This is a genomic window from Metabacillus idriensis (genome assembly GCF_009674765.1).
In the GTDB taxonomy this organism is placed as follows: domain Bacteria; phylum Bacillota; class Bacilli; order Bacillales; family Bacillaceae; genus Bacillus_P; species Bacillus_P idriensis.
The window spans coordinates 689,609-745,213 of record NZ_WKKF01000002.1 but is presented as its reverse complement, the minus strand read 5'-3'; the positions used below and the strand labels follow the sequence as shown (position 1 = coordinate 745,213).

At 44.7% G+C, this 55,605-nt stretch carries 74 protein-coding genes (2 of these 74 only partly in view); 4 read left to right on the top strand and 70 right to left on the bottom strand.

The genetic code is table 11. The features are described 5' to 3' along the window. The 20 genes from GJU41_RS12045 to GJU41_RS11950 form a co-directional block, all read right to left on the bottom strand. Positions 1-2,504, bottom strand: partial view of a phage tail tape measure protein gene (locus tag GJU41_RS12045; RefSeq protein WP_154318718.1) — the 5' portion only. 187 nt of this gene lie to the left of the window's left edge; the window shows 2,504 of its 2,691 coding nt (coding positions 1-2,504); the start codon lies at positions 2,502-2,504; its stop codon lies off the left edge, out of view. A gap of 32 nt (positions 2,505-2,536) precedes the next feature. Further along, positions 2,537-4,036 carry a hypothetical protein gene (locus GJU41_RS12040; RefSeq protein ID WP_154318717.1) on the bottom strand — a complete coding sequence of 500 codons (1,500 nt, stop codon included), beginning with the start codon at positions 4,034-4,036 and terminating at the stop codon, positions 2,537-2,539. A 108-nt stretch (positions 4,037-4,144) separates the two neighbouring features. Continuing rightward, positions 4,145-4,345 carry a hypothetical protein gene (locus GJU41_RS12035; RefSeq protein WP_154318716.1) on the bottom strand — a complete coding sequence of 67 codons (201 nt, stop codon included), beginning with the start codon at positions 4,343-4,345 and terminating at the stop codon, positions 4,145-4,147. A 155-nt stretch (positions 4,346-4,500) separates the two neighbouring features. Continuing rightward, on the bottom strand, positions 4,501-4,854 hold the full coding sequence (locus GJU41_RS12030; protein WP_154318715.1) for a tail assembly chaperone: 354 nt from the start codon (positions 4,852-4,854) through the stop codon (positions 4,501-4,503). Positions 4,855-4,933: 79 nt separating this feature from the next. Then, positions 4,934-5,344, bottom strand: coding sequence for a phage major tail protein, TP901-1 family (locus tag GJU41_RS12025; RefSeq protein ID WP_154318714.1), 411 nt, complete (start codon positions 5,342-5,344; stop codon positions 4,934-4,936). A 14-nt stretch (positions 5,345-5,358) separates the two neighbouring features. Further along, positions 5,359-5,817, bottom strand: coding sequence for a hypothetical protein (locus tag GJU41_RS12020; RefSeq protein WP_154318713.1), 459 nt, complete (start codon positions 5,815-5,817; stop codon positions 5,359-5,361). A 6-nt stretch (positions 5,818-5,823) separates the two neighbouring features. Beyond that, positions 5,824-6,183: a hypothetical protein gene (locus GJU41_RS12015; protein WP_154318712.1), complete on the bottom strand. Its 360-nt coding sequence runs from the start codon at positions 6,181-6,183 to the stop codon at positions 5,824-5,826. Further along, positions 6,183-6,596: a hypothetical protein gene (locus GJU41_RS12010; protein ID WP_154318711.1), complete on the bottom strand. Its 414-nt coding sequence runs from the start codon at positions 6,594-6,596 to the stop codon at positions 6,183-6,185. Before GJU41_RS12010 ends, GJU41_RS12015 begins: the two co-directional genes overlap by 1 nt. Then, on the bottom strand, positions 6,580-7,413 hold the full coding sequence (locus GJU41_RS12005) for a structural protein (protein ID WP_154318710.1): 834 nt from the start codon (positions 7,411-7,413) through the stop codon (positions 6,580-6,582). Before GJU41_RS12005 ends, GJU41_RS12010 begins: the two co-directional genes overlap by 17 nt. Continuing rightward, complete coding sequence (locus GJU41_RS12000) at positions 7,410-7,766, bottom strand: hypothetical protein (protein ID WP_154318709.1); 357 nt, start codon at positions 7,764-7,766, stop codon at positions 7,410-7,412. Before GJU41_RS12000 ends, GJU41_RS12005 begins: the two co-directional genes overlap by 4 nt. Before the next feature lie 15 nt (positions 7,767-7,781). After that, the gene (locus GJU41_RS11995; protein ID WP_154318708.1) at positions 7,782-7,982 is read right to left on the bottom strand and encodes a hypothetical protein; all 201 of its coding nucleotides are present in this window, start codon (positions 7,980-7,982) and stop codon (positions 7,782-7,784) included. A 64-nt stretch (positions 7,983-8,046) separates the two neighbouring features. Next, positions 8,047-9,168 carry an SU10 major capsid protein gene (locus tag GJU41_RS11990; RefSeq protein WP_154318707.1) on the bottom strand — a complete coding sequence of 374 codons (1,122 nt, stop codon included), beginning with the start codon at positions 9,166-9,168 and terminating at the stop codon, positions 8,047-8,049. A 60-nt stretch (positions 9,169-9,228) separates the two neighbouring features. Further along, positions 9,229-9,939 carry a phage scaffolding protein gene (locus GJU41_RS11985; RefSeq protein ID WP_154318706.1) on the bottom strand — a complete coding sequence of 237 codons (711 nt, stop codon included), beginning with the start codon at positions 9,937-9,939 and terminating at the stop codon, positions 9,229-9,231. 89 nt (positions 9,940-10,028) lie between these two features. Next, positions 10,029-11,477, bottom strand: a complete 1,449-nt coding sequence (locus tag GJU41_RS11980) for a phage portal protein (protein ID WP_224771402.1) — start codon at positions 11,475-11,477, stop codon at positions 10,029-10,031. 102 nt (positions 11,478-11,579) lie between these two features. After that, positions 11,580-13,349 carry a phage terminase large subunit gene (terL, locus tag GJU41_RS11975; protein WP_154318704.1) on the bottom strand — a complete coding sequence of 590 codons (1,770 nt, stop codon included), beginning with the start codon at positions 13,347-13,349 and terminating at the stop codon, positions 11,580-11,582. A 15-nt stretch (positions 13,350-13,364) separates the two neighbouring features. Then, on the bottom strand, positions 13,365-13,796 hold the full coding sequence (locus GJU41_RS11970) for a phBC6A51 family helix-turn-helix protein (RefSeq protein WP_154318703.1): 432 nt from the start codon (positions 13,794-13,796) through the stop codon (positions 13,365-13,367). A 44-nt stretch (positions 13,797-13,840) separates the two neighbouring features. Further along, on the bottom strand, positions 13,841-15,130 hold the full coding sequence (locus GJU41_RS11965) for a hypothetical protein (protein WP_154318702.1): 1,290 nt from the start codon (positions 15,128-15,130) through the stop codon (positions 13,841-13,843). 1,061 nt (positions 15,131-16,191) lie between these two features. Beyond that, complete coding sequence (locus tag GJU41_RS11960) at positions 16,192-17,004, bottom strand: hypothetical protein (RefSeq protein WP_154318701.1); 813 nt, start codon at positions 17,002-17,004, stop codon at positions 16,192-16,194. Between the two features lie 166 nt (positions 17,005-17,170). Continuing rightward, positions 17,171-17,842, bottom strand: a complete 672-nt coding sequence (locus tag GJU41_RS11955) for a sigma-70 family RNA polymerase sigma factor (protein WP_154318700.1) — start codon at positions 17,840-17,842, stop codon at positions 17,171-17,173. Between the two features lie 273 nt (positions 17,843-18,115). Further along, positions 18,116-19,639, bottom strand: a complete 1,524-nt coding sequence (locus tag GJU41_RS11950) for a DUF4942 domain-containing protein (protein WP_154318699.1) — start codon at positions 19,637-19,639, stop codon at positions 18,116-18,118. A 124-nt stretch (positions 19,640-19,763) separates the two neighbouring features. On the opposite strand from GJU41_RS11950, the gene GJU41_RS11945 reads away from it, so the two are divergent. Continuing rightward, the gene (locus tag GJU41_RS11945; protein ID WP_154318698.1) at positions 19,764-20,210 is read left to right on the top strand and encodes a hypothetical protein; all 447 of its coding nucleotides are present in this window, start codon (positions 19,764-19,766) and stop codon (positions 20,208-20,210) included. Positions 20,211-20,253: 43 nt separating this feature from the next. On the opposite strand, the gene GJU41_RS11940 is transcribed toward GJU41_RS11945, so the two are convergent. From GJU41_RS11940 to GJU41_RS11780, 33 genes are all read right to left on the bottom strand, one after another. Next, on the bottom strand, positions 20,254-20,457 hold the full coding sequence (locus GJU41_RS11940) for a hypothetical protein (protein WP_170292782.1): 204 nt from the start codon (positions 20,455-20,457) through the stop codon (positions 20,254-20,256). A gap of 12 nt (positions 20,458-20,469) precedes the next feature. Beyond that, on the bottom strand, positions 20,470-21,393 hold the full coding sequence (locus GJU41_RS11935; RefSeq protein WP_154318697.1) for a DNA cytosine methyltransferase: 924 nt from the start codon (positions 21,391-21,393) through the stop codon (positions 20,470-20,472). After that, a complete protein-coding gene (locus GJU41_RS11930) occupies positions 21,390-21,956 on the bottom strand; it encodes a nucleoside/nucleotide kinase family protein (protein WP_154318696.1) in 567 nt (188 codons plus the stop codon). The genes GJU41_RS11935 and GJU41_RS11930 overlap by 4 nt, the downstream gene beginning before the upstream one ends. Further along, positions 21,937-22,608: an HNH endonuclease family protein gene (locus tag GJU41_RS11925; RefSeq protein ID WP_212031446.1), complete on the bottom strand. Its 672-nt coding sequence runs from the start codon at positions 22,606-22,608 to the stop codon at positions 21,937-21,939. Before GJU41_RS11925 ends, GJU41_RS11930 begins: the two co-directional genes overlap by 20 nt. Further along, positions 22,601-23,491, bottom strand: coding sequence for a hypothetical protein (locus tag GJU41_RS11920; protein WP_154318695.1), 891 nt, complete (start codon positions 23,489-23,491; stop codon positions 22,601-22,603). Before GJU41_RS11920 ends, GJU41_RS11925 begins: the two co-directional genes overlap by 8 nt. A gap of 1 nt (position 23,492) precedes the next feature. Beyond that, positions 23,493-24,314 (bottom strand): thymidylate synthase, encoded by an 822-nt coding sequence (locus GJU41_RS11915; RefSeq protein WP_154318694.1) that lies wholly within the window; start codon positions 24,312-24,314, stop codon positions 23,493-23,495. Beyond that, on the bottom strand, positions 24,315-24,710 hold the full coding sequence (locus GJU41_RS11910; protein ID WP_224771401.1) for a pyrophosphohydrolase domain-containing protein: 396 nt from the start codon (positions 24,708-24,710) through the stop codon (positions 24,315-24,317). It lies immediately after the preceding gene. 12 nt (positions 24,711-24,722) lie between these two features. Then, positions 24,723-25,211, bottom strand: coding sequence for an HNH endonuclease (locus GJU41_RS11905; protein WP_170292781.1), 489 nt, complete (start codon positions 25,209-25,211; stop codon positions 24,723-24,725). A 5-nt stretch (positions 25,212-25,216) separates the two neighbouring features. Beyond that, entirely contained in the window at positions 25,217-25,360 is a 144-nt protein-coding gene (locus tag GJU41_RS11900; RefSeq protein ID WP_154318692.1) for a hypothetical protein, read from the bottom strand. After that, on the bottom strand, positions 25,360-25,632 hold the full coding sequence (locus GJU41_RS11895; RefSeq protein ID WP_154318691.1) for a hypothetical protein: 273 nt from the start codon (positions 25,630-25,632) through the stop codon (positions 25,360-25,362). The genes GJU41_RS11900 and GJU41_RS11895 overlap by 1 nt, the downstream gene beginning before the upstream one ends. A 60-nt stretch (positions 25,633-25,692) precedes the next feature. Beyond that, positions 25,693-26,061 (bottom strand): hypothetical protein, encoded by a 369-nt coding sequence (locus tag GJU41_RS11890; protein ID WP_154318690.1) that lies wholly within the window; start codon positions 26,059-26,061, stop codon positions 25,693-25,695. Positions 26,062-26,089: 28 nt separating this feature from the next. Further along, positions 26,090-26,680 (bottom strand): DUF4230 domain-containing protein, encoded by a 591-nt coding sequence (locus GJU41_RS11885; protein ID WP_154318689.1) that lies wholly within the window; start codon positions 26,678-26,680, stop codon positions 26,090-26,092. 145 nt (positions 26,681-26,825) lie between these two features. Further along, a complete protein-coding gene (locus tag GJU41_RS11880) occupies positions 26,826-27,083 on the bottom strand; it encodes a hypothetical protein (RefSeq protein WP_154318688.1) in 258 nt (85 codons plus the stop codon). Next, positions 27,064-27,792, bottom strand: coding sequence for a PhoH family protein (locus GJU41_RS11875; protein WP_224771400.1), 729 nt, complete (start codon positions 27,790-27,792; stop codon positions 27,064-27,066). Before GJU41_RS11875 ends, GJU41_RS11880 begins: the two co-directional genes overlap by 20 nt. After that, a complete protein-coding gene (locus GJU41_RS11870) occupies positions 27,793-27,960 on the bottom strand; it encodes a hypothetical protein (protein WP_154318686.1) in 168 nt (55 codons plus the stop codon). Between the two features lie 12 nt (positions 27,961-27,972). Continuing rightward, entirely contained in the window at positions 27,973-28,128 is a 156-nt protein-coding gene (locus GJU41_RS11865) for a hypothetical protein (RefSeq protein ID WP_154318685.1), read from the bottom strand. Between the two features lie 129 nt (positions 28,129-28,257). Then, positions 28,258-29,295 (bottom strand): ribonucleotide-diphosphate reductase subunit beta, encoded by a 1,038-nt coding sequence (locus GJU41_RS11860; RefSeq protein ID WP_224771399.1) that lies wholly within the window; start codon positions 29,293-29,295, stop codon positions 28,258-28,260. A gap of 43 nt (positions 29,296-29,338) precedes the next feature. Further along, the gene (locus tag GJU41_RS11855) at positions 29,339-31,636 is read right to left on the bottom strand and encodes a ribonucleoside-diphosphate reductase subunit alpha (RefSeq protein ID WP_154318684.1); all 2,298 of its coding nucleotides are present in this window, start codon (positions 31,634-31,636) and stop codon (positions 29,339-29,341) included. Positions 31,637-31,679: 43 nt separating this feature from the next. Further along, entirely contained in the window at positions 31,680-31,841 is a 162-nt protein-coding gene (locus GJU41_RS11850) for a hypothetical protein (protein WP_154318683.1), read from the bottom strand. Then, entirely contained in the window at positions 31,838-32,017 is a 180-nt protein-coding gene (locus tag GJU41_RS11845) for a hypothetical protein (protein ID WP_154318682.1), read from the bottom strand. Before GJU41_RS11845 ends, GJU41_RS11850 begins: the two co-directional genes overlap by 4 nt. Further along, entirely contained in the window at positions 32,014-32,520 is a 507-nt protein-coding gene (locus GJU41_RS11840) for a crossover junction endodeoxyribonuclease RuvC (protein WP_154318681.1), read from the bottom strand. Before GJU41_RS11840 ends, GJU41_RS11845 begins: the two co-directional genes overlap by 4 nt. Further along, positions 32,517-33,602 (bottom strand): hypothetical protein, encoded by a 1,086-nt coding sequence (locus GJU41_RS11835; protein WP_154318680.1) that lies wholly within the window; start codon positions 33,600-33,602, stop codon positions 32,517-32,519. The genes GJU41_RS11840 and GJU41_RS11835 overlap by 4 nt, the downstream gene beginning before the upstream one ends. Beyond that, on the bottom strand, positions 33,589-33,951 hold the full coding sequence (locus tag GJU41_RS11830; protein WP_154318679.1) for a hypothetical protein: 363 nt from the start codon (positions 33,949-33,951) through the stop codon (positions 33,589-33,591). The genes GJU41_RS11835 and GJU41_RS11830 overlap by 14 nt, the downstream gene beginning before the upstream one ends. A 1-nt stretch (position 33,952) precedes the next feature. Continuing rightward, the gene (locus tag GJU41_RS11825) at positions 33,953-34,228 is read right to left on the bottom strand and encodes a YbbN family protein (RefSeq protein WP_154318678.1); all 276 of its coding nucleotides are present in this window, start codon (positions 34,226-34,228) and stop codon (positions 33,953-33,955) included. Next, the gene (locus GJU41_RS11820; protein WP_154318677.1) at positions 34,229-34,816 is read right to left on the bottom strand and encodes a hypothetical protein; all 588 of its coding nucleotides are present in this window, start codon (positions 34,814-34,816) and stop codon (positions 34,229-34,231) included. After that, complete coding sequence (locus GJU41_RS11815; protein WP_154318676.1) at positions 34,809-36,944, bottom strand: DNA polymerase; 2,136 nt, start codon at positions 36,942-36,944, stop codon at positions 34,809-34,811. Before GJU41_RS11815 ends, GJU41_RS11820 begins: the two co-directional genes overlap by 8 nt. Continuing rightward, positions 36,874-37,155 carry a hypothetical protein gene (locus tag GJU41_RS11810; protein WP_154318675.1) on the bottom strand — a complete coding sequence of 94 codons (282 nt, stop codon included), beginning with the start codon at positions 37,153-37,155 and terminating at the stop codon, positions 36,874-36,876. Before GJU41_RS11810 ends, GJU41_RS11815 begins: the two co-directional genes overlap by 71 nt. 190 nt (positions 37,156-37,345) lie before the next feature. Then, on the bottom strand, positions 37,346-38,020 hold the full coding sequence (locus GJU41_RS11805) for a hypothetical protein (protein ID WP_154318674.1): 675 nt from the start codon (positions 38,018-38,020) through the stop codon (positions 37,346-37,348). A gap of 1 nt (position 38,021) precedes the next feature. After that, a complete protein-coding gene (locus GJU41_RS11800) occupies positions 38,022-38,420 on the bottom strand; it encodes a hypothetical protein (RefSeq protein ID WP_154318673.1) in 399 nt (132 codons plus the stop codon). Beyond that, the gene (locus tag GJU41_RS11795; protein WP_154318672.1) at positions 38,420-38,671 is read right to left on the bottom strand and encodes a hypothetical protein; all 252 of its coding nucleotides are present in this window, start codon (positions 38,669-38,671) and stop codon (positions 38,420-38,422) included. Before GJU41_RS11795 ends, GJU41_RS11800 begins: the two co-directional genes overlap by 1 nt. Before the next feature lie 54 nt (positions 38,672-38,725). After that, positions 38,726-39,532, bottom strand: coding sequence for a hypothetical protein (locus tag GJU41_RS11790; RefSeq protein WP_154318671.1), 807 nt, complete (start codon positions 39,530-39,532; stop codon positions 38,726-38,728). A gap of 628 nt (positions 39,533-40,160) precedes the next feature. Continuing rightward, positions 40,161-40,772, bottom strand: coding sequence for a hypothetical protein (locus GJU41_RS11785; RefSeq protein WP_154318670.1), 612 nt, complete (start codon positions 40,770-40,772; stop codon positions 40,161-40,163). 327 nt (positions 40,773-41,099) lie between these two features. Then, positions 41,100-42,335, bottom strand: coding sequence for an AimR family lysis-lysogeny pheromone receptor (locus GJU41_RS11780; RefSeq protein WP_154318669.1), 1,236 nt, complete (start codon positions 42,333-42,335; stop codon positions 41,100-41,102). Between the two features lie 115 nt (positions 42,336-42,450). On the opposite strand from GJU41_RS11780, the gene GJU41_RS11775 reads away from it, so the two are divergent. Together GJU41_RS11775 and GJU41_RS25480 are read left to right on the top strand one after the other, a co-directional pair. After that, complete coding sequence (locus tag GJU41_RS11775) at positions 42,451-42,663, top strand: helix-turn-helix domain-containing protein (RefSeq protein ID WP_154318668.1); 213 nt, start codon at positions 42,451-42,453, stop codon at positions 42,661-42,663. Between the two features lie 61 nt (positions 42,664-42,724). Then, positions 42,725-42,940 carry a helix-turn-helix transcriptional regulator gene (locus tag GJU41_RS25480; RefSeq protein WP_154318667.1) on the top strand — a complete coding sequence of 72 codons (216 nt, stop codon included), beginning with the start codon at positions 42,725-42,727 and terminating at the stop codon, positions 42,938-42,940. Positions 42,941-42,951: 11 nt separating this feature from the next. On the opposite strand, the gene GJU41_RS11765 is transcribed toward GJU41_RS25480, so the two are convergent. The 16 genes from GJU41_RS11765 to GJU41_RS11690 form a co-directional block, all read right to left on the bottom strand. Further along, entirely contained in the window at positions 42,952-43,959 is a 1,008-nt protein-coding gene (locus GJU41_RS11765) for a toprim domain-containing protein (RefSeq protein WP_154318666.1), read from the bottom strand. A 173-nt stretch (positions 43,960-44,132) separates the two neighbouring features. Continuing rightward, positions 44,133-45,467: an AAA family ATPase gene (locus GJU41_RS11760; RefSeq protein ID WP_154318665.1), complete on the bottom strand. Its 1,335-nt coding sequence runs from the start codon at positions 45,465-45,467 to the stop codon at positions 44,133-44,135. Continuing rightward, complete coding sequence (locus GJU41_RS11755; protein WP_154318664.1) at positions 45,464-45,601, bottom strand: hypothetical protein; 138 nt, start codon at positions 45,599-45,601, stop codon at positions 45,464-45,466. Before GJU41_RS11755 ends, GJU41_RS11760 begins: the two co-directional genes overlap by 4 nt. Positions 45,602-45,723: 122 nt before the next feature. Continuing rightward, positions 45,724-46,215: a hypothetical protein gene (locus tag GJU41_RS11750; RefSeq protein ID WP_154318663.1), complete on the bottom strand. Its 492-nt coding sequence runs from the start codon at positions 46,213-46,215 to the stop codon at positions 45,724-45,726. Positions 46,216-46,479: 264 nt separating this feature from the next. Beyond that, positions 46,480-47,121 (bottom strand): P-loop NTPase family protein, encoded by a 642-nt coding sequence (locus GJU41_RS11745; RefSeq protein WP_318185598.1) that lies wholly within the window; start codon positions 47,119-47,121, stop codon positions 46,480-46,482. Between the two features lie 143 nt (positions 47,122-47,264). Beyond that, the gene (locus tag GJU41_RS11740; protein ID WP_154318661.1) at positions 47,265-48,188 is read right to left on the bottom strand and encodes an HNH endonuclease signature motif containing protein; all 924 of its coding nucleotides are present in this window, start codon (positions 48,186-48,188) and stop codon (positions 47,265-47,267) included. A 49-nt stretch (positions 48,189-48,237) separates the two neighbouring features. Beyond that, positions 48,238-48,648: a hypothetical protein gene (locus tag GJU41_RS11735; protein WP_154318660.1), complete on the bottom strand. Its 411-nt coding sequence runs from the start codon at positions 48,646-48,648 to the stop codon at positions 48,238-48,240. Continuing rightward, positions 48,641-48,925, bottom strand: a complete 285-nt coding sequence (locus tag GJU41_RS11730) for a hypothetical protein (RefSeq protein WP_154318659.1) — start codon at positions 48,923-48,925, stop codon at positions 48,641-48,643. The genes GJU41_RS11735 and GJU41_RS11730 overlap by 8 nt, the downstream gene beginning before the upstream one ends. An 88-nt stretch (positions 48,926-49,013) precedes the next feature. Beyond that, the gene (locus GJU41_RS11725; RefSeq protein ID WP_154318658.1) at positions 49,014-49,172 is read right to left on the bottom strand and encodes a hypothetical protein; all 159 of its coding nucleotides are present in this window, start codon (positions 49,170-49,172) and stop codon (positions 49,014-49,016) included. 49 nt (positions 49,173-49,221) lie between these two features. Further along, positions 49,222-49,467: a hypothetical protein gene (locus GJU41_RS11720; protein ID WP_154318657.1), complete on the bottom strand. Its 246-nt coding sequence runs from the start codon at positions 49,465-49,467 to the stop codon at positions 49,222-49,224. Between the two features lie 197 nt (positions 49,468-49,664). Further along, positions 49,665-50,120, bottom strand: a complete 456-nt coding sequence (locus GJU41_RS11715) for a hypothetical protein (RefSeq protein ID WP_154318656.1) — start codon at positions 50,118-50,120, stop codon at positions 49,665-49,667. Continuing rightward, on the bottom strand, positions 50,117-50,254 hold the full coding sequence (locus GJU41_RS11710) for a hypothetical protein (protein WP_154318655.1): 138 nt from the start codon (positions 50,252-50,254) through the stop codon (positions 50,117-50,119). Before GJU41_RS11710 ends, GJU41_RS11715 begins: the two co-directional genes overlap by 4 nt. A 96-nt stretch (positions 50,255-50,350) precedes the next feature. Then, the gene (locus tag GJU41_RS11705; protein WP_154318654.1) at positions 50,351-51,703 is read right to left on the bottom strand and encodes an ISL3 family transposase; all 1,353 of its coding nucleotides are present in this window, start codon (positions 51,701-51,703) and stop codon (positions 50,351-50,353) included. A 95-nt stretch (positions 51,704-51,798) separates the two neighbouring features. Beyond that, positions 51,799-52,248, bottom strand: a complete 450-nt coding sequence (locus GJU41_RS11700; protein ID WP_154318653.1) for a DNA N-6-adenine-methyltransferase — start codon at positions 52,246-52,248, stop codon at positions 51,799-51,801. Positions 52,249-52,384: 136 nt separating this feature from the next. After that, positions 52,385-53,275, bottom strand: a complete 891-nt coding sequence (locus GJU41_RS11695) for a hypothetical protein (protein ID WP_154318652.1) — start codon at positions 53,273-53,275, stop codon at positions 52,385-52,387. Then, complete coding sequence (locus GJU41_RS11690) at positions 53,247-53,390, bottom strand: hypothetical protein (RefSeq protein ID WP_154318651.1); 144 nt, start codon at positions 53,388-53,390, stop codon at positions 53,247-53,249. The genes GJU41_RS11695 and GJU41_RS11690 overlap by 29 nt, the downstream gene beginning before the upstream one ends. 203 nt (positions 53,391-53,593) lie before the next feature. On the opposite strand from GJU41_RS11690, the gene GJU41_RS11685 reads away from it, so the two are divergent. After that, on the top strand, positions 53,594-55,024 hold the full coding sequence (locus tag GJU41_RS11685; RefSeq protein ID WP_154318650.1) for a recombinase family protein: 1,431 nt from the start codon (positions 53,594-53,596) through the stop codon (positions 55,022-55,024). 16 nt (positions 55,025-55,040) lie between these two features. Here the strand turns inward: GJU41_RS11685 and GJU41_RS11680 are convergent, their stop codons facing one another. After that, on the bottom strand, positions 55,041-55,605 hold the 3' portion of the coding sequence (locus tag GJU41_RS11680; protein ID WP_154318649.1) for a sulfite oxidase-like oxidoreductase. It continues 32 nt past the right edge of the window; the window shows 565 of its 597 coding nt (coding positions 33-597); the start codon falls outside the window, past its right edge; it ends in the stop codon at positions 55,041-55,043.

The window sequence follows — 55,605 nt, the reverse complement described above, 5'->3', positions numbered from 1 at the left end:
CCGTTGTAGCCGCTTGACATTGACGGTACCGCTGACGTAGCTAGTTTGCCTGCCGCTGATTGAACGCGTTTCAATTCGCTCATCATACCGACCGCTAACCCTTCCGTCGTATATCCGCCGAGCTCCACCATTACGCGAGATGGCGAATGGATGTTTAGCGCGCCTTTGATCGTCTTCGTGATGCTTCCTGCGATTGATTTCGCTTTCTGCATGAGCGAGCCGGCCATCGAAGTCATACCGTTCATCAAACCTTTGATGATGTTGTAACCGATAGAGAATAAGTCGATGCTGGCGAAGTACGATTTAATCGAACCCCACATCGAAGTTATCGTCGACTTAATCGCGCTCATTGCCGAGCTGACCGCCGAACGCATTCCCGAAAATCCACTCGTTAATATCGTCCTTAATGCGCCGACTACCGTAGAGAATATCGACCTGATTAAGCTCCACGCGGAACTGATAACGCCTGTAACTCCGCTCATTGACGCTTGAATGATGGATTTAATCGCGTTAAATACCGTTGTGACTAGCGACTTGATTGCGTTAAGTCCTGCCGTAAATATCGCCTTAATTCCGGTCCATAGCGCTTTGAATAGTCCGCCTGCTAATGCGCCGAACGACTTGATTGCTCCAAGGATTTTCCCCATCATAATTAGCGATATTAAATTCCATACGAATTCAAGCGCGCCTTTGATAATTTGCTTTGTCGCATCCCACATCGCTGACCAGTCGCCAGTGAATAACGCAGCGAAGAATTTAATTGCGCCGAGGATTACGTTAAGGGCTCCGCTGATTACGCCTTTAATCGCGTCCCAAGTGCTGACGATGAGAAACTTAACCGCCGGCCATATGAACTGCATGACCGCCCAAATGACGTCTAGCGCAACGGTAATAATCGTCTTGATGATGTTAAACACATTCCGTGTCGCTTCCATAATCATCGCGCCGTTCTCCGCCCAAAACGCTTTAATCTGCGCCAGCTTTTCGCCAATGAACGCGGTAACTGCCGTCATGACTTGCGATGCAATCTGCTGAATAAATACTAGCGCTATATTCCAAGCGTTCTTTATCGCCGCCCATGCCGCATCTACTTCTACGCGGAACCAATCGACTTTCTGATACGCGGTAACTAGAGCTACTCCGATTAATGCGAGTGCCGCAATTATGCCGACGACTGCCGCTATGATTGGCGCTGCCGCCGCCGCAGCTGCCGCCATTGGTGCCGCTAATAAACCGAACGCTGAGACTGTCGCCATGATGCCGGGCATGATTAAGATGAGCGCTCCAGCGATAAGCATGAATACCGCAGCGATTGCCGCTCCGACTGCGATTGTTCCTTGTATTGACGCAGGTAATTGCGTAAATTTACTTACGACTGCCGTTATTGATTTCGTTATACTCGTTAGCGCAGGTAAAAATACGCTACCTAGCGCGATAGCTGCGCCTTCGAGTGCGCTCTTTAATATCGTGAGGGATCCTTTGAAGTTATTTAAGCGCTCGGCTGCGACTTCTGCCGCTGTAACTTTCGACATTGCTGCAGTCATTTCTTCGATACCTTTGGCGCCTTCTTTCGAAAGGATTAAGCCCGCGCGGATTGCGTCGGAACCGAACATCGTGTAAAGCGCCGATTGTTTCTGTTGCGCCGTCAAACCTTTTAACGCCTCTTGAAGTACGCCAGCGATGTCTGCCATAGAGCGCACGTTACCTTCCGCATCGAAGAATTTATTCGAGCCGTCCTCCGTTATAATACCTAGGTCTTTCATCTGTCCATACGCTTTTTCAGTCATCGGATTCAAACGTGAAAGTGCTGTTTTGAGCGATGTTCCTGCGTCGCTTCCTTTTAGTCCATTATTCGCAAGTACCGCAAGCGCTGCGTTGGTATCTTCGAAAGTTAATCCGAGTCCAGACGCGACTGCTGAAACCATCGAAAGTGAATAACGTAATTCATGTACGCTCGTGGCGGATGAATTTGCCGCTCCACTTAAAATATTTGCTGCGTCAGTTACGGTGAGATTGTCATTTTTGAATGCATTAAGTGCCGTCGAAGAAATTTCAGCCGCTTCAGCCAGTTCGAGCTCCCCAGCTACAGCAAGATCGAGCGCGCCTTTTAAACCGCCTCCAATTATATCCGAGGTTTTAACGCCCGCCTTCATCAGCTCCTCGATCCCTTTTGCGGCTTCATTGGCGCTGAAAGACGTCGTCGCTCCCATCTCTTTCGCGAGCGCCGTTAACTTCGACATCTCTTCGCCCGATGCTCCGGAAACTGCGGAAACTGAACTCATGGCATGCTCGAATTTAGCGGCTTTATCTACCGCAAAAACTAAGCCGGCTCCTACCGCTATTCCCATCGCTCCGAGTGCTTTTCCGACTGCGCCTGATGCAGCTTGAAGGCGATTCATTCCGTTTTCCGCGTTGTTAAGTTGATTGTCTAGTTGCCCCATGACGGAGCTGAAATTGTCGATTGCCCTCAGGTCTATCTTTATGTTATGGTTGTTTCCCGCCATTTTATCACCGCCTTTATGGCATAATAAAAAGCCTAGCTAGCGCCAGACTCTAATTCAGATAACTTCTCTTTTAAATTCTCTACGCACTCAATTAAATCTGTTCTTTCTCTCGATTTTAACGCATCGAAAAAATCTTCTACCGGAATAAATGTAACAAAATCATTACCTTTAATCTCATTTCCGCGTAGATAAAATATAATCAACTTATCGCAAATTTCGTTATATTTTCGTAAAGTTCCGTCTGAAAGCGCCGTCCAAGACGATAACTTCGCATCCATTACAGTACTTTCGTTCAGACTGAAGTCAGGTCGATATTGTCCCCTATATGTTTCATATTTAAAATTTAAACCGATTGCTTCAAGTATTTCTCGCATAATCTTTTGAAAATGGTAGCCCATCTTTGTTTTATCCATATCGTTGGTATTAGTTAATGTGAAAACACCCGCGTCTTTTAACAGACCGTCCCATTTTCTGTAGTACATTATATACGAAGATGCTAAAGCGCTATCTATGGAGAAAATTGAAGATTGGGAGATGTTATATCCTTGTTCGCTGTACCCCTGAATGCGGGCTATCATCTTCCTTTTAGTCCAACTGATATTTATACGTTCGTCATCTGGAGAAAGTCCAGCACTCTCTAGGGCTTCATCCCAAGATCCGAATCTCCTACTTGCTGCTAAATATATACTGTTAGGAACATGTGCATGGCTTAGTATTGTTCCGCTGTTCTTTAGAAGGAGGATTTCTTCTAATATCTGTTCATCGTCTCTCCATTGTGTTTTCACCTCATCGGTAGACAGTCCGAAGTGTTTTAGCATATTAAACCAACCATTATACTTACGATGAGATATGCCAACTAGTTTTTTGTACTTTGCGCGGAAAACTTTTTGAGATAAGGTTCCTTCTCTTTCGTAAGCTTCTAGCAACTTTTCTTTAATCTCTTGCTCGCTCCAAATGGATTTCTTTCTTTGAATCTCGTTCGGATTAAATCCAGCTGCAGTCAAAGCGTTTTGATAAGAACCAAATAGTTTCTTTGCCATAACCGGGATGCTGGTTTTGTTTATCTCAGCCAGGAATGTAGTACTTAGATCTTCATGCTCTTCGTAAGTCCTTTTTAACTCGCTTATCATTACTTCTTTACTCCACTTAGTAAATTTATTGTAATGATCGGGGTTGTATCCAGCGGCGGAAATAGCTTCATCCCAACTTCCGTAAATACGTCTTCCGGCGTTATACAATCCTGGGTACTTCTTCTGGAGGTTTTTTATTTCGAAAATCTCACCACTGCCATATATCCTTTTTATTTCATTACTTACACGGTATTCAGTCCACTTCTTCCTTTTTAAGAAGTCTTCATGGTTAAACCCAGCAGTTTTTACAGCATCTTCCCATGTTCCAAATATTCTTAACCCAGCCCGATAAAGATTTTTCTCTTCTTTAGAAATATTGCCTATATTACGAATTTTCTCAGTGCCATAAATATCTTTAATCTTCGAAATTACACTTTCCTCTGTCCAATTAAACTCTACCATTTCTCCCGCCCCTTCCTTCGCAAACCCTTCGCAATATTACCCGTTACAATTTGCGGACATAATCCGCGCTCATATGATAATACCCGCGAGATTTAGGCTTCGCGCAGTCTAGGACGAAATATATTCGGAGCCTCCGAGCTCATCTTCGAGAAACGATAACTCGCTCCGTTTTTCATCCGGCGTCACTTTACGTTTCTCTTTCACAGTCCCGCCTTTATTCGCTTCCTTGCCGAGAATATCGTCGATGGAAACGCGTCCTTTTTTCGCTTTTGCGCGAACGTGCATCATAACGAGGTCAGCGTTTTCCATGCGCTTTGTCTCTCTTCGTATTTCAGCGCCGCCAAGTAAATTCGAATACTCGCGCATGGTGAGGTCGTAAAGTTGTTCCGGAAAAATGTTTAAGTATGCGAATGCCTCCGACTCTATCCGATCCCAATCGTAGGAACCTTCGTCATCGGCTTCCGTTAGTTTTTTGCTTCTTGCTCCGATTGTTCTTCGTCGGATTTAGCTGCGGAGTTTTTCATGATCGAGCTGCTGTCGATAACTTCGCTAAGTTTCTCCGAAAGTTCTTCTAGCGTGATTTCTTCTTTGTCTAGTGCGATGTCGAGTAAGTCTTCGACCTTTTCCATCGTTAAAGATTTGTTGCTTGATTTCATGCACGCGTAATAGAATGCGATAAGTGTTTCGAGGGATTCGAGCGAATCTTTATCTTTGAAGATTTTTCCGATTGGCTTTTTATAATGGGCTTCGAGCGTGCGCATGGATTTTAAAGAGAATCGCATTTCGTACGTTTTCCCGCCTAAAGTTAATTCGACCATTTAATAGCCTCCTAGTTTATAGGCGAGCCGAAACCCGCCTGTTTGTTAAGTTGTTTGATTTGCGCTAATAAAGAACGTTTTAGGGAGTCACCGTTTTTGTATAAGCGCCTTTACCGTTTAACGTCAATGAATAAGTAGCGCTATCGTCGTATGGAGCTTCAACGCTGAAATCCGAAATAATAGCTGACCCTTCGTAGTTGTTCCCCGCTTGTGTTTGGAAACGCACCTTCACGTATTCCGCGCCTTCAAACGCTGCCTCTAACGCTAGGAATCCCGCGTCATCTTCGACAAGTAATCCGTCAGCTTCGATAGACCAAGAAGCGTTACCGTATTCTTCGTCATTCCAGCCCATATTGTCTTTCGATGTAACGTCAATCGTGTCGTACTCGCGTGTTAGTGTTCCGCCTTTTTGTCCGGCGACCTTCGTCCACGTTGGCACTGCGTCAGTACCTGTGTTTACGAATAGTAAAAAGTTAACTCCTTTTGCCATGTGTACCCATCCCCTTATTGTTCAAATTTGTCGCTGCCATTCCGGTATTGCGTTATGATCTCAACATCGAAATAAACGCGATGCTTATCCGTCTCGTTCGCCATCTCATCGACCGGCATCGGTACGACCGCTGTAATATCGCAATAAAAATAGCCCGCGCTCACTGGAGCCGGACCATTCGTATTTAATAGCTGTATATTCGGTTGCATAAGCGCCATCCTGACCGCCTCAGTTAAGCGCGAGCGCTCGCTGATTGAATTCGTTCGCAATCCGATTTGAAAACGATAAATGACTTCGTAGTACGCCCGCTCTTTCGCGAGAACGTCCATATTCTCCTGCATCTGCTCAACGGTCACATACGGCTTTGTGCGCCCTGTTAGCGTTATCCCATCGTACATCCATACGACATCTTTCAGCGCCGGTACAGTCGCCTTTAAATGCGTTATAACCGAGTATGTTAATGCGTGTAGCATTCGTTATCACCGCCACTCGCGTAATTTTCTATTGATATCATCCCGGAACTTTCCGCGACCATTCCAGACCGCTTTCCGGAAGAATCCTTTTTTCGAAGCATGTTCGTATTCCTGTCTCCGCGTATATTCAACGCCACCGTCTCCTAATTCCCAATGCGCCTCGCCGACTTTATTAACCGACGCCATGATTCCGCCTTTAAGTTTTCCGGTTAAGTGGGGCGCGTTATCATGCGCTTCCTTTGCCATTTCCCTCGCATTTAATTCGGTAAGAGCGTCTATCTCTCGCGCTAATTGTCTTGCGCCAGGACTTCCGAGCGATTCTAAAACCTCTCGCACGCCTTCAACGCGAATTCGTAACTGCGCCATTAAACCACCCGCCTAACTACGCACTCATAACGATTGGTGTCGCCAATTCCTCGACGGTCGACCGTTATTATCTCGAATGTTTCGCCGAGATACTTAACGCGTTCAATTCCGACCATATCTACCGAAGCATCTAGCGTCATCTGTACGTCGTCCTGCTGCAGTTCCACTCCGCCAATAACGCTGCGGTCGCCGTTCGCAACTGACGAATATTCTTTCCATACCGCTAGCACCGTCTCTTCTGCGTACATAGTAGCGCTCATAGCGTAATTGCCTACGTACTCATCCGCAAATTCGCCTGTATACGGATCCTCATCGCCTGGTAACGTGCGCAATAGTACGACGGGGACGGTGCGATTTTCCGTAATCTCTATGCGATTCGCTTTAATAAAATTAATATCATCGTTCGTTAGCATTTCGGAATAGCGCCTCCCTTTCGACTAATTCGTACGTCAATGTCGATGTGCAATTTACATGCGGATTGTATACTTCTGATGCCGACGTCGGATAAACTCCGGTTCCAAGTCCGTAGCTGTCCGCGAGTTCTAATACGGTACATTTATGGTCCGGGCGATTCGCTTTACCGCGATGGATACGTATTCCTTGTACGATGTTGCTTTCGCGCCCATTGAACGCTACCGCCGTTCTCATCGCCGTATTGCCTTCCGTTACAACTAAGCGCCGTATCTTCCACGTTTCGTTATCGTAGACTTGGCGTACTCCTGCGATCATCTTGCTTACGGATTCACCGCGAATGATTCCACTGCGCAACACCTTCGATAATTGGTCGCGTTGTTCACCCGCAAGATTCCATACGCGATCCGATAGCACTAGTCCGTCGTCTGCGAATCTTCGCGTTACATATTCGAGCACATGCCGATTAATACGGTCGAAAGCAATTCCGGAAATGGTTGCCGCTCCTACCGCTTCCACTAACGCACTACTTGCGCCTGCAATGGCGAAGGATGAAGATTCTTCCGCCACTTTCGTAAAGGCGATTTCGCCTGTCTTCCGTACCGACTTTTCGATCGATTCCAAGTCGCGGAGTAGCCGGTTAAGGCGCTGTTTTTTAATCATTCCGTCGTCTCCCGCGTAATCTGCGAGCATGTCGCCAATCTCTAGCCGAACGCGTCCGATTTCCTTTATCGCGAATGACTGCTGCTTGGCGTTTAATCGCTGATAGTCCTGCGCCAATTTCATCATTAGGCGATCGAGTTGTTCTTGCGCCGTCATCGGTCATCCGCTCTTCCTACGTGACTTTGTGTAGCTCCTGACCTGCCTCGTACATGTTTTCGATAGTTTTTACGGGCGTCTTTCGCTAATGCCATATAGTTGCCGAATACTGCCGACTTATCTACGTTCTCTTCTCCGTCACCATACTTAAAGTATCTCGCTGCATCAGCCGCTATGACCTCGCATCCTAGCGCAAAAGCTAAGTAGATTATCGCGTTGTCTGTATTTACATCCGTGCCTTCGATTAGTTCGCTTTCTAGTTGTGCTTCGGTTAGCCAATCGGCAACATCTATGGTTGTAACGCCTGGTACGTTCCGAAAGCGTTTTGTTAATCGCTCACTTAATGTCGCCAATTGGCGTCACCTCCGTTATTTTGATTTAGCGCTCGTCTTCGCGGGTGCTTTTGGTTCTGACTTCGGCTTATCTACTCGTTCGATAAAAGGTGCAAGTGATTCGAGGTATTTAATTTCGAATTCGTCGCTAGTTTCAAAATTACCGGACGAATCGAACTGTACGTGTAACTCAGGTCTTGTTAATTCGTAGTTTGGAAGTGTTTTAAATTTCGCCATGTTCTCGTCCTCCTTTCGTTAATCAAAAAGAAAAGGCGAGCCGTTAAGCCCGCCAATAAGTCAATTAAGATACAGTTTTAGAGATTCCAGAAAGTACCGCCACGGATTCTTTAGCGTTCTTGATTTCGAAGCCCATTTCTCCACGGATTACGCGAGAGAAGTAGTCTCCACCCGGCAATGTAGCGTCTTGATCGTATACAGGAGTTAAGTAGCGAGCCTTAACTTTGTCGATATCAAGTAATAGTGCGCGGTCTTTAGGCATGTTTTGGTCAACTACTACGCTTGAGATTGCACCGCCAGGAAGGTCAGAAACAAAGCTCAAGATTTGGTGACCGATTTGATTTTCTCCACGAGTAGTTTGGATAGTGTTACCGCCAAGCTTAGTGATTTGACGAGCAACGTTAGGTGAGCAAAGAATAGTGTTTACAGATCCTCCGCGTGTGAATACAGCTTCAACTGCATCGTTAAGTCCTTTAGCGTCAATCTCAGCATTAGCGAAAGCTTTATTGAATGATCCTTGCTCTCCTGCGAATGCGAATAATCCGCCAGTTGTACGAGGTTGTGCTGCTGAACCAACGTATTTACGGCCGTAGATTAAAGAGTTGTTCATTTCGCGAATCATTTCTTGTAAGCGTAGGTTAACTTGGTAATCTAACTCATCTTCAACACCGTAAGTATTGATTTGTTGTTGCGTACGAGAAACCGCAGCGTAACGAGAGAAGATTTGTGAGAAGTTGAATGATACTAAACGATCGTTAATTTCGTTTTTACGGAAAGTGTCTTCACCTTCTGGACGTGGACGAGAAATAACTTTCAACTCAGCGTCTACAGCAATTGCTTCCGGAGTAGTGGCGTCATATCCACGAGTTACAGTAAGAACGTCTGTTGCTTCGTTTACTGCAGTTACACGGACTACTTCAAGGCCGTTTTGTACTAATGCGTTAACTGAAAACTTTTGCGCTTCTCCTACCTTTAACGCGATTGAAGTATCCCCAGCTAGAGCTGCTGTTTTTACGATACCTGTGTCGCTATTAAGGTAGTCGTTCTGCCATTCGAACTTAGTTTGAGTTAGTCCGCCCCCCATTCCGATAAGACCGAAAAGAACCGGAGCTTTTTGGAGAATTAAATCCACGTTTGCTTGCATTTGACGTACTTGTTGTTGAAATTCATAAGAATTGGCTACCATTTGTAAATCCCCCTAGTTTTTGTTTGTTTTAAATTAATAAAAGCCGCCTATGGCGACTAATTATTTCTTGTTACGAAGTTCTAAAATTTCGTTATATAGTTTAGTTACTTTTCCTAATAATCTAGGATTCTTTCTTGCTTGCTCCTGGATATCCGCTAACTCTTTTTCTTTTACTGATAACTCGCTAGCACCTGGATTCTTCGGAGGATTGCTTCCACCTGATGCGTCTGCACCGATTGATTGCTTAAACATCCACGGTTTCGCCTCCTTCAATATCTTGACGGCTTCTTCAACGCCATTAACGTTACCGTCGCTATCAATCTCAATCACCGACTTATCAAGTAGTGCTAATACGTCGCTCGGATCGTTAGCATTAAGCGAACGAGCAATACTACGAATCTCAGTGTTGATGATACGTGCGTTTGCTGCCTCGCCTGCTTTTTTAGCTTGTTCCGTAGCTTCTTCCGCTCTCTTAGACGCTTCTTCCTTCTCGGCTTTCAAACGCTCTGCTTCGGACATTTCCGCTTTCTTACGTTCTGCCTCCGCCTTTTCGTATTCTTCTAGGCGCTTTAGCTTTTCGTCTAACTCTGCCGCTTTTTCTTTCTCGCGTTTAAGACGTTTCGCAAGGATATCGTCTAACTCCGCTTGTGTGAACGTTTTTTCTGACGGTTTATTTTCCGGATCCACATCCGTAGGTTTTTTGTTGTCCACGTTAGCTGGCGGTTCTTCTGAAAAGAATTGTAAGTTTAACGGTAAAAGGAATTTATTCATTTCGTTACCTCCGTTTTAGAGCCGTCGCTCATAGTTTACGAATAACAAAAAACCGAAAGTTTATCGACATTCCGTAAGTCAAGACTTTGTTATTCGGTAGTGCTTTCTTCAATATCTTCTTTATACGGGTCTTGCGATTGTCGCATTAGATTACGTTCAGCGAGTATTTCCATTAACTTCGCCTCTGCGTTCTCTTTTCCGCTTCGTGTGATAGCGCCTTTAATCGATTCAATTTCTGTCGCAATCTCTTCGCCTAGTTGCGTTACTAATGCCGCTTGATCCTGCGGAAGTGGAAGTCCGAATACGATTTCGCTGTCGTAGTACTCGTCGACTTGCGCTAGCCATTCTTTATCGTACTTGAATCTCGGATGGTCTTGGCGTGCCTTCATATAACGCAAGATATACTCGTTAAGCGTTTGTAGCCTCGCCTGCCATATAATCCACGAGCGCTGCGTTTTCGAAATAATCGCGGAATATAACTGTTTAAGTGCCATGTCGTTTATGCCTCCGGTATTCATATCGGCGGTGTTTACGACAGGTACTTCGCTGATTTCATGTAAGGCTTCGTACATGCGGTCTAAGTATCCTTCGATAGCTTCTTTAAACTTAAATCCGGATTCTAACTTTTTCGCTTCTGGTACTCCACTTTCGTTATCCCCTTCTCCGAGATTCCATTTTGCGGATGGGCTGATTTTTAAAGGGTTTTTAGGGTCTTCATCTACGTTAGTTAGGAGAGTAATCGCAAACATCTCGAAGCGAAGCGCGTCCGAATAATCACTTAGTTTCTTATCGATTTCTTCGGCTATCATAACTAACTTTTCTAAGTCGGACTGTCCTTCGAGAGCACCCGTTAATTTTTCAGTAGGCACATGAACTACAGGGATGAAATCCAGTCCCATTGATTTCCGTTTAACACGCTCTTCTGTTTGCGCTAATGTATTGTCATACACCGCTTCCTCGATTTCGCAGTCATACATGCCTGCTAATTCATCCCAAACAAGGTAATAAGAAAGCTTCCATAATCTCGTCGCTTCCTCGTCTAAGTACGCCATAAAGTGAACTTCTTCTAGCTCATCAACATCCCACTCGTTATAAATCGCAACTACTTCGGTAGATGGGTGCCATATGATTTTGAGTCCTCCGCGACGGGTATCGTAATGTAGGCGAGCGTACACGCCAGTCTTCGATATTGAACGGTCTTTAGCCGCAGCCAATAACTTTTCGTGCATCCGGTTGTCGTCCCAAACCCACGTTAACAAGCGCTCTTTTGCTTTAGCGCGACTATTCTCGACTTGTTGCTCCGTACTAGGCATATACCCCGGCATAACCATTAACGCAGGGTCATCAAGTACATCCGGCGGAACTGTTACCTTCGGTTCTTTTTCGAATTGCCATGTCGCAATCGTATCGATAATTTTACGCGTATAATTCATAGATAATTTCGTAGGTTCGTAGTCAAGTCCGGCAGGCTTATCGTAGTCAGTCCACGCGTTTAATTCGCCGTAGTAGCGATCGTACAGATTAGATTCTTTTACCATACGGTCGAACTCTTTTTGTCCAAGCGCTTCCCTCATCGGATTATTAAGAAATAAACCGTTAATTAAATTCGGATCAATCGCTATAATGTCCGCCTCCTTTCGTTAATATCGATAGCTTCCAGCGTTACCTGCGCGTCGCTTACTTCCTGATCTTACGGATGCTATCGCCATACTGAGCGCATCCGGTCCGTCATCATGCCACTTTGAGCCGTACCTTTCGAAGTGTTCGAGTAGAACGGAGTGACTTCGATTAAATACGATTTTTCCGGATTCTATGTCCGGCTGCATGGCTTCGATTCGCAATTCTTTTCTACCGCGTTGATATATCTTCTTAACGCGAGTGTGCGCAGGGTATCCGATTTTTTCTAACGACTGCTTCATATGGTCGACGAAGAGCTCTTGCGCCATTTGTGATTCCGCGCCTATTTTATCCGGCTGCAGTTTCTTTACTTTATCGACTATGACCGTTAGGAACTTGTCGGGATGCAGTCGCTGAACAAACGCGTCGACAACGTATATTTTCTTAGTCGTTCGGTGCATTGCGACTGTGATGAGCGCTGAATAATCGCCCTTTTCCTTGCCCATAGCGAAATCTAGTCCCATTCCGTAAATGAACTTGTCATGCGGAAACTTTTCGACGTCATCGTAGTAATAAAATGAGTCAGGTTTAAATACTTGCGACTCTTCATCTAACGGAATATTCATAAACTCCGTGTTGAACGCTTTGTTTCCGTAGTTTATCTTCTCTAGGAAAAGGTGTGCTAACGGAAACCGAGCTGGCCACAAAACCTTTGCGCCTTCATCCATCGTTTCTTTATTTCGAGCGTAAAACTCTAACGCTGCCCTTGCGCTTGGTGTCGGCATTTCTTCCTCTGCATCTTCCATTTCTGCGAGTTCTTCTTCTGTCGGAATGTATTCGCGATAAATGCGCTGAAACTCTTCCCACATATCCATTCTCTTCGGCCATTCCAATATCGCGGGGAAACTATTTTTAATGAAATCTCGCCGCTCGCTTAAAACGTAATTCAAAAGTGAGTCGTGATGAACCAGAGTTCCCATAAAAATAACTGCCGTTTGAGTAGGATCATAAGCGGGCATTAAATCTTGATTAAGCCAGTCTTTTGATTTTTGGCGAAGTTCGGGCGTGTTATTTGAGTCACGGGATTCTAAGTCATCCAGCAAAATTAAATCCGGACGCTGAGAACCGTTACGAAATCCACGAATCTGTGTTCCTAGTGAAGTAGCTTCCATCTTAATTCCGGTAGTGGTTAAGAAAGCTTCTTCGGAGTCTTTTTCATTTCGCGACTTTTGCTCGAAAAGCATTTCTCCGAAATCTTCGCGAAGTTTTAAGTTGTATTTTAACTGCCCCGCTACCCACTTAATAAACTTCTTTGAACCCGCATTCGTTTCCGAAATAATAAGTATCATTTTCCGCTTACGATAAACAATTTCATGTACCGGAAAGGCATTCGATAAGTATGCTGATTTTGCATGACCACGACTTGCTGCCCACGCTATACGCGCGGTTCTATTCCGATTTGATACGGAGTCTAATATTCGGGATAGCTTAACGTGGAAATCCGGCGCCTGATCCATATCGACTTTATTCGTAGGAACAAGATTGTCGGGGTTGCCTGGATTTCGAGCTTCCGAAAAATACTCGTAGAAAAAATAAAGCATATCAATTTCGGCGCGGTGAATACGACTTAGTTTCTTTAATTCTAAGGTATCAGTGACTAACGTTTCTTTCTGAAATCCCGTAATTGTTTTTTTCTCGAATAATGCCCGTAACTTTTCAATACGCTTCGAAAGTAAGTCGATTCGAGATTGACGGGTTTGTCGATCGAGCCATTTACCGTTAATATTCGCCATTACCCGTCACCTCCCTTAATCGTCGCCTTTAAGTAGTTCGTCTAGTTCTTCAAGCTCTTTTTCGATATCCTCATCGCTACGTGCTCCGGATGTTTCTGCCGTTTCAGTTATCGTTTTATCGGTTAGTAATCCGAATCTACGCATGAAAAGGTCAATTCCCTTAACACTTGGCTGGCTTCCGCCAATTAATTTCATTAACTGCGCATAAACAAACGCTCTGTTCTCCGAAAGGAAATCGTCTGCAAGTGCGTTTTTGTATTCGATGAAAATCGGGTCTTTTTTCCGCCACTCCCATAAACTCTTATAAGTTACACCAATTTCTTGAGCAATGTCTTCTTGAGTTCGTTGTTCGGCACTTGATTTCATTTCGTTCTCCACGAGCAGGAACGCTGCTTTTCGCTTCCTAACGTCTAATTTCGCTTCTAAAGCCTTTAATTTAATTGACATACAAATTACTCCTTTCTCAAAATAAAAAGCGTAGAGTTGCCGCTCTACGCCGTTTGATTATCTGAATGACTGCCTATCTCATTCGAAGTTTTTATATTAAGTAATGCGTGTTTTGGTAATGGTATTTGTCTTCCGGTGGATATTATCCACTCTTGAATAGAACTTATACTGGTCGATATCATATTCTCCTGTGTTCTTGGATTTGCGAAGCACCAGTAAACGTAATCCTCGTACTCTTGGGTAGTAAGTGCGTTGGTGTGTGCTAAGTATTCAATTAATTCCAGAAAATTATGGCCGAGAATATTGAGTCTTGCTTTATTATCGACAAACCACTCGAATAAATTTTTGTCCTTTTTAGACGCATTTAAATCTGATCTTAGAGGTACCATATTTCCTATAACTGTTCCCGCGTGTCCTATAGATACTGGAATAACATGGTCCCACTGGATGTCTACAGATTGCGTTAAAGCGCATCCGTTGAAATGTTTTTTTACTTCGGCTTGGTCAATGTGCGAGAATGTCCTAGGAAGACCATACTTTCTAGCTCTTCTTTTTGCGCTCTTATTAAGGACATATTCCGGGTTGTTTCTATACCACTGACTATTCCTAGCCTTCGACTCTTCTTTATTTTCTACGTAGAAGTTTCTAGCTCTACACTTTAAACATTCACGACATTCTGAGCTCTTACCTAGAAATCCTAAAGTATTATCTTGAAAGTCGTTCAATATTTTTATTTCTGTACACTTTTTATATCTTTTGCCTAACTCGCCTTTGATGTAGGCGGTGTCGCGCAAGACGAAATCTCGACCCTCTTTCAACCGCTTATCCTCTTGTTTAATTAGATTACAAGTCTTACACTCAGACCTAACGCTCCCGCTACCGGACTGATAATTTTTATAGAATTCCGACACTCCCTGTTTCACCTTACATCGAATGCACTTTTTGTAAAGTGACTTTTTTCCTTCGGCTTCTATGAGTATAATATCGGACTTGCGTCTCTTTTCTCCGGATTTAGTTACGCACTTCCTGCAAATCGAGCTGACTCCTAACCGGCTGCTTTTATTCTTTTGGAAATCGGTAAGAGGTTTAATATTGTCGCAACGATTACACTTGCGGCACTCAATGTCCACACCTTTTACAGTTTTAATAATCGGTTTCATCTGTAAATGCTTTCGGCCAATATTTACGCATGTTTTACATTCAGAACGCCTATCTCCAACTCCGTTTTTACCTTTACTATAATTTTCTAAAGGCGACCAATTATCGCACTTTCTACAAACCTTACCGATAATTCCGTCTTTTTCTTCGAGCACAATACGCTTTCTTTTCGCCATTTTTATCGTCACCCTCCGTAGTGATTCGTTTTCTCCGTTAAAATAAAACAAGCGAAAAACAACGTCGGAGAAACGTCGCTTGTCATTCGCGATAGCTAGTCGCAAACTATTTCGCTTCAAATGATAATACCCGCGAGATTTATCTTTCGCGCACTAAAACGCAAATAAACTTACCGGCTGGAGGAGCGTTAGGCATTCGTCCCTCTTGCGATAAGCTTATTTCCGACTTCTTGCGCCAACCTATCGACTTTGAAAAAATTGTAGCGCCGTTTTGGTTACGTGATTTTGAATTGTCAGAATTGTGTCCCCCGCCCGTACAATTCAGATTTGTTTCTCGTTTTCGAACAATTCCGTTTTGCTGCCGTTTTGCATATCGCTGTATACGTCATTCATTCGGTGTTTACATAATCAAGGTTATCGGCAGTTGTCGTATGTGAATAACCGCGTCATATCAACGTTTGTTAGCTGCGCAAGACTATACGCTATGCATTATTTTATACATCGTTGTCATAGCGCCGTTTGTACGGCCTATCATCCGATTATTTCCCGCGATTATTGCATAGGATGCGGTGTATATTTGCGCTGGATGATCGGGGTATTTACGCAGCTAAACGTAAGCAACCCCGTGAGTTTGGCGAAGGGTCTTCCGTCGGGGGTTTACAGCCGATGTTTAGCGGAGCATTTGCGGCACTCTATTACGCAGGATTACGGCAGCTTTGCGATGGATATCCGTCTTCCTTCTTATATAACTATCGCTAGGATATACGTATGTAATATCGGTAGTATTTCGCCAGGCATATTCGCTTCACTACGGTAGAGAACTAAGTGTGACCTTATTCGGACAAATCAGCCGAATGTGTGACTTTATTCGGACACCAAAAAACCGCCTTCGCGCTTAGAGCCACAAGGGATTCAGCGTTTTTAGGCGGCAATTTATTTCTTAGTCTTGTAAATCTTAAACCTTGCGTCACTAACGTTCCGCATTACGCATCAGAATATATAGTACTTAATGATAATCGCAATAAAGGACGATAGGACGCATATTGCAACGGTTTTAATCTTTACACTTTATCGGTATTGAACATCGCTATTAACGTCGCATCAGGTTCGCCATCCTTACGGTAGAACACACGAGGATTAAACGTATATCTCTCCGGTTCACTTCCGACCTTAATGCGTGCTACGACGTACTCCTTATCGAAAGTCATATTCGGTAATCTCCGTCCCAATGTCGCTGGATCTACGCCAATCTCTTGCGCCAACTCTTTCCGATTAAACCAGCGTATCTTTGACGGATCCTTTTCGTAAGGGTTCGTACATAGCGCATTCGTTTCGTAATGAACATACGGAAGCATCCGGTAAATAAGCCCGATGTCAGCCGCCTTTACTTCGCGATAGACTCGCTTGATTTTCGAAGTGTACGACTTGACAACGAACTGGTTACCGAAAGCACCTCGGAAATGATAATGCGAATTAACTGCGTACTTACCGTCTATCTCGCGTATGATATCGTTATTTATGCATGCGGAGAGGAAATCGTAGAAGGTTGCGCGCTTCTTATCGAGCTGCAATACGGACATCATATCCGCTGTTGTCATCGGCTGTTTCTTCGCGTCAATAAGGATACCGTCGTCATATCCGACGTAACACTGCAGCAGCATTAAATAACCGCATTGCGCTGTCGTTAAGACGTCGTAAACTTCGTGTAGGTTGCGCATATTTGATGCGGTGAAATCTCGCTGTCTGCCGTTAGATTCGCGCTCGTTGGTCGTGGCTTGCTTCCGCTTAAATGCTTCGTCTTGGTTGCGGTGTCTTAGCGTATATTGATCGGATAAGTTTTCTCCGGTGGAGATGTCGATTATCTTTATCGTCATTGCGTTATTACCTCCGTTTAAATAAATAACGGAAAGTAGGTCGGAGCTTACCCGACTCGTTCGTTGTATTTCCGCAAAAGAAAAACCCGCCGAAGCGAGCGTTAAATTTTAGTCCCTTTCGGCGTCTATATAGGTAACTGATTAAGCTTAATATGGTATCTTTCGCTTAATTTATCGTTAAATATCCGCGTAATTTTCGCAAAGATGTCGTTATTCTCCTACTTACAACATCCTGACCGACTCCAATAACTTCCGCAGCCTCTTCTTGCGTCATGCTTTCGAAATATACGAGGTCGATCGCTTGTCGCTGTCTTTCGGTCAGTCCTGCATTATCTAGCGCATCATATAAGTCCAGGTAATCTCCGATGGATTCAATCGCAGTATCGTATGGATCAATTACGCGACTGTTTCTGACCTGCGGAGAGCCATAGTCGTCCGTAAAGTGTGTTTTCCGGCGTCCCATAAAGCGCCTGTCACCGTATTGCAAATCGCTATTAGGACGGTATTTATCTTGCCTAGCAGACTCTTGCGCATCGCTCATTATCGGATAATCGACTATCGACATTTTGTCCGGGTGACTCCACTTTAACTCTTCGTACATTACCAAGTTAGCAAACTTACTGAGCATTTGGCTGTTGCGCAGTTGTATCGGGGGATGAGCTCCTCGCGCTCTCTTTTCGTCAAAGTAATCAGTCTGCGCATCTACATATTCAGTTACCGCTTTATTTATTGCAGGATTTCTCGCTACTAACGGCAACATGCCTCGCTTAATCTTGTCGCGAATAGTTTCGTAGTCTTTTTCTAGTTTAACGTTATAGTCCGGTACTATCTTCTCCAAGTACGTTCCTCCTCACGGATAATATCTTCGCATTCCGTACATACTGTTCCGTACTCTTCGTGATATTTTTCGGTTTCATCCGATAGTAAATTTCGGGTGCAGTAATTGCACGTACGCACTGCTAAAGTTCCGTTATATTCGGCGTAAGTACGGCTTATATCCCTATTCCAAACGCTCATGTCGTTACGTCATTCCCTTCGTTATTGTCTAGCGCGTATCGTTCGGGCATCTTCCGGTCGCTGGCTTGTTTGTCGTACGATGATTTTCCGCCCATTATTCCGCCTCCAATAGCTTTATATTTAGCGAATCTTTGCCGAATTCTTTGACGACATATTCCCGCGCTTTTTGATTCGTTTTAATCTCTTCTTCCGTTGGGAGCCAGTTAAATTTGCGCCCACATACGTAGTTAATTTTATTTAATGATTTTAAGTCGCTAAACCATACATGAACCGTTCCTTTAATAAATATTTTGAAGCGCAGTATATCGTTTTTGTACTCGCCTTTACCGGTCTTTGTGAATTCGTAACTAACGTCGCGGAATGGTTCGAACGCTTTAAGAAGGTCGAAGATAAATCCTTTTACGCGATAATCGACGCCTTTAAAATCGTTTTCGCGCTCTCCCATATCCCATTCGCTAAAAGTTGTAAAGAACGGATAAATGATTTTCTTTCCGATCTTGTACGCCTCGTTTGTATTCCAACCGTTGTAATAGTGCATATTCGTTGAAAACTCACGGCGACTGTACGACGTTATCTTTTCGAACATACTTACAACGCTGCTGATTAACATGTCATTAGAATTTGCCATTATTGCGTGTAGCAGCATTTGAATGTTGGTAGCGTTTATTTCTAATTCCGATGCCGATTCGAGTTGTCGGTTTAATTTTTCACGCGCTTCTGTCGTTAGCATCTTCATAAATTTCTCCGTTTGCAGTATTAGTTGCCAATAAGTCGAGCGCAATTGACTCAAGTCTTCCTCGTAGTCTTTCGCAAGAGTATCGATAGGTGTACGTAGCTTTCCGCCATTTACGTTCGATATATAGCTTAGGAAGTCTGCCTTACGCTTATTTGAATCGTATGATTCACGTACTAATTCGATTGCCATCTCGTATTCGCTAATTAAGCGAGTGATGTCGTCTAAACGTTCTTGGACTTCTTGATGCTTAACGTACGTACTCAATGCGCTAGAGATTTCTGTAGACTGATCGCTGCTCTTCACATTTACCGCTTCAACCGTCCGTCTATATAAATCTTCGCTAGCGTTATTCCTGTTAACTTTTACGTAAATAAGCGCCACTTCTACGCCCGTTTTACGTTCAGCCGCGGTAAAAGCATTGCTTACGAACTTTATTCGAGCGTCATGTAAGTCTAGTAGGCGCGATAATTCTTTACGAGCCGTACTAAACGGGTTCTTAATCGTCTCCGCGTTAATAATTGCGTATATTTCACAGTCTTTAGTAATCTGCTTGCTTGCAACTTTGATGGCGTGTAACAGGTGTTTATCACAAGCACTAAATGGAGGGTTCATGACAATAGCGTCATATTCTCGGAAGGTTTCGAATGTAAGGAAGTCAGACCAAACAACGTTATATCCGGAACCCATTAAGAAACTCGCGAGCTCTGAGTCGTTTTCAATGGCGTCCACCTTTAATGACTGTCCTTTTTCCGTTATATATTTGACGATATTCCCTTTACCTGCCGACGGCTCTAATACACGACCTCGTAAGGTATACCAACGCATACCTTTAATTTTCGGTAAGCTACCTCTTATGCTCATCGACAAAAGTTCTTCGATCAATTCTTCCGGTGTCGGGTAAAAGTCTGGATTGAAAATGATAATCGCCTCCTAATGTTGTTTTTCTTCGTTTTCGTGCGTATAATAAACGTAAATACTTCGTTAAACACGAAAGGACTGACGTTATATGTCGAAAAATGCTACGCCGAATACCGCATCACCTACGTTCCAATGGATATCAAACGAAAATTACGGAAATGGCTCCGCTTATGTCACGATCGATAAGCAGCAGCGCCTGTATTTATCCACCGGAACACGCTCGCTGCTCAAACTCGGACCAAGCGGAAAGGGTATCGGAATCCCTGCGAACCTTATCGTCGGCTATGACGGTGTGAATAAGCGACTGATTATCGCCAAGCCGGAAGTCGTTAGGGCTACCGATGTAAAACCGTTCAAATTCGATGCTCGCTCGTATTCATCTGCGCGTAACTTCGTAGGTAAAATCGGAATCAAGGCGAATGAGCTTCCGTTGCGCTTCGTTCATGTTGGGCGCGAGTATGGCGCATATCCAGCCGGTGCCGAGATATTTCAGCTCGATGATTACGAAGCACCTGACGAAGTAGGACGAGGTTAATTCGCTCGTCTTTTTTATTTCATAAGAATGCCGCAGTTCGATATTAATCTCTCCAACCCAAGCTATAAGATCCACTCTCATAATTAGTGCGACATTGCTGTCGGATACTCTCAAGAAATTCCTCTATTTCTTCATTAGACCTTTCGATTTTTTCGCTTTTGAAAGGCTTCCCTTTCCATAAAAATGACTGAATTTCTTTTGCTATATCTTCATAACCCTCCACCATATCTCTTGCAACACTACTCACGATTCTTCCCTCCTACATTTCGCTTTTTGTGCCTGCGTTAAGTTGCTCCGCCAAAGCTTTACCGATATACCATGCGACGCGTGACGCTATTCCGTTTCCTACGATTCTGTATTGCGCAGATAGTGAAATGTCGTCGGGTATAACGTAGCTGTCCGGCACTGATTGGATCCGCATGCACTCGCGGACTGTGAACCTGCGCTGTTCTTCGCCTGGATGCGTATAACTGCACCGGTGATGAGCCGTTACTGTTGCGCCTGGTTTATCGAATGACTCTTTGCGGTTTGCCATTTCGTATTCAGTGCCGTAATTATCCGAGAGGTGACCTCCGTTTGACTGTTGCGCAGGTTCCGGTAAATCACCGATCACATCGCGCAGGACAATTGTTCTATAATCGCCTTCTAATGGCTTCGGAAACGCGTAAGTGAATCCGAGGTCTTTTCGTATTCCGACAACGAAAACGCGCTCTCTCTTCTGCGCTACGCCGTAATCCCACGCCATTATTAATTTCCAATTGACCTCGTAACCAATTTCGTTAAACTTCGTTAGTAGCGCGTTAAATGTATGACGATGCTTCTTTCCGATTAAACCCTTCACGTTTTCAAATATGAATGCCTTCGGTTGCTTTTCCGCGATGATATCGATGTAACGAAAGACGAGTTTGCCGCGCTCGCCTTCCTCACCTTCGCCTTTACCTGCGATCGAATAATCTTGACAAGGCGGACCGCCAAAGATGACGTCAGTGTCCGGTAGACTGCCTATCTCTACCGTATTGATGTCCGCCTGCTCTACGTGATCTCCGAAGTTATGCCGGTATGCCTTTACCGCGTTCTTATCGAAGTCTAGCGCCTTTACAACGTCGTAACCGGCTGCTAATATGCCGTTAGTGCCGATTCCTCCGCCGCAGAATAGTTCGAGTACCGTTAGTCCGTTTTTCATTTATCCGCCTCCAATTTCGAAATTATTCGATTTAACTGCGCATACAAATCAAACGAATCCCCTTCGTTACTCACTTCGTAATCGCAGTCGAATCCATCTACGCTTATCTCCGTCGGATGCGTCAAATCCTCAACGTTAAAGTCATCGCCAGCTTCTCGCGCCCTCTTGATGCGCAATTCCTCGGGTGCTGTAATCCGGATCACCGTAAACCCTTGCCGTCTCACTTCGTCAAGCTCCGTCTGCTTGCGCAAATCCGTTATTAAGATGCGCGGTGTACGTCCTTCTATCGCTGCTATTCCGGTTGTACGCTTAATGCTTTCGAAGGTCGGCCGTATCCATACATGCGGATCGATTGCGCACATATCCTCGCCGTACTTCTGTAATAATGCGCGTGGCTTCGGCTGACTGCGATATTGCGGAAATAAGTTATAGAACGAATATTTCAGCGGATCGGCGAAAGCGAACGGTGTGAAGTCGTGGATGGCGCAAAGGTATTGCTCGGCGGTTGTTTTACCCGATCTGAGGCGTCCGCAAGTAGCTATTTTAATATCCGTATTTTCCATAAAAAATCTCCTCCATAAACTTTTCTTCGGTAATCATCGGATCATAGTACTTTTGGTGGTTGTGGAAGCATGTGTGTGATCGGTTGTTTGGAAAAAGGTAAAGATTTTCTAAGCAGTTATTTAGGCGATTTCTGTCTCTGTGATGGACTACCTCTTCGGAAGTGAGATATCGATTTAAATCTTTTTCCATAACCAACCTGTGTTCAAGAACGTAATTATCTTTATCACGGTTAGGGTGATTGATATCTCTTACATATCTATAACCGGTAGAATTAACACCGTATCCACCTTTCCAACGCCCAGCCTTCTCCCCGCTAACACTTTCACTAATTTTCATTATTGCAGGGTGGTCGTATTTAGTTAGTCCTTTACTAAAAGGAACCCTGCCTTTACTTGTTTCGGATATCTTCTTCAAACATCTTTCTGTATATCTTGTAGCTTTATCTCTTCGTTTCAACTCGTATTTCCTCATCCAGTACTCAATATTCTTTCTTGTAACCCCAGTAATTTCCGCGATATCAAGAAGGGATAGTTCAAGGCTGTAGTACTGCTCTTTTAACCATTCTTTATGTTTATACGCAATGTTGATAGGTACTTCTTCGACTGGCAATTTGTTAAGTGTTGTAAGGCAAATGTCCGGTTTTCTAGGCATTGCGTAACCCCTTCGTCATTTTATCGAGCACTTTCGCTGCTACTGCGTTAGTAAATGCGCTAAAGTCTACCGCATCGACCTCCGTGGTTGCTTGCGACGCTTTGGCTTCCGCCTTATGATTCGCCAGTTCCTCCGCGAGTTTAACGTTATTGCGATGGAGCGTGTCAATTTCGTCTTCTAAACGCTTCATGCGGAGCGCTTGCGATTCAAGTGTTTCGAGATTATCTTCCGCTTGTGATTCTAACGATACGATTCTGCGCGATAGGTTGGCGAGCATTTCGATGACAGACGGTGACGCTTCGGCTTCGGTAACTTCGACTTGAGCTTCGTTGGATTCGATTGGAATGAGTACGCGATATTCTTTATCCGAAATGTAGCCGTATGAATTACGTCCACGTCCAACATGTCCGCTAGAAGCAACGCTTTGGTTTTGAATTCCGCCATGAGTAACGCTTTCTACTTTGATAACATCGCCGTTATCGTACATGTCGAATGTTCCTTCGGCGGCTACGATAACAACCTTCTCGCCAACTTTCGCAATGCGATCGGCTAGTTTGTAGCGTGTTCTTTGTGTGGCGGTAGTTTGCGTAAATCTCGTATCATCGAGGACGGTTTCTTCCGCAATCATTACAACTTCGGTTGGTTCGAGTGTGGTGTAGTCATCCCACTGTTCGATGTAAAAGACGCGATTATCGACACTAACGTCCGGATTACCTTCATCGTCGATTGATATAACTACTCCGATAGAATCCTCCGCTAATCCGTTATAATAAATTACGTGTACGTAATCCCCTACGCTAGCCTCCCGATCAGTCTCCGTATATTCGCGCAGTAGTCCTCCTAGCGATTCATCTGCGATTAGGTGCGTTTTAGTGTTCGTCATATTAAATTGCCACCTTTCCGGTTAGTTTTGGATGCGGATCATATCCGACAATTTCGAAGTCATCGAAAGTGAAATCGTCAATATCGTTAACTTGTCGCTTGATTACTAACTGCGGAAGTTCTCGCGGCTCACGTTCAAGCTGTGTTTTAATCTGATCGATATGATTCGTATAGATATGCGCATCACCTATCGTATGAACGAATTCTCCGACTTGTAGGCCGGTCACATGCGCAATCATATGCGTCAGTAGCGAGTAGCTGGCGATGTTAAACGGAATGCCGAGGAATACGTCGCCTGACCGTTGATAAAGTTGACACGATAGCTTACCGTTCGCTACGTAGAATTGAAACGCGAAGTGACACGGCGGTAACGCCATCCGATCGAGTTCTCCGACATTCCATGCACTGACGAGTAGACGTCGGCTGTCCGGATTATTGCGGATTTGTTCGATTACTTGCGCAATTTGGTCGATATAGTACCCTTCCGCGAATCCGTGAGAATTAACGGACACTTCCCAACTGCGCCACTGCCTTCCGTATATCCGACCAAGATTACCGTTTTCGTCAGCCCATTCGTTCCATATTCTTACGCCATTATCCGTTAGATACTTCGTGTTAGTGTTTCCGCTGAGAAACCACAGGAGCTCATGCGCAATAGACGGCCAGTGTAACTGCTTCGTAGTTAGTAATGGAAATCCTTTCGCTAAGTCGAAGCGCATCTGATATCCGAATGTGCTTAACGTTCCTGTTCCGGTGCGATCCGATTTCTCTACGCCATTATCGAATATGTGCTTCGTTAGTTCTAGGTATTGTTTATCCGCCATTTATTCGGCCCCCTTCGTTTGTCTTTTAATCTCCGCCTCAATTAACGGCTCTGGTCGCACGAATGTCGGCGGCTTTAGAATCTTATTCGATTGCGGATCGTACTTAACTTCACCGTCCGGCCACACTTTCGACATGTTTGCGTTATGCACGATATCGAAAAGTGGCTCCGGGTCAACTCCGAGCTCGACTAACGTTCCTAGCGCGAAGTACATTAAATCCACCATCGCATCTGCCTGATCTACGACTGTTTTCGCTTCTACAAATTCCTGATTCTCCTCTTCCATGTACCCGAACCTTTTGTCGCGTCTATCAAACTTCATTGCAGTAGGTTTATCTGCAACCGGATGACCGAACTTCTCATGAAATTCCTTCACTTGGTTAAATTGTTTTTTCACGTAAATTCCCCCTTAAATTATGTGTTTCCAGTTTTTTAAATTTTTTATTTCTCCTATCATCGCGTTAGAAACACCATAATCTTTGGCGATATCTTTTAATGTTCTAAAGTCTTTTCTGATTTCTCTAACTTGATCCTCTGTTAGTTTTGCCCTTCCGTTTTTTGAACCTTTTGCAGACCTGCCTCTCAGTGCTTTATCCCTCTGATTTTCTTTATGTGTTCCTATAGAAAGATGGTCCGGATTAAAACAAGTTCGGTTATCGCAAGAGTGCATGATAATCATTCCGTCTGGAATCGACCCGACTAATTGTTCGTAAATGTACCTATGGAGAGAAACGTCCTTCTTGTTTCTTCTGATACGCACGTACCCTGTGACGTCGACTTTATGGCTTACACACAACCAGCAGCTATTTTCATTAGTTTTATATTGAAATGGTTTATAACTACTTGCGAATTTACTTAATGGCCTATCCTCCGAAAACGTAAATACCTCTTCGTACATCCCCGTCATCCCTCCGTATAAATTCGTTTACATTCGTCAGCCAGCGCATCTTCTCCGACAAGTGCCAGCGCCATGATTACCGCTATCTTTTCATCGTCCGTTTTCAGCGCGGTAAAGTGCTTGATAAGTCGTTCGTCCATTCGGGTCATTAATCTCCGCCTCCGTTAATTACGATTACATCTCTCGCGGCGCATCCGATTAACTCGCGGCGATACCAGTCGACAATACGATTGTCGTCCGCTTTACTTAAATCCGTTATAGAGGTGTGGTTATGAATTACGTTATACCTTTTTCCACGGAAATGTTTTCCGATTGTTTGTTGGCATATCCCGATAAAATCTATGCGCAGATTCTTCGAAATGATCGGCGGTGAATTACGTAGTTCTCTATCGTCTGTAACAACGATAATGTACAACGACACTGAGATTCCTCCTACATTTTATTTGCGTTAAACTACGCAATACGGACATTATTTCATTAATTAAAGATACGTTTTTAAACATTTAATCGCATACACCAACATTCCTTTTGTGCCTATATTAAATAATTTACATGCTAAAAACCCGATTAACCACGCCTCCAATTCATATATAAATATTTTTAATTTACTCCGTTTTTTATATAAGTCAATAAGACTTACTATGTCCTTAACTTTTCTCTTTTCCTTCCTAAATAGGATTGCATGACCAATCTCATGCGCGAACTCCCAAATTACCCCCTCGTCCTCGCCGCGCCTAACTTCTATTTGCCACGAAAGATATTTCGTAGACGATTGAGTATTCCGCGTTACGCGGTATTGAAGTGCATTTGATACTTGTTCAAGCGTTATAAACGAATGAAGTTTATTCATTCTCTTCACCTCCGTTTTTAAATTGGTGTTAATCTACGAATATTACATCTTCCGCATAAGGCACCGTTTCAAGCAGCTCCTCAATCGCATGCTCTACGGCTTTCTCTGCGCGATCCTTCGCCTTTACGTCCGCCTTAATGTCCGCTATTGCCGCCTTGCGCGCTTTACCGTACAATTTCCGCAGTTCATCCTCATCGAAGTCTTTCCGCACAAACCCGACGTCTTTCGAGATTGCCGCTTTATCGAACGGAAAGTCTGCGCTGATGAGCTTCGGCTGCGGAAAGCGTACAATTATCGTGTTACCGCGCGTTGTGATTTCGATATCTTCGCTATCTACGCCCATCTTAAAATCGCCGGCTATCGTCATTTCGTATTCGCGGTCGCCGTACCATTTATTATCGCGCGATTGTACCCACTTTTCGGCATGACCGGAGAGGCCGACGATTTGTGATTCGTTAGCGAGTGCGGATAGGACTGCGGCTCGGTCTACGTAGTGCGTTATTGGCGTTGGTGCTTTCGCTTGGGCTGGCGGTTGGGCTGGCGGCGTGATGACCGCGTAGGCTGCGATTCCGGTCGCTAGAGTGGCGGTTAGGGCGAGCGCTTTCGTTCGTGCTTTCATGGTGACGCCTCCTTTAAATATGAATCTAGTTTACGCCATCGTTTCTCCCAACGATTTCTTGCGGATTTTATCGGGTACGGACCTACTCCCATTCCGAGAAGTGACGGCGATATTATATATCCCATACGGTGCAAGAACTTTCTCACTACAATTCCTCCGTATTAGCGGCTAATCTCGTTGTAAATAAAATCTCCGCATCTTTCCAGTAAGCAGGTAAATCTAAATCGTCATATTGCATGGCAAGCATTGCTGTCGTTCCTTCTTTTCGTCTAACTTCTATTACTGCGCTAGCAAAGTCATAAGCAGTTACCAATACACCGTAATCAGAATGTCCTCCGAACCCACTAACATCTAATAAATTTTCGCTATTAATCCTGATGGATTTAAAGTTCCTGATCTGCATTCCCTCTCGCCTCCAATTCCGCAAATTCTTCCGCCATTTCATGATTACGCAGTATTTCTTCGACAACCTCTACGACCGGATGGCGCTGTACTTCCGTTAGATTTACATGATCGAAGTATTGATGCGCATTCTTTTCGTACAGACCGGATAATAATCGGTAAAGCCCGTTCGCTTTCGTATTCCGAAGTTTAGCGTTATCAACCTGCGAAAAGTTACCCATGAATACGAATTTAGCTCCGGCACCTGGACGAGTAGCGATTGCTGCCATCGTATGAATATCGAGATTCTGGCACTCATCTATCATCGCGTATGTGTGGTTAAGTGAGCGCCCTCTTATCGTTTGAATAGAATCGAAGAATACTTTCCGCTTGTCATCGTCACCTTCGGTAAGGTATCGTTTAATTTCGTTAGCCTTTGCCGACATGACTTCAAGATTATCCATCAATGGCGCAATGAACGGAAAAGTCTTTTCGTTAATGTCTCCCGGTAAAGCTCCGACGTCCATTCCGACTTGCGTCTGTAATCGCGTGTAGATTAGCTTGCGGTACTTTAAGCGCTCAATCGTCCGATCGAGTCCGACCGCCTGTGCTACGAGCGACTTGCCGGTTCCTGCCGGTCCAGTTAAGAACGTAAACGGTTTGTCGTTAATTAACGCTTGCATAGCGCGCTTCTGCGCATCGTTATTCGCAGTAATACCGAAGAATCCCAATTACTTCGCCTCGCTTTCGTTAGAGTCATACGTAATTGCTACCGTAGCCAGCGCCACAATTAGCGCAACTGCATATCCGAATCCGACCGTATGAATGACCGTTTGTGCGATGATAAATCCGATGATTACTAGCGCGGTAAAGTATGCCGCCTTTTTAACGTTTCCCATTCCGATTCCCCCTTATTTGCCAAGCATGTCGTCTAACCAGTCCGCTTCTCTCCGCAGTTCTTCGTCGTTCATCGCTGTAAATTCTACGTACGATACTTTTGCGCCATTCAATTCTGTCGCGGCTTCGACACAGAAACGTATTAATTTCTCTCTTTCATCGTTTGTCATTCCGAATGCACCTCCGTTTAATTTATAAAGCGAAAAGGCGCCGGCCTGCCGCTTGTTTAACGGATACCAGCGCCTTCATATGATAATACCCGCGAGTTATGAGCCCCGCGCACTATTGGCGAAAGTTTTTTACAAATCGTCGAAGCCGTTATCTACGTTGTTCACCTTCGTATATTGGCGGCTCTTTTGCTCGAAGAAATCGGACTTACCGAGATCGACTTCCTCGTACGCTTTAATCCACTTCATCGGATTCTTACGCGATGCTTCCGGAAAAGCTTCGTGCCCGTATCCGAGCTGATTGCAGCGTACGTTTGCGTAGAATTTAATGTAGTCTTCGAGTTCGTCCATCGAGATGCCATCGATTTTATTTCCGATGATTGAGCGACCCCATTCGATTTCTAACTCCGCAGCTTTACGGAAAGTTTCGATAGCAAATTGGCGTAGCTCTGGCGTATCCTGCTCCGGATTCTCCGCGAGGACTTGGCGGTAAATCTTAACGAATAGGTCAACGTGAATTTGTTCGTCACGGTTGATATAATTTATCATCGTTGACGTTGCGACCATCTTCTGATTGCGCGCAAGGTTATAGAAGAACGCGAATCCGCTGTAGAAGAAGAGTCCTTCGAGGATTACGTCATATACGATCGATTTTAAGAAGTTCTCTACGTTAGGATTCTCCGCGAAGTCTTTATATCCGGAAGTTACGAAGTCATTTCGGTCACGTAACGTTTCATCAGAGCGCCAGTATTCGAATACTTCGTTTTGCTTTTCTTTCGGCACAAGCGAAGAAAGCACGTAGCTGTACGAATGGTTATGGATAACTTCCTGCTGCGCTAACATAATCATGAGCGCGTTAATCGATGAGTCCGTGATGTAGTCCGCGACTTTGCCGGCGTAATCCGATTGAATCGAATCGAGTAGCGCAAGTAGTCCGATGATTTTAAGGAAAGCGTCCTTCTCCGTTTCAGAAAGGCGCGGATATTCTTTAACATCGTTAGTCATCGAAATCTCGAACGGAGTCCAAAAGTTCGATAACATCTTCTTATATTTTGGATACGACCATGCATGTGCTACGTCATCCCAGTTAAGTACGTTTGATGTGGATCCGTTAATAATCCCCGTTGATTTATTCGGTGCGTTTACGTCCATTATTTGTCGTTGTTTCATTTAACCGACTCCCCTCGTTTATTGCGAAAAAGAGAGCGCCCAATTAGGACGCGCACCATTCGCATTCTTCAATCTCGCTAGATGTTGAACGGACATAATACGTAGTCTTTAAACCTTCGCGCCATGCCGTCATATGCAAGTCGAGCAATTCCTTCGCTTTAACCGTATTCTTCACGTAGATATTGAACGATACCGCCTGGTCAATGTGGCGCTGCCTTAGTGCGTTCTGACGAATGCTCCATAGTTGGTCATAGTGATACGCAGATTTATAGTATTGGAACGTTCTATACGTTAAGTCAGGCGCAGTTACCGGAATCTTATAGTCTTTCTTTTCTTCACTATACTCAACGTTAAATATCGGATCGATTGACGCTGTACTTCCGGCAATAATTGAAGTGGATGCGTTAGGCGCTACCGCCATCAGATAGCCGTTGCGGATTCCAATGCGAGTGATATCGTGCATCAAATCCGCCCAATTCCTATTGCGCAAGTTTTCTCCGACTTCCGAAATATAGCCTCGGTCTTCGAAGTACTGTCCGGTACTCCAATCGCTATCTATAAACGCCGGGTATGCGCCTTTCTCTTTCGCCAGGTCGGCGCTCGCTTTAATCGTCAGGAACGCGATATCTTCGTACAGTTCGCCTGCATAAGTCACCGCCTCTTCCGATTCCCAATCGATTGATTTCAGCGCGAGTAGATGATGCCATCCGAATGTTCCGAGTCCTACTGCGCGATACTTTTCGTTCGTTAGCTGCGCCTGCTTAACTTCGATCGTGTTTAAATCTATAACGTTATCAAGCATGCGGACTTGAATCGGGATCAGGCGCTGCAGAACTTCATCCATAGCAGCACGCGCGAGATTGATTGACGATAGGTTACATACAACGAAGTCGCCAGGCGTCTTTACCGTGATAATCTTTCCGTCCTCCGTGTACTGCTCGTCGACAGTAGTTGCCGATTGATTCTGCGTAATTTCCGTACATAAATTCGTGCAGTACACCATTCCGGCATGCTTATTCGGGTTCATACGGTTAACTTCATCGCGGTAGAACATGAACGGAGTTCCCGTTTCAAGCTGCGATTTCATAATACGCTTCATGATTTCGATAGCCGGAACGATTTCTTTCGTTAGTTCGTTTGACTGAACACATTCGAGATACTTTTCGCGGAAAGTTCCTGCGCCTTTCTCTTCATCGTAAAAGTCTTCGAGCGAATACCTCATTACCGTACGGACTTCTTTCGGATCGAATAAGTACCAGTCGCCGCGCTTATCGACCGTTTCCATGAATACGTCCGGCAAGCACACGCCCGTGAATAGGTCGTGCGTACGCAAGCGCTCGTCACCGTTATTCAACTTCGCGTCAAGGAACGAGAAGATATCCTTATGCCATACGTCCAGGTAGACGGCGATTGCGCCCTTACGTTGTCCGAGCTGATCTACGCTGACTGCCGTATTGTTTAACTGCTTCATCCACGGAATGACGCCACTGCTTGCGCCTTTATGCCCGCGAATATCCGATCCTCTGCTACGAATCTTTCCGAGGTAGACGCCAATGCCTCCGCCTGACTTCGATAAGTTTGCAACGTCGGTATTAGAATCGTAGATTCCTTGTAGCGAATCATCTACGGTATCAATGAAGCAGCTCGATAACTGACCGTATGCTTTTCCTGCGTTAGATAATGTCGGAGTCGCTACCGTCATATATAAGTTTGACAGCGCCCAATAAGATTCTTTAACGAGGTCAATTCGCTTTTCTTTCGGCTCATTCGAATTCAAGTGCATCGCGATTACTAACCAACGTTCCTGCGGCAGTTCGAATATGCGCTTATCTTTATCGCGAGCAATGTACCGGTCACTCAGCGTTTTCAATCCGATATAGGTAAACAGTTTGTCGCGCTCTGGATCGATGATTTCCGCGAGCTCCTTGATTTCATCCTTCGAATACTTTTCGAGCAGCAATGGCGAATACACATCGTTATTGGCAAGCGTAGTCAGTAGCGCGTAAAAGTCTCCGTATTTCTTGCCCGCATCGTACACGCGATTCTTTGCCGCTTGTTTATAGAGCTGGCGCAAGTGAATATATGCTGCTACGAAAGTCCAATCCGGATTTGCTACATCGATATTTTCTAGCGCGGTCATAACGAGCAAGTTCGTAATCTGATCCGCTTTGTATTCATCCTTCGCCGTAATTTGGCGGATAACCTTTTCCGTATATGAATCGACGTCAAGCTTCGGATAGTTGTGCGTTGCAGATTGAATGAACGCAATCAAGCGTGGCTCGTCGTATGATAATTTTCGCTTTCCCTTATTCTTCGTTACTATCGTTTGTACTTTCGTCATTAAATCCGCTCCCTTTGCGATATATTATTTAGTATAATTGCGATTATTGTCCGATAATCCCCGCCAAGATAACTCCGAAAGGAATCGCGACAAGGATGAGAAGCAGCGCCTTCATGACGCCAGCTCCTTCGATCCCTTCCGTATCCATTACGATAAACACTGTCGCCAGAAACGCGAGGCAGATTAGCGCGATAATTGCGATCATTGGCGTTCCTCCTTTAGCTTCCGTAAATTTTCGATACTTTCCGTTACACTCTCGCGCTCCAATTTAAGCGCAATCAGCTTCCGCTCATAGCGAGCAATGTCGTAGTCAATGTCGGTCAGGCGTTCGTCAAGTCCGTTCGAGAGGATGCGGAGGTTTGCCGGTGTTATGTCGCTCATTTGGCGATCACTCCTTCGTTGATTAAATACGCGAGACCTACCGCAATAGCATCCGATTCATCGTCCGACTTAAACGTAAACTCTTCCGGCAACGTCAGCCATTCGCGGACGTATTCTTCGACCTTATCCTTATCCGCGGTGCCGTCGCCTGTTACGATTTTCTTGACGCTGGATGGCGTTATTTCTTCGTCGACCTTGTAGCCGTATTTCATTAGCGCAATATCAATCGCTGCCCAGGCGCCGAACACCGTCTGAGTCGATCGTTTATTCCGACCTTTCGTAAAATGTTCGCGAATAACCTTATCGAACGGAGCATATTCATGCGCAATCATAGTCGCGAGTGCTTCGATGTAGGAATAACGCTGTGCGTCCGGATTGTTCGTATTAGTCTTAACGGAAGCAACCCGGACAAGGGACGCTTTGTTAACGCCCTTGCGAGTCTTAACGTCGAGTACGGCGAAGCCGGGATTTGTCGATATGTCTATCGCGAGGATGCGCATCATACCGCCTCCGATTTCCGCACGCTTTCGATAAACTCCAACGCCTGGAAGTAATTATTCTTCTTCCACTCGGGCAATCGTGATTTTTTGATGCGATCAAAGTTCGTTTTTAATTTCGATAGTTCATCGTCAGTTATCGTTTTAGCAATCGAAGTTTTGAAATCATTAAACGCCCATCCGTCAATTAAATCCAATTCCGGAGGATCTGACAGACGCACCGCCTTCGTTACTCTCGCAAACTTCGCAAATAATTCTTCACGCTCTGCCTGCGTAACGTACTTTCCGAATGTTTTGTTCCGGTTAATATCTTTCTTCCACTCGACTCCGTACGTTAAATGGTAAAGCACAATGAAATAATCCAATCCGTACATTTCGGAGTACATAACGGTTTGCAATGCGTGATCCGTCTTCGGCTGCTCAACTTTCTTAAACTCAACGTAGCTCTTTTGGAACGACTTGACCTCTAATCCTACGCGATACTCCTTACCGTCATCATCGGTATAAATCAGTATTCCGTCCGGCAGGCCGTTAAAGGCGAACTTTTCACCGGCATATTCGACTTCGTGCATCTTTTTAACGAAATGCTCAAACGAAGGCTCATTCCGCTTTGTGCGTTCGAATCTAAACTTCGGCTTCTTGCCGGTTAACTTTTCGTAGTGACGCTCGATCAGCATCATTTCACGCTGAATATATCCGCCTACTTGCGAACCTAATCCGGTCCAGTCGCGCTGATTTGATGTCGGAGTTTTCTTATCTCGCTTCGCCTTACGCGCCTTTTCGTAAAGCTCCCGTTCGGTCTTACCTGCGTTACTTGGCGAAAAAGCCGGCCGAGGTGTTCCGTCTGGCGCTGTCTTCCAGTTGAAATATCCCCACTTCGACTGCTCTCGTAGAACTCGCGCATATTGTTCGTAAAATTCCGCATCCATCATATCGTCATAAGGTTGTTCATACGTATGGAATTCGTGAAGCATGTCGTTAAATTCCTGCGCAATCTTATCCGCCATTGCTTTATTACCGGATGCCTCCGACGATTCAATTTGCCCGCGTAATGCCGCCGCTGCGTTTTGTCGTTTAATTTCCGTCAATTGCATCCGCTCCTTCATTTTCCCGAATCATTCCGTCCCAATTGACGAACTCTTCTATCGATTTTTCTTGTGTCCGTCTATCTCGCTCTTTTTTATATACGCTGTACTCGTAGTCAAAGACGGCATCTTGCGCAAAAGCTACTAAGTTATTCGCAATCTCCTCGTACTGTGACCATCCGGTCTCTTTTTCGTAAATAAGCTTAAACTTCCGTTGGTAAAATCGCGGAGTCTGTCTCTTTACGTATACTTTCGCTATCCATCGGTACGCCCCAAGCGCGACGTGTTGCTTTACTATTTCGACTTTATAATCGCCTAACTCTGACATTACCGGATATTTTTCTAGCGCCACCTCAATTCCACTCCTTCGCAATGTTAATCAAGTCTTCGATCTCTTCCGGAGCCATGACGCCCTTTGCTCGCGTAATCTCCATTCCGTTCCTGTACGCGATTAAGACGGGAACTCCTTTAATTTTATAGGCGTCGAGTTCAGCGTCGGACAGCGTTGCGATGTCGATTTCCTCTAATGTAGCGCCATGTGCAGCGAAGTCGATTTCGCGGAGGGCGTTCGATAGGATTGCACATGGAGTGCATCGCGCCTTGCTGAGTTTTTTGATTACGATTGACATTTAAATAGCCTCCTTATAATCGAGCCCGCCGAACTTGTAGTACATCGTTTCTAGTTCGTGGCTCATTGCGTATTCTTTAAATTCCGGTCTAAACAGTTTTACTAATCCGCGTGGGAAGTAAAGGTAGTTGAATGATCGACCGTCTTTCTTCCGGTCTTTTCTCGGTCTTGGTGCTATTCCGTAGATATCGCCAATCTTCGTTATTAATTCGTTAGTTTCGTTATCATCCAGCATGTTGGAATATAAGTGCATGGTGTTTCTGGTTTTGTGCCAGCTACCATCATCCATATACCATAAATATAAATCCTCTTTATCTAAAGAAGCGATCAGATCACTATGACTCGCATCAGCTATCTGAGTTATCTTTTCGTTAACTCTAGTGTAGAAATTGTAAATGGTTTTAGTCCCGCCATATCCTGACTTCTGAGTTCTGAAATCGCCGCACGAGAATCCTTCATCTTTACACATTTCCTTTTTAAGATTTAGTACGTTTAAATCCGTGCTTATGAACGAAAGATGTGCATTTTTATGTGTTTTACTTATACAACCGTCACCTAATTTCGCGTTCTTCGCTATCCGACTATACACCGAACCACTCCTTTATCGATTTTCCTTCGCCCCATCTGTAGGAAATCTCTAGGTCGGTCTTATTCGGAACGATTAATTTAACAGTGTTTAACATTACTGCTTCGAATTCTTTTACGTCATCCATCGTTATAGTCTCAGGCGCATATACGCCCTGTTCGTCGTGACAGCTCCAAGCCAATGTCCAACCTTTTCTACGACATAGTTTCTGCGTCTCGATCATCGTTAGCTTCGTCTGTATCGCTGCGCTTCCTTGAATAATCGCGTTAGTTGCCTGGCGGATAGCTCGGAATTGTAACCCGCGTTCTCTTGACTTAGCCTCCGGCAACCTCCGTTTTCTTCCCATGTACATTTCGACGTATCCGTATTTCTTCGCAAACTTTTCATTACCGTCAATCCATGCTTTAACTTTCGGGTATGCTTTATAGAAATCCGCAACAAACGCTTTCGCCTCTGCTTCCGTAATATCTAACTGATCGGCAAGCGTTTTCGGACCTACACCGTACATGACCGCTAGTATCCCGGTCTTCATCATCTTTCGGTACTTCGAACCATCTCCGCAGTCTTCGATTGGAACTCCAAATAATTCCGAGGCTGCAGTCGAATATAAATCTTTGCCTTCGCGGTAAGCATTAACGAGGACTTCTTCTCCGGTAAAATGTGAAAGCCAACGTGGTTCTTGTTGGGAAAAATCCCCGGATAAGATTATCTGTCCTGGTGGTGCTATGAATAACTTCCGAGCAAACTTCGGTTGATTCTGTAAATTCGGATTGTTGGACGAAAATCTTCCGGTAACAGTTCCGGTCTGATTGAAATTCGCATGGATCCGTCCGTCTTCCTTAACCATTTGCGGAAGGGCTTCGATATACGTTCCAAGAAGCTTTGTTTTCTCGCGATAACTTAGTAGTAATTTTATGCCTTCGTGATGTGGTGCGAGTAATTTTAACGTAGTGACGTCGGTAGATTTCTTAAATCCTTTCGGGAGAAACCGATCAAGCTTCATCTCGTCAAAAAACTTTGCGGTTAGCTGCGCTGGAGAGTTGAAGTTTATTTCTCCGAACTGTTCATGCAATTCTTTTTCAATTTGCGCAAGCTCTTTACGTAAGTTATCGCCTAATTCTTCGGCCATCTTCTTATCAAGTACGAATCCTGCGCGTTCCATTTCAATCGATACGTCTACGATTGGGTTTTCAACGCCTTTGTAATAGTCAAGAAGTTTTAGTCGTGATAGGTGCGCTTTTTGAAAGTTACGCAGTTTTAAAGTAACGTCACCGTCTTTTGCTGCGTACGCCAATGCAATGTTCAAATCAGATACTTCGTGAAAGCCCGCCTTACCAAAAAGTTCATCGTATGTTTGTGACGGTATTTTCAGATACTTCGTTACTAAATCTTTAAGACGGTATGAACCGCCTTGAACACGCTCGTTTTCGTTTAAAATATGGTGTGCATATTGCGTATCCCAGGCGAATCCTTTTACCGTCACTCCTTCGCGAGCAAGCATGTGGATATCGAACTTTCCGTTATGTGCTATTTTCGCTACTGACTCATCTTCATAAATCGGTTTTAACCGCTCCATTACGTATTCATGCGCTAACTGATTGCCGTCAGTTAAGTGCTTCGTTGGAATGTACGCATGGATATCAGCCTCAACCGCTGTGATTACGTTACCTACGATATAATCCTCGAAGATATCTGTTCCGGTAGTCTCTACGTCGAATACGATTTCCTTTTCCTGCGTAACTATCGCAAGGAATTCTTCTAACCGCTTCTCATCCGTAATGAGCCAATAATTATCCGGTGTATTTTCGACCATCTTCCGAAGTGTTTCTTCTCGTTGTTTAGCGTTGAGCTCGCGCCATTGCCGTAGCGCTTCCGCCTTCGAGAATTTCTTGCCGACAGACGCGGGATCTCTGCCTACCAGACCCGCCTCAAATGCCGACTTTACTTCGATTAACTTCGCCTGATCGCTTTCGCTATTCTTCATCGCAAGTATTCGCGTCCAAGCCTCTTCGATCGACTCATTCGCCGCCGCCTTCGTTTTCTTTACGTTCTTAATCCGCTCACTTGACGCGGCTGTTTCGGTACCATTCGGTGATAAATTCAATCGCAGTTTCGGCGTCGTGCTCCGCAATAGTCAACGCCCTCCCCTCTGCTACCTTCGCATTTGCTTCCGCCTCATCCCTCGCCACTTTTGCGCAATACTTAGCGTAATCATACAGCGCATGATCGATATCGTGTAGAATGTCTTCAGGCAATTCCGTTCCAAGCTTCGTTTGCATCAGATAGACTAGCCGGTTTCTGTACGGTAATTGCGATGGCGGTGCGAACAGTTTATCCGTCATAAGTCCACGCTCCTTAAATGCTTCCGCATATATTCCGATACATATTCCGCGTACCACTCTTCCGCGCAAACCGAGTCGCAGAAATATTGCTCCGATTGCCTGTCGTATTGAACCGCCTCGCCTTCGTAGAGGACATTGCTGCAGTTGCCGCAGCGTGCGCTTGCTTGCGCATGTTTTGAGATGCCGGCGCTCATTTGGCGTCGTCCTGGTCGCCATCCATCGCTAGATCGAAGCGCGATTCTACTGGCGTGATTAGTTCTGTGGAATCCGATTGGTGAAAATCTCCGTTATCGTCCCCGTCTCTCGCCACGACCCTTACTGCGTAATTGCTTCCGAAGCTTTTGTAAATTTCGCCAATATCTCCGTCTTTGTTGCGAGAACCAAGCGGATTATCTCCGAGTACGCGAACGATATCGCCTTTCTTGTATTCGCCAGGCTTCCGGCCGATCTTCTCCCAGCGGTCGGCTTCGCGTTTGGCTTCGGCTTGCGCTTTGGCGGCGGCGATTTCTTGATCGGTTGCTTTTGCTATCTCTCTTTCAAAAAATTGTTCGCCTTTATTTCCGTCTAAAGATTCCGCTTCATAGTCCCATATTGAATAATTTACGCGTGTTATTTTTACAAAATCTCCTTTTTTGAAAACGCTTGTTTCGCCATCATTTATAACCTTCGCATAATCTCCGACTTTCAGATCCGGTTCTTTCTCGACGATAACAACGTCTTCATTCATTAGTGCGTATTGCTTTACGAAACCTTCGCTATACTTCGCGTCAACAATTAAATCCCCGTGCCGACTTTTCGTTACCGTGAATCCTCCGTTACCATTGCTCGTAAATACTGCGCTTGCTAATTCGATCGCTTTATTCATCTCAAACCGCCTCCGATTCGTTTAATTTTACCGTCGTACTCAACCGCTGCCACTTTTCGTCAACCTTATCCGCCGGACACCAGTATTCTGCTATATCGCCGCGATTCTCGATAAGGAATACTTCCGTGTTATATACGCCAATGAAATGCGAACAATCTGCTTTCGAATATTTATCGCCATTATTCTTCCGGCCGTATAATACGTATTCACCGTTCCGATCATCGCGCTTTCTCAGCGTCTTCACTTGTATCAACATCAGTTGCTCATTTGCGCGGTCATACGCAATAATGTCGCTCGCTTCCGGCACAATCCATTCCGCGACAGAGTATCCGTTCTCCAAAAGCGCAGTCTGAGCGATGAGCTCCGACATTCTTCCACGTGTCGTTGTGTGATGCGCCATTATTCGGACTCCTTTTCGTAATATTCGTTAATCTCCGCGAACAAAGTCTCTACTTTCTGCGCCAAGTGTTCCGGCAATATTACCGATTTCGTTCCGACTTCCCCTAGAGCGTTGACAGACACGCTAATTTTCGCATTGTAGTCCTTCGACCACACCGTAACGTATGAATTACTTTGCTCTGATACGCTTCCTACGTTAATCTTGCGGTAGTCCTCCGCTAATGTGATTTGATGCGTTTTGATTTTCGCCATTCTTCTCCGCCTCCTAATTTGTAATTTCGTTATTCCCCGGACAACCTACCGCAACTAGAAAGGTAGGTCTCCGTCGTCAAGATCTGTAACTTCGCCAATCTCCGTAACGTCGTCTGCTTGCGCCTGGCCGCCGATAGACAAACCGATCAATGTAATATCGAACCCGGCTGCGACAAGGTTTTCGATTTGCGTTTTCTCGTCAGCTTCGAATAATAGACCTTCGAATAGCGCGTGATTGAACGTTTTACCTTCGTACTTGGCGAAGTTCGCTTGCTCATCCGGAGTTAAATCATCCTCGAAATCTATGATCGGAGTTAATGCGACTCTCGTATCGCTCGCCTTTGTACCGGTATTTGTTTTCGATAATTCAAACGCAAGCTTTCCGAGTTTCTTTTCGTACTTCGTGATAGTTGCGTAGACTGCAAGCGCTTGGTCACGCGTTAAGTCGATTACGATTTCTACACCGTCAGCAAGATTTACGAAGCCCATTACGAAGCGCTCTTTGCCGCGGAAAGGACTAGCGAGTTTCTTAAACTTATCGACGTCAGTTTCATTCTTGGCGTCACTGGCGGCGAACTGCTTATCGCGGTAATATTTCTCCGCTAAATCCCAAGCGGTATGGTTTGCGATTGCGTTTCCTCTTTCGTCACGTTCGGAAGGATTCTTCGCAACAAACGTATTTACTTTCTTATACATTCCGTAGCCGAAGTACTGCATTAAATCTTCCGTTCCAAGCACGCGAACTTTATACGTTTTACCTACGCTGAACTTAGCGAAATCGATTGAGCTCGTGTTACCTCCGCCATCATTTCCGCTTTGAAGTGCTCCGAGTGCTGCTGCGCCTGTCTTGAATTTCGTCATTAAATCGTCTCCCTTCGGCTTATTGCCGGATTAATTTCGCCATATCGGCGTTGTCGGAGTGCCGGTAAGTCCCACACCCCGTCGTCATGCGCAGGTAAGTTGCAGCCAAGACGGCGGATAGCTTCGATTAGCGTTCCGACGCGCGTGATCCTAATGACTGCCACTGCGCACACCAACGGAGGTGTGACTCCGTTTTGCTACTTCGTTTCCATCGCCATGATTACGCAGCCTATCGTGATGAAGGCGGTTAGGTACGTGAGGATTACGACGGCCATCATGCCAGGCGCACCCCTTTAATGATTTTATCTGCGCGATAGTAGTCCGCGAAGTCTTCGTAATCTTCGATAGAACCGTTATATAAAACGTTTACGTCGTTAGTTAATTGGGTATAATCTTCTTGTAGGTCTGATATACTATTAGTAAGTAGGTAATTTTTTACACTTTTCACAGTGAACACCCCTTGAATTTTATTTTATTTGGCTTTATTATTAAGTAGTGAGATGCCGTGTCGCGTAATACGAAACACGAGTGGAAAACATTGTAAGTCTTAATTTCGCTTTCATTAGCGTATAATGTTTAAGAGACCCCGATTCGAAAACGATGCCTATGTCTTCGAATCGTCTCGATATTAAAGCGCAACTAGGTAATCGTGATAATTTCCGTATTGCTTAGTACTAAACTTCGCTGCCAAGCGGTTTAAAGCGCGTGTTACTTTAGAATGGTGAAATCCGAACTCATTTGCGATTGCCGTCGCGGTTGGATTCGGATGATGCAGGAACGCTTCAACGATTGCCTTCGTTGTTGCATCCGCGCCTTCTACGAGAAAGCCGATCAGCGCCAACTGGTCGGTTTTTTTCGTGCTTAGCGCGTATTCTTCAAGATCGAATGAGTCTACGATTTCGAACGTTGCCGCGTTCTCATCGCTGTCATTCACCGAGTAATCTTCGTAGCTGTTTCGGAGCTTCTTATTCCGGTAAAGGTTGCTTCGCTTACTTTTTACGCAAAGGTTGAAATAGTTTTCGAAGTCTCTGGCGCCGTCGTACGATTCGATGCAGCGGATTAGCGTATCTTCGTAAAGTGCCAGCGCTTCGTGACCGTCGGACCGTAGTGACTCTCCGATCTTTTCGTACTTGCGAAAGTTGCTGCCGATGACGATCGCGTGGATTTCGTTAAAGGTTTCGTCCTTCCGGCTCGCTTTGAAACTAACTACTAGGTTATTAAGTTTTTGTTTTTCGTTCAATTTATTTCCTCCTCGTTTATGCTTCATATGATAATACCCGCGACTTTTATCTTCCGCGCAATCTTTTTAAAACTTTTTCAATTTCTTTTTTGTTTCTTTGCTATGTCCTAATATTACCAACGTTTTTCATAAATCTTTCCAAAATAGAACAAAGTAGGAAAAAGTATTTTTAGTTCAGACGTATGAACATAATATGAAAAAGAGCGCCACTTGTTTGGGCGCTCGGAAAGTTATTTCTATTTTATTTTTATTGGGCATTAACCGCCTGGCTGTACTTTACCTGCAGTTTCTACAAAGTTAATGTTTGCTGACTGGTGCATGTTACCTTTAAGCGCATAAATTCCTGACACCAATAGAACCGCCGTTAAAACTACTAATAAATGTTTCTTCAAAAAGATCATCTCCTAAGTTATTATTTGGGTTAAACACAAGGCCTCTAAGTGAATGGGCTAATTCTGAATTTTCACCTCTTCGAATCATTTCCGCTACGGCGATCGATGCGTAAAACATATCCGCGCTTGATATATACGAACTGAATCTCGTGTACACTTGCGTAGTGTTTTCGCAAGAAATCGTTAAGAAATACGAAATCAAATCGTCATCACCGCTTTTCCTCACCACCTCCTCGGCTTCTTTTGCTGTCATAGTTCCGTTTTTAACGGCCTCGACAGCTTTTAATGATGAATCGCAATTCTCTGGAAGCTTTTTATTTAAAAGGAGTCTTATCCAATCCACGTTATATTCTGCGAATTCGATTAAATATGAGACTCCCGTAGCTTGCATGCACTTTAAACTTTCGGTAATGTATAATAATGATTTCTCAGGGTCAGAGTTTATATAGGTGTGGCTTAACACATAGTAGCCGTCAGACATGATCTTAGGGGAAATTTGAGCATTTATAATGATCCATGAGTAGTGACGAGCTTTTGGCAGGTTATTTAGATGCATATAAGTGTGAGATAAAATTTCGGAAAGTCTATGTATGAAGCATTCTTTGATGAAAAGATTTCGGTCTGCGCTTAATTCGCTAATTCTTTCTTCAATACATTCTGCGGTATCTGGGAGAGTTGTAAATTTTCTATTTAGGTATGAGTCAATGCAGCGATAAATATCTAGGAGGATGAGCAGGCATTCGTCTTTGATGTTTTTGATTTTCTTGATTTCTGCTTTAATATTAGTCTTCTGAAAACCGTTTTTCATGTAGTTAGAGATGAAGGTATAGACGTCCACGCATTCTTTAATCTTTCTGTCGCAATCTTTGTGTGTACTGAGTAGATTTTCCAGGAGGCTGGTATTTCTTGTGATCGCTGCATACTCAAATGAGTTTTTGATTAATTCCACACTATCGAAATGAAGACACCATTCTGATATTTTTTCGTGTGGGTTATTTGGCGCGATTATAAATGCGATCTTCATTAGCTTACGGAAGCTTAGATTTCCTTCGCCTGTTTTGAATTTAGTTAGATATCTTTCGGTGATCCCTAATTCGATTGCGATGGTTTTTTGGTCCAGATCATCTCGGTCTTCTATTGAGTCGAAGATATCTTTGCGAACGTAATCCAAAGGTAGTCACTCCCTTATTTTTAGTATTCCGTTTTATCTCTCTATCGGGTATAATTAAATTGTACTATAAATGTTCAGACATGTCTACATTATTTTTCAAGGAGTTGGAAATTTTATGATCGATTTTTCGCCTTTATTCGAAACACTAAAAGAAAAGGGTTTAAAACCTAAAGATTTACGCGGAACTCTTCTCGCGCCAGACACTCTCGCTAAGATAAATAAAGCGCACATGTCGACCGATTCGAAAATTTACATCGGCACTATCGAAAAGATTTGCCTGTACCTCGACGTCCCAATCGAAAAGGTTGTGCGCATTGTCAACGCATAATTAATGGTAAGCGCGATCGTCTTCCGCTATAATATGGTTTATCCTCTGCGCAAAGGGGGTAATGATTACGTTACAGGTCGGAAGATGCCGGATTCCCGATCTATGCAAGCGGAATGGAATTACGCAAGCACAACTCGCACTAAGGGTCGGCTTACCACCGCAGCAAATTACGGACTACGTTAGCTTGCGCCATCTCCCGAATGTTCAATGCGCCAAGAGAATCGCCAATGCTCTTCACTGTTGCATCGACGACCTCTACGAATGGGAATCCGAGTAACAACGGAAGGGTTAAGCTTTTCCTTCCGCCGACCATGAATACGTGAATCCACGTACACTTACCGACACTTCCGCCATCTCAACCGCTTTCCTCAACGTTTCCACTCCGCCAGATACAAGCACTTCATTCGCGTCTTTATATCTCGCATCTATCGCACCAACTTTTACCGCCATCTTTCCGCGCATCTCTTCAACGATTTGGTCCCGCAGTTTGCCGCCTGCTTTATCGTTATCCGCGATTACGACGATTTCCTCTAACGGACTTGCCGCGAGTATTTCCGCTTTCCTTCTATTAAACGATGATCCTCCGACAGCTACCGCCATGTAGCCCGACGTCATCCAACTCAGCGCATCAATTTCCGCCTCACATACGACAGCTCGCTTTACTTTTCGCGAATAGACGATATCAATTCCGTAGATGAGTTCCCGTATCGGCCATGCGCCTTTTTCGTAAAAGAACGCTTTGCCGCGCGTTTTCCGGTATTTTACGTTGGCTAATCGACCGTCCGGTAGAAACCACGGAAGGGTAACTGCGTCATGCTGGCGTGAATACCCTACGTTTGCCAGGCGCTGAATCTGTTCGCTGATGCCCCGCTTTCCGAGATATGGATGTCGCAGCTTATACGGTTCTAAAATTCCGCTTTCGATTGGTTGCCTATTCCGTTCGACTTTTAATTGCGGAAGTCTGAGCGTTATTTCTGCGCCGTCGCTTTCTCCGTACGCTTCGAGTAAATAGTCCGCCGTTTCTTCTTCCGAATCGTTTCGGAGGAATGCGAGAAGCTTTACGAATCCACCTTTCGCGAATTCAGCTTCGTACCATCCTGCGTCACCCCATGAGCCTGCCGGAGCGCTCGGAGTATCATCTAGGTAAACGTAGAATGACGGGCTCTTATCGTATCGAAATGGCGACGCGGCGAGTAGCTTATTTTCGAACCATGTTGCGCGAGTCCATTCGAACTGTTCGAGCTCATACCGGATATCTACGTCAACGGTCCGCTCGCCGAGGTTAACATTAGGCATATTTTACACCACCTTCTGACCTAATTCGTATTATAGCGAACAATCGTGCGTTATCAAGTCGCAATTTGTCGAAGCTGAAATTTATTTTTATGCGGATTTTCTTGCGTTCACAGTTCGGTCAAATTGCGGAATATTGTTCATTTTGGTCATGAAATTCCGTTTCAGCTTTTTCGCTAGAATTCGAACTGGCTTGCGGCTGCTTCTCCGGTCTCCGGCTCGCGCAACACTCCGTAATCCAATAGCGCAATAAGTTCCACCGTTAGATTTTCAAATCCATTCCGGCCCTTCTCTATTCCGATCATCGCTTGACCATCGGACGAATCGAACGAAAATAAGTTCGTCGCAATTTCAAGGAGCGCTTTAGTCGTTTTCACCTGGTCGCGTGTCGGCAGTTTTAATTCGCGAATGCCGTCTTCATCTTGCGAACTCTTCTCGGTGCTCGCCTGGACCGCGTATATCCCGACTACATCGTTCTGTCCGACGATTCTTTCGAAGTATCTTGCCGCCTGTTCTGCTGCACCGCCTGCCGTCTTATTCGCGTTCCTTCCATAAACGTCGTCTAATCCGTAGAAAGGATCCACGACTACTACGTCAATTTCCGGCTGCAGTTGTAATTCGCGGTCCAAATCGGCTAATGAGCGCGTTAAGTCCGGATCGCCTTTCGCCTGCAGATAAAGATTGCCGGGATAGTATTTGTTAATCGCGTCGACCATTTCGAGGAACTTCGCTTCAATATCACCTTCTAAGTTGCCGCTTAGAATATCGCGATTAGGAAGCCCAACGGCGCGGCCTTGTTCGTCTTTAAGCACGCGATCAACCGCCGTAAGAACAGAGAACAATCGACTCAGCCATAAATACGATTTCAATTCGTAGGACTTAATTAATACGTTCGCACCTTGCCGCAATAAGCAATCGATAAATGCGATAATGAGATATGATTTTCCACGGCCCGACTCCGCCATCACTCCGTAAATGTCTCCGGAGTAGAATCCGCCGATGGCATTGTTTAGGCGTTCGAATGGCGTTTTCCATAGCTTGTGCGACTTCCCTTCCTTGCGCTTTAAATATTCGGAATAGAAATCGTACTTCAAGTCGTCGAGTGATTTACCAATATTTTTACGAACGCTTGTTCCTATTCTAATCTGTTCCAGTTCCGAAATCAAGTCGTCTAGGAGAATATTCCCGTCTTCTTTTCCGAATTTTTCCGCAAAGTCCGGATTCTCTAGCGCTGCCTTTAATTTCATCTTAGCGCTCATCGACTTAATTTGTTTCGCAAGGTATTCGTAGCTGTCCGTCGTCGGTGCATAAACGAAATCCGGACACTGATCGGCAACGAGTTCGGCTGATGGTGCGTTTCCTCTGTTCTGCTCCGCGTACGACTGTATAAATTTGTATACCCTGCGTTCGCCGGCGGTAATCAAGTCCGCCTCTTTGATGTCGAAGCGCGTGAGGACTCCGATATCGTTGGCGTCCAGGATGCGCGAGAATAATAGTGATGCGTGGTTCATTCGTTAGCCTCCTTATTCGCGAGAATAACTGCAAGTGCCGCTACTTCCTCCGTACTTAGTCCGAAGTTCACCGCTTCTTTAGCTGCTTCTGCAAGTGCTTTCGCTAACTCTTCTGTCTGAACATCGAATTTCATCCTAAACGCCCTCCTTCGTTAATTCCGCTAACTTAGCCTCGGTAGCAATCACCGCATCCCTAAACGCCACATCTCCGGTCTTCTCGAACTGCTGACGGTTCCAGAACGCAATCTCCAGTAAGTTATCGATATCCTCCGCCTTCTGTTTCCGCGCCTTTTTTACGCTCATCCGCTTCCTTTGCGCTAAGTTCCCTCGGTGTTAACTTCCGCGCTTCGCCGTTGCCATTCTTCGCCATTTCATTCGCCCCTTTCAAATCGTTAATATTCGCGCCTAATCCCCAATCGCCGAGCATTCCGATCCAATGTGCGCCAGGCTTCGGATAACTCTTCCGATCAATCGTCCGCAAGTATTCATCCGCCTGCCCTGCGTCAGTAATAAACGTTATATCGATAGCGTCCGCTTCTAAATAATCGTTGTTGATTGCGTCAGATAATTCGTAGACCATATCGGACATTACTATATCCGGATAATGTGACGTCTCGCAGCGATAACCTTCTACGTGGAAAACTTGGTCCGGATAGCCTTCAACGGAAACCAAGTCGCCGAATTCAGCTACGATTGTAAATTCGAATTCTTCATCGTCGTGTCGTTCGTTATTATTTTCGTTAGTCATTTGCGCTCCTCCTTAATTAGTTGTACGCTATGCAGTCATTACACCAGTACTCAAAGTCGTTTCGTCCGTGTACCTTTGATGTATCCACGAAGTCATTACAGACGCAACAAGTGATACCGCTAGGATGCTGTAGATCATAAATTTCGGTAACTAACTTCGCGAGAATTCTTAACGTCGCTTTTTCCGCAATCGAATGTTTACCTTCGTTATTCATCCGATCTATAGCGATTATCTTGTACAGAAGTGCGTTGTGTTCTTCTTTCGTCATCTCCGTATCCCCCTTTTCGATTCCCCTCCGAAAGTTACGTTCAAGCATAAATCGCGCATCCTATCCGCAAGCCTCTCTTCGCCAAACATCCGCGGCAAATCATCTAGCGCCACATTGGATGTGTAGACCGTAGGAAGACGGTTAGCAACGCGGCAATTGATAATCGCATGCAAGTCGCCTCGGAACGCGTCAGATACAACGTCACGCACACCGATGTCATCTAAGATAACGAATGGACTTTTCTGCGCATGATCCATCGCTTTGTAATAACGATCTGCTGCCGGTCCTGCGATATTGTCCGGAACTCGCGGCCGATTGAACGCGTTGTATTCCGTCTGCCAGTTATTTACGTCTAAAAAGTATCCCGGTCGATTAAGCGCCTGCCTATCGCGCTTTAAGCTCCCGATATAATGCGCAATAATATAGCTGTTCAAGATTGCGCTTGCCGTCGTTGTCTTCCCGGTTCCAGGCGATTTGCTGAAAAGGAACAGCGACTTTATACGCTCTTCTGACCGCTCTATGACGTCGAATTGCCGTTCGAATGTCTTAGTATAGCCGTCGATCGTTCGCCCTAATTTGGCGGCTTTCTGCTCGTTCTCAGCCATCGTTATAGTGACGTCTGTCTCTCGCGTTGGCATTGTAGCAACGGTAAGTAGTCGATAATCTTCCGGCACATGAGCCGCTCCGATTCGTCCTCCGACTGCGGAATGCCCGTGAAGGCTGATGAAATGACTGCAACGGTTAGAGCAAACTTCCGTCCCCTTGCTTTTGCAAACTCCTGCTAGGACGCATCTGTTTTCGTTTGTTTGCAACTGACCCACTCCTCATATTGACATTTTGTGTTTTTACCGTAACCAAACTTTCTATGAAAAGAAACGTGACAATCCTGACAGAGTGTAATACCATTTTCTAAATCAAACCTGCCTTCCTTGTGAATGTCGTAACTATTCAAATGGTGTGCAACCATCTTGTTTGTGGTCAATCTGCAGTGAGGATTTTTGCATTTGAAACCGTCTCTTTTCTTTACTTCTCTAGTCCATCTCCTCGCGTCAGGGTTGTTGACTCTGTGGAAACGATCTTCATCCGTCAGGTTTGGGTTGTAAGCTGGGTTATTTGGTCCGGACATCCTCTCACTCGCGCAAGATAAACATCTATGTCCCTGTTTAAAAGACGAGAAGGCGATGCGCGATATATTTCCGCAGGAACACCTGTACTCCAACGGAATTGAATTCTTTTTATACGTTTTTGAAAGTAACTCACATCCTTCTTTTTCGAAGTACTCAAATACCTCTTCGAATGGAGTTCTTTGGGTAGATGAAATTCTATCGTTTCCGCAGTCTTTACACCTATGGCCTTTCTTTAAATTAGAGATTGATATCTTAGAAATTCTTCCGCAAGTGCAAATGTATTTGTAAGGAGTGTCTACATTTTTGTAAAAGTTATCTATGAAGTAACAGCCATGTTCCGAAAATATAATTCTTGCTTCTTCGATGGATAAGCGATTTGTGTCGGCTCTTTTTACATTTCCGCACTCACTACATTTTTGGCCTCGCTTTACGTTATTAAGAGTAGTTTTGCTTATATTACCGCAGGAACAAATGTACTTCATCTTTGTACGACTATTTACGTATTCTTTCTCTAATAATGTTAATCCCTTTTCTTTAAACAGACTTCGTACTTTTTCTATTGAAAATCTAACACACAATCGCATCGCCCTCCGTTTTTATCGTTACTTTCGTTAATTCATTTGCAATTCAAAACCAGCCGTCTAAATCCTCCGCATCAACCGATCCTGCCGCCTGCCTTTTCGCTTCTGCTTCCTCACGCTGTCTCTCCGCCAATTCTTCCGCCTCCAACCGTTGCCATATCGCAGTCTTATACTGATAAAACCACGAAAATGAAACGCCTGGATATTGCGCAGTCACTCGATGGCTGGCGAAACATTCGTCGATGAACTTCCGCAAGAACTCCGGACTAACTTTCGCCGCTTTCGTCTTCGTCCCGACAAGCCCTCCGATCAGACCGCGCTCTGCTGCCCAGCTGCGGAACGGCCGATAGTCGATTCCGTATAATTCCGAGTGGCGTTCGGTGAGATACGCGAGAAAGTCGTTCGTTTTCCATTCTGCGGTCGGCTTGTCAGCGTGGGTTTTCTTTGCGTTAGTCATTACGGATGGCCTCTAACGCGATTTTATCGATTGTGTCATACGCATCTTCCACGTCAAATTCCGTGTCTAAATACTTACCGTCAATGTTGACAATGGACTCTAAAGCGAATCTTAACCGCTCGACCTCCGCAAGCAACTTCGGGACTGCTTTCTCCGTGAGATTCTCCGCTATTATCCGTGCTCCTGGTACTCCGGATTCTTTATGGGATTCGTAATATTCTATCGCCATTTTTATCTCGACTAATTCCTCCGCAGTCAAGCGTTCTTTCTTCGTCATTTATACCGTGCTCCTTTCGTCAATATTGGCGCAAATTAGCGCCTTTCTACCGTCAGGCTACCTTACTATTGCGCGACGTCTAAGACGCTCATTTGGCGCCTTTAATCGCTACAATGGCGATCATAATGCCGCGGCGGACGTCCGGGTTTAGTTCGGATGCATAGCGTTGTTTTAGCGCGGCGAGGATGGCGACTTGAGATGCGGCGCAGCAACCGGGTAGAGACTTCGTTTTATTTGTCGGGATCATGCGTTTACACCTTCTGCAATCTCGCGCGGTAGTATAACTTTGTTTTCCATCACGATTCCTCCTCGGCTTTTCTAATGGACGTAACCGGCACCGCGAAAAATTGATCTTCACTAAATTTTACCGCCTCGACTAAAACTTTTTCATCTTGCGCGATATCATATGCCTTAGTAAAAGAATGTATTTTATAAGTCTCATCCTCATGGAATAACTCTCTGCGGGTGCTGCCGTCATCCATAATTAATTTTCCGCCGCGATTCTCCCTCATCGTCACTAAATCCCCTGTTTTTAATCTCATACTATCTCCTCCTTATTGTCATTATTAACCGCGAATAACTTCTATTGCGATTAATCTTTTATTACTAAACATTCCGCAGCACTATGTTTTTTATAGTGATGCAAAGTACTTATTCTTTTTAAGATATTTCTTTTTAAAGACATTCTTTTTCAGTTATAGAGATGTAGTAATAAAGTTACGTTAATGTATAGGTAAAGTTATTCTCCGGTAAGTTTCTTCTTAAAGTCCTTTCCGAACAAGCTCGCCACCGCCCCTTTCTGCTGCGCCAACACTCGCAACCTGACTTCAATCTCCGCCTCAACTTTGCGGAATTCCTCGCGCTCCAACGGATCGTTTACGGTGTAGTAAATTTTCTCGCGACCTCTTCCGCTCGGCCTCGTCTCAATCGCAATCAATCCGCTTGCTACTAAGATATCGTCGATTAATGGAAGCGTCGAGAACGATAGCTGAAACTTCTCCGCAATTCCTTTTCTTCCGCGCCAAGACTTACCGTAGTCGCTATTATCTTCTTCGTTGTTCCTGGAGCGCAGGAGGTACGTATAGAGCAGCGTAGCCTTGTCGCCAATGTACGGATGGTACAAGTCGAATAATTCGTGATATACCATCGTGTAGTTCGTTCTGGAGCGCCCTTTTCGGATATGTGCGTCGGTCATTCTACAACATCCGAGATTCCGCAATTGTTGCAATGCGCATGAACTTCGTAAGTTGTCGACCCATACAGCTCTACGTCTTTTGATCCGCAGTCATTACAGATTACAGTAAATTTCGGACTAATCTTTTTGTTCATTTTCGTTTCCACCTTTCGTATAAATTATCGACGCATACAACTAACACGCCAATTCCGGGTATTTAACTTTCATGGTGAAATTGGAAGGTAAACTCATTAGAATTTACCCTCTTCCAAAATCTTACTAAGTGTGGTTAAGTCCACTCCACAATTCAAAACAGTGGGTTCATCTGCTTGAATAGTGATAGGTTGCATTGTATTGAAACGACCACCCCAAAGTTTATCGAAGCGTTTGAATTGCATATCATCGTTATACTTAGGCTTCTTAATAGTGGCTTCTGTACCGTATAAAACCTTTGCTCTTAACACGTCAAATGAGTACCCCTTTCCTTCTTTTTCAACTGCTTTAATAATGTTATTAACGCTCTCTGTATAAGCATTAGTGAATGGCTTATCGAAGTAGTTGAAAATCTCTGTTTTGTTATTATTGAAAGTCTTTCGGATATCTTTGAACTCTTTCATATCGGTAGGTATATCCTTTTCCCACTTCTCAAAGCGTTCAAAGGCTTCCTGCTTGTCTTTAGACTCTCTGTAAATGTCTCTGATACCTTCCTTCAACCAGTAGGCTGTTTTAAGCTGTGGGAACTGTTCAAACCACTCGTTACGCTTTAAGATTTCCTTAAACTCTAAATCCTCTTTGTTCTTCAAGAGAACCCATCTATCATAAGTCAGTAAGCGTTGGTCTTTCTTTGGAAGAGATTTTTTAACTTGAATACGAATAGCATCTAAAGCTCTTACTGCATACTGGATAACGTGAAACTTATCAGTAACAATAAAGCAGTCAGGTATCAATTCTTGGATAGCGTATTTGTAGCCTGAATACATATCAATGGTTGCTACTTCAATGTTCTTATAGCCTTCCATGCTTTGGATTGTCTCTTTAACAGTACGTTTGGTATTGTCCTTTGTAATCTCCAACAACTTGAAGTTCTCGGTGTCTGTGAACACTCCACGCATTGTCTTATTTAGATGGGCTTCATCTATCCCCAAGACTCTTGGTGCTACAAGATAACGGTCACGTTCCATGTCTTCAACATACTCTTCAAAGTACCGTCTAACTGACGTATGAGAAATGCCATATTCGTCTGCAATGTTAGTAAATGGTTTCTTTAAGGCTAACTTCTTCATATGCTCTTTAAGACGCTTAGTGACCTTATCATTGCGGTCTACACTATCCAGAAGCTCATAGAATGTACCATCACAGAATGGGCATTTCCACCGTCTATGGCGTATTACAATCCTTACAGCCTTACCATGCATGGATATATCTGATACGGTACGTTCCTTCACTTGATGCCTTTTAAACTCTGCATCTGGATTGGTATATTCTGATTTTATTTCACCACAGTTAGTGCAAATAAAAGGTGGCTCAATTCGTTCTACTGTAAAGCGATAAAAGTGTTCGTTTTGCTCTTTAACTAATACTTCAAATTCTGGTAGGTTTAACATTGTCCTTTTCACCTCGAAAGTTCATAAAATGGTATATGAAACCATTGTACTACTTTCTAAGTGTTTCGTGAACTTTCAGTGTGAAGAATAGTGTTTTACATTGCTATTAATGAGTTTTGTTTTGCCTTATCCCCGAATATAACTACTGCACTTGGGAATGGTGCTGAGTTCTTCCCGTCTCCAAATTTCAAACGCCCTTTGACAAGACGGATTTCGCCTTTCATACAGTATTCATGCCACCATTTAGTATCTGTTCTTGCAGGTAGCAAACAAACCACTGTAGCCCCTTTTAAAGAGGACTCATAGGCTTTCTTAACCCAATCCCCTATGACACGACCATATGGAGGATTCATCCAACATACACCTTGCCATTCCTGCTGTAAGCCATCCTCTTCTGGACTGTAATATCTATCGCATTTAGCATTGTCATTTATTGCACATACGTCACACTGAAAGTTAAACTCTTCGTTTAATTTGTTAAAGAAATCTTGTGGAGTAGCCCACATATCCGTATTACTGGTCATCATACCTTGATTAATTGGCATTAAATCATCCTCCTATTTTCACTTTGATGTTTCAAGAAACTAAGTGGTATTCTAAAATTCTGTTAATCTATTTATCACCCTGAAAATTCAATATCCCCAATTCCTGCGCCGATAAAGTACGCAGTAACCAAATCCATCAACTCACCTCCTTTCGGTCATCTTCGTTAGCGTAATACGTTTCTGTATACGCTGGTAACGGAAACTGCTTGCCGGCAGCCTCACGCCAAATTTCGATTGAGTGTCGTTGATCACGTTTGATTTCGTCAACTTCGCGTTTATTTGCGTGACACCAGTACACGAACTCGCGATATTCATCCGTGGTTAATGCGTTTGCCGACGCTAACCAGGCGATGAGTCTATCGAAGCGTGCTTGCGATAGTTCAAAGCGTTGCCTATTCGCTGCGAACCATTCGAAGATGTTGTTGTCGTGTTTAGATATGTTTAAATCGCCACGTAGCGGAATCATATTTCCCGAGGTTGTTCCTCCGTGCCCGGTTGATAAAGGTATCGCATGATCCCAGTGAGTATCATTTTCTCCTGTTAATACGCACCCTCCGCTGAATTTTCCGTACGAATTGCTGACGTCAGAAAGTAGAAGCTTACGGGCGCGTCTGCGTTGCTGGATAAGCGCGACTTTGTCTAGGTTATTGCGCCGCCATTTCCTCGCATTTTCAGAGTGTCGTTCAAGGTTAGAAGCGTAATAATTACGGCGGTATTCAGGATTTACCTCCCTGTATTTCCTCTTTTGTTCAATAATTTTCTCGTAGTTTTCTTCGTAGTATTTTACAAATTTACCGCGATTCTCTGCGTAATATTTCCGATTTCGTTCTGATATCATCGTATGATTTTCTTCTTGGTATTTTTTCTTAGCTGCAGCCGCACACTCCCTACAATCAGACCTACGCCCGCCTAAACCACCTTTCTTATTCGAGAAACCTTCCAACGACTTCCAATCGCCGCACCTCGTACATTCCTTCCCGACAACTCCGTCTCGTTCTTCAAGTTGTACTCGTTTCCTTTTCGCCATCCTTTTCTGCAGCCTCCCTTTTCAATCGTCGCTCTCTTGCGATTCTTATCAATTCCGGTTTCATAGCCTCATACGCTCTCTTCAACGCTTCCTCTGACGGTCCGTCTTTTCGCATGTTAATCGCCTCCTCGATAAAACTTATTCGAGTTTTTGGCGGTTTATTTCCGCCTTCACATGATAATACCCGCGACATTTTCTCTTCGCGCACTTCCGGCGAAAGTTTTTTCCGCCTTCATAAGATAATAGTCACTGGAATCATTTTTCGGACACATTCGCTTAAAAAGTTTGTTATAATCGGAGCACGAGGTGATATCCGTTATGAAATGCGTAATTTACAGGCGTGTCTCTACAGAAATGCAACGCGAAGAAGGATTCTCGCTAGAGGCGCAGAAATCCCGTCTTCTTTCTTATATAGAATCGCAAGGATGGACGTTAGTAGAAGATTATGCGGACGAAGGTGTCAGCGCTAAGAATATCGAACGTCCCGCCCTACAACGTTTAATCGCTGATATGCGCCTGGGTAAGTTCGAAGTGGTACTCGTTTACCGTCTCGACCGCCTAGTCCGGTCAGTGACGGATCTTCACGCCATGCTGCAGGAGTTTGAGCGCAACTCGGTCAAATTCAAATCGGCCACGGAAGTATTCGATACAACTTCCGCGATGGGGCGTTTATTCATCACGATGGTTGGCGCAATGGCGCAATGGGAACGCGAGAATCTAGCCGAACGCGTAACGATGGGCATGCAGAAGAAGCACGAAGAAGGCAAGCGTAATGGGGCGAGAGCACCTTTCGGATATGATATCGGAGAGGACGGCGAACTCATTCCGAACGAAGCCGAGGCGAAATGGGTACGCTATATATTCGAAGCTTTCAAAACGAAAGGCCGGAAGATGATTGCGCAGGAACTAAATAACAACGGAGTTCGAACGAAGCTCGGCGCATTATGGAATGATTTCGCGCTTCATTATATCGTCACGAATCCGGTTTACTACGGTGCGCTCCGCTGGAACTATCGCAAGACATCCGGAGCTCGGACGCATGAGGAGACGGTTATTACCGCGAGCCACGTTCCGCTGATTACGAAGGAGCTTTACGATGAAGTTCAGGAAGTTCGTACCGCGCGAAAGGGCTCCGGCTTTAAATCGGACACGCATTATCCGTTTACTGGCGTTATCAAATGCGCTCGCTGCGGAAAATCGTTCGTCGGAGCCAAGCGCAAGAAAAAGGACGGAGAGTATCGTTTCTATCGTTGCCGCGGAAGATTTACGTACGGAGTTTGCGACATGCCGATCATTCCGGAAGAAGTTATCGAAGAAGAAATGATACGCGAATTTCCGCTGCAGGAAATCGCTAAATACGCTGAGCCGATCGAAGAAGAGACGGACGTCGACGTAGAAGCATTGCGCAAGGAATTAGAGCGGATTAACTCGGCTGAGAAGCGCTTGAAGGATATGTATAAATGGGGCGACTTAACCGAAGTTGAGTATCGCGGAGATATGGCGGCATTAAAAGAACGTCGGTCGCTCATCGAAGATAACTTGCGGACTGACAGCGCGAGTCTTGCGTTAGAGGAAATTAAAGAAGCATTCGATATAATATCGGAGAATTGGGCGGAGATGTCTTACGAAGGTAGGAAAAACATTATTAAAGAATTAATCTCTTCCGCAACAATCGAAGTCACTGGCGCGGTAAAAGGCGGACCAGGCAACCGCCCGAATATAAAAATAACGGACTACCAATGGCGGTAAGTCCGTTTTTCTTTTGTTAATCGAAATGGTATCTTTGCGATAGCCAAGGATCTCCTTTCATGTGATATCCGTTTCTCTCCCAGAATCCTGGGTGATTATGTTCTGTAAACTGAATCGCGCGTAACCATTTTGCACTTTTCCAGAAGTACAAATGAGGAAAAACGGCTCTGAAAGGAAAGCCATGCTCAGGCGTCAGCGTTTCCCCATTATGGGAGTGGGCAAGCAGACTTGTTTCCTTAAGAAAGTCATCAAGGGGCAAATTCGTTGTCCAGCCTTCCTCTGCATGGAGAATGCAATAGTTTGCGTTCTCATGCAACCCCAATTCGTGTGCGAGCTGTCGGGTGCTGATTCCTCTCCATACATTATCAAGCTTCGTCCAGCCTGTTACGCAATGAATATCATTGCCCTGATCCATTTGCGGCATGTTCATCAGATCTTCATATGTAAATCTCTTAGGATGATCAAGCAAGCCAAATACTTGCAGATCCCATTTGCTTATGTCCTCGTAATAAGGAACATTTCCCGCATGAAGAACCGGAAATGTTGTTGTGACATGCTGATTGGGCGGGACCCGATTGGGA

Coding starts and splice junctions, on each gene's coding strand:
- GJU41_RS11960 (WP_154318701.1), bottom strand. CDS start 17,004: ATGACGATAAAGATAATCGACATCTCCACCGGAGAAAACTTATCCGAT.
- GJU41_RS11980 (WP_224771402.1), bottom strand. CDS start 11,477: ATGGTAAAAGAATCTAATCTGTACGATCGCTACTACGGCGAATTAAAC.
- GJU41_RS11795 (WP_154318672.1), bottom strand. CDS start 38,671: ATGGCGAAAATCAAAACGCATCAAATCACATTAGCGGAGGACTACCGC.
- GJU41_RS11735 (WP_154318660.1), bottom strand. CDS start 48,648: ATGACTAACGCAAAGAAAACCCACGCTGACAAGCCGACCGCAGAATGG.
- GJU41_RS11870 (WP_154318686.1), bottom strand. CDS start 27,960: ATGGGAAACGTTAAAAAGGCGGCATACTTTACCGCGCTAGTAATCATC.
- GJU41_RS12035 (WP_154318716.1), bottom strand. CDS start 4,345: ATGGAAAACGCTGACCTCGTTATGATGCACGTTCGCGCAAAAGCGAAA.
- GJU41_RS11690 (WP_154318651.1), bottom strand. CDS start 53,390: ATGCGAAAAGACGGACCGTCAGAGGAAGCGTTGAAGAGAGCGTATGAG.
- GJU41_RS11925 (WP_212031446.1), bottom strand. CDS start 22,608: ATGCCTAGAAAACCGGACATTTGCCTTACAACACTTAACAAATTGCCA.
- GJU41_RS11695 (WP_154318652.1), bottom strand. CDS start 53,275: ATGGCGAAAAGGAAACGAGTACAACTTGAAGAACGAGACGGAGTTGTC.
- GJU41_RS11810 (WP_154318675.1), bottom strand. CDS start 37,155: ATGACGGATAAACTGTTCGCACCGCCATCGCAATTACCGTACAGAAAC.
- GJU41_RS11850 (WP_154318683.1), bottom strand. CDS start 31,841: ATGATCGCAATTATCGCGCTAATCTGCCTCGCGTTTCTGGCGACAGTG.
- GJU41_RS11805 (WP_154318674.1), bottom strand. CDS start 38,020: ATGAATAAAGCGATCGAATTAGCAAGCGCAGTATTTACGAGCAATGGT.
- GJU41_RS11890 (WP_154318690.1), bottom strand. CDS start 26,061: ATGAATAAACTTCATTCGTTTATAACGCTTGAACAAGTATCAAATGCA.
- GJU41_RS11885 (WP_154318689.1), bottom strand. CDS start 26,680: ATGAAAGCACGAACGAAAGCGCTCGCCCTAACCGCCACTCTAGCGACC.
- GJU41_RS11985 (WP_154318706.1), bottom strand. CDS start 9,939: ATGAATAAATTCCTTTTACCGTTAAACTTACAATTCTTTTCAGAAGAA.
- GJU41_RS12015 (WP_154318712.1), bottom strand. CDS start 6,183: ATGGCGCAGTTACGAATTCGCGTTGAAGGCGTGCGAGAGGTTTTAGAA.
- GJU41_RS12040 (WP_154318717.1), bottom strand. CDS start 4,036: ATGGTAGAGTTTAATTGGACAGAGGAAAGTGTAATTTCGAAGATTAAA.
- GJU41_RS11905 (WP_170292781.1), bottom strand. CDS start 25,211: ATGTACGAAGAGGTATTTACGTTTTCGGAGGATAGGCCATTAAGTAAA.
- GJU41_RS11825 (WP_154318678.1), bottom strand. CDS start 34,228: ATGTCAATCGTAATCAAAAAACTCAGCAAGGCGCGATGCACTCCATGT.
- GJU41_RS11855 (WP_154318684.1), bottom strand. CDS start 31,636: ATGACGAAAGTACAAACGATAGTAACGAAGAATAAGGGAAAGCGAAAA.
- GJU41_RS12005 (WP_154318710.1), bottom strand. CDS start 7,413: ATGACGGCGCAAGAACAACTCGATCGCCTAATGATGAAATTGGCGCAG.
- terL (WP_154318704.1), bottom strand. CDS start 13,349: ATGGCGAATATTAACGGTAAATGGCTCGATCGACAAACCCGTCAATCT.
- GJU41_RS11745 (WP_318185598.1), bottom strand. CDS start 47,121: ATGCCAACGCGAGAGACAGACGTCACTATAACGATGGCTGAGAACGAG.
- GJU41_RS11730 (WP_154318659.1), bottom strand. CDS start 48,925: ATGACGAAGAAAGAACGCTTGACTGCGGAGGAATTAGTCGAGATAAAA.
- GJU41_RS11930 (WP_154318696.1), bottom strand. CDS start 21,956: ATGGAAAATACGGATATTAAAATAGCTACTTGCGGACGCCTCAGATCG.
- GJU41_RS11685 (WP_154318650.1), top strand. CDS start 53,594: ATGAAATGCGTAATTTACAGGCGTGTCTCTACAGAAATGCAACGCGAA.
- GJU41_RS11995 (WP_154318708.1), bottom strand. CDS start 7,982: ATGGCGAAATTTAAAACACTTCCAAACTACGAATTAACAAGACCTGAG.
- GJU41_RS11765 (WP_154318666.1), bottom strand. CDS start 43,959: ATGCCTAATGTTAACCTCGGCGAGCGGACCGTTGACGTAGATATCCGG.
- GJU41_RS11775 (WP_154318668.1), top strand. CDS start 42,451: ATGATCGATTTTTCGCCTTTATTCGAAACACTAAAAGAAAAGGGTTTA.
- GJU41_RS11715 (WP_154318656.1), bottom strand. CDS start 50,120: ATGACCGACGCACATATCCGAAAAGGGCGCTCCAGAACGAACTACACG.
- GJU41_RS11935 (WP_154318697.1), bottom strand. CDS start 21,393: ATGAAAAACGGACTAACGGTACTCGAACTATTCTGCGGCGGAGGAATC.
- GJU41_RS11710 (WP_154318655.1), bottom strand. CDS start 50,254: ATGAACAAAAAGATTAGTCCGAAATTTACTGTAATCTGTAATGACTGC.
- GJU41_RS11945 (WP_154318698.1), top strand. CDS start 19,764: ATGTCGAAAAATGCTACGCCGAATACCGCATCACCTACGTTCCAATGG.
- GJU41_RS12020 (WP_154318713.1), bottom strand. CDS start 5,817: ATGCTACACGCATTAACATACTCGGTTATAACGCATTTAAAGGCGACT.
- GJU41_RS11900 (WP_154318692.1), bottom strand. CDS start 25,360: ATGACCCGAATGGACGAACGACTTATCAAGCACTTTACCGCGCTGAAA.
- GJU41_RS11720 (WP_154318657.1), bottom strand. CDS start 49,467: ATGAGATTAAAAACAGGGGATTTAGTGACGATGAGGGAGAATCGCGGC.
- GJU41_RS11790 (WP_154318671.1), bottom strand. CDS start 39,532: ATGACGAAATTCAAGACAGGCGCAGCAGCACTCGGAGCACTTCAAAGC.
- GJU41_RS11860 (WP_224771399.1), bottom strand. CDS start 29,295: ATGAAACAACGACAAATAATGGACGTAAACGCACCGAATAAATCAACG.
- GJU41_RS11760 (WP_154318665.1), bottom strand. CDS start 45,467: ATGAACCACGCATCACTATTATTCTCGCGCATCCTGGACGCCAACGAT.
- GJU41_RS11845 (WP_154318682.1), bottom strand. CDS start 32,017: ATGAGCGACATAACACCGGCAAACCTCCGCATCCTCTCGAACGGACTT.
- GJU41_RS11750 (WP_154318663.1), bottom strand. CDS start 46,215: ATGACTAACGAAAATAATAACGAACGACACGACGATGAAGAATTCGAA.
- GJU41_RS25480 (WP_154318667.1), top strand. CDS start 42,725: ATGATTACGTTACAGGTCGGAAGATGCCGGATTCCCGATCTATGCAAG.
- GJU41_RS11725 (WP_154318658.1), bottom strand. CDS start 49,172: ATGATCCCGACAAATAAAACGAAGTCTCTACCCGGTTGCTGCGCCGCA.
- GJU41_RS12010 (WP_154318711.1), bottom strand. CDS start 6,596: ATGCTAACGAACGATGATATTAATTTTATTAAAGCGAATCGCATAGAG.
- GJU41_RS11990 (WP_154318707.1), bottom strand. CDS start 9,168: ATGGTAGCCAATTCTTATGAATTTCAACAACAAGTACGTCAAATGCAA.
- GJU41_RS11840 (WP_154318681.1), bottom strand. CDS start 32,520: ATGATGCGCATCCTCGCGATAGACATATCGACAAATCCCGGCTTCGCC.
- GJU41_RS11965 (WP_154318702.1), bottom strand. CDS start 15,130: ATGGCGAAAAGAAAGCGTATTGTGCTCGAAGAAAAAGACGGAATTATC.
- GJU41_RS11700 (WP_154318653.1), bottom strand. CDS start 52,248: ATGCCAATTAATCAAGGTATGATGACCAGTAATACGGATATGTGGGCT.
- GJU41_RS11920 (WP_154318695.1), bottom strand. CDS start 23,491: ATGACGAACACTAAAACGCACCTAATCGCAGATGAATCGCTAGGAGGA.
- GJU41_RS12030 (WP_154318715.1), bottom strand. CDS start 4,854: ATGGTCGAATTAACTTTAGGCGGGAAAACGTACGAAATGCGATTCTCT.
- GJU41_RS11880 (WP_154318688.1), bottom strand. CDS start 27,083: ATGCAGATCAGGAACTTTAAATCCATCAGGATTAATAGCGAAAATTTA.
- GJU41_RS11705 (WP_154318654.1), bottom strand. CDS start 51,703: ATGTTAAACCTACCAGAATTTGAAGTATTAGTTAAAGAGCAAAACGAA.
- GJU41_RS11915 (WP_154318694.1), bottom strand. CDS start 24,314: ATGGCGGATAAACAATACCTAGAACTAACGAAGCACATATTCGATAAT.
- GJU41_RS12025 (WP_154318714.1), bottom strand. CDS start 5,344: ATGGCAAAAGGAGTTAACTTTTTACTATTCGTAAACACAGGTACTGAC.
- GJU41_RS11865 (WP_154318685.1), bottom strand. CDS start 28,128: ATGACAAACGATGAAAGAGAGAAATTAATACGTTTCTGTGTCGAAGCC.
- GJU41_RS11800 (WP_154318673.1), bottom strand. CDS start 38,420: ATGGCGCATCACACAACGACACGTGGAAGAATGTCGGAGCTCATCGCT.
- GJU41_RS11755 (WP_154318664.1), bottom strand. CDS start 45,601: ATGAAATTCGATGTTCAGACAGAAGAGTTAGCGAAAGCACTTGCAGAA.
- GJU41_RS11970 (WP_154318703.1), bottom strand. CDS start 13,796: ATGTCAATTAAATTAAAGGCTTTAGAAGCGAAATTAGACGTTAGGAAG.